50 protein-coding genes, 3 tRNA genes and 2 other RNA genes (2 of these 55 cut by a window edge) are annotated in these 57671 nt (G+C 51.5%); 32 read left to right on the top strand and 23 right to left on the bottom strand.

The features are described 5' to 3' along the window. The 21 genes from DUT67_RS15400 to DUT67_RS15300 form a co-directional block, all read left to right on the top strand. Positions 1 to 543: the 3' portion of a succinate dehydrogenase iron-sulfur subunit gene (locus DUT67_RS15400; protein WP_048259325.1), read on the top strand. 174 nt of this gene lie to the left of the window's left edge; the window shows 543 of its 717 coding nt (coding positions 175–717); its start codon lies beyond the left edge, outside the window; the stop codon is at positions 541 to 543. Positions 544 to 818: 275 nt separating this feature from the next. Then, positions 819 to 3626 (top strand): 2-oxoglutarate dehydrogenase E1 component, encoded by a 2808-nt coding sequence (gene sucA / locus DUT67_RS15395; protein ID WP_048259326.1) that lies wholly within the window; start codon positions 819 to 821, stop codon positions 3624 to 3626. 15 nt (positions 3627 to 3641) lie between these two features. Next, positions 3642 to 4868, top strand: coding sequence for a 2-oxoglutarate dehydrogenase complex dihydrolipoyllysine-residue succinyltransferase (odhB, locus tag DUT67_RS15390; RefSeq protein WP_113632333.1), 1227 nt, complete (start codon positions 3642 to 3644; stop codon positions 4866 to 4868). Positions 4869 to 5069: 201 nt separating this feature from the next. After that, positions 5070 to 6236 carry an ADP-forming succinate--CoA ligase subunit beta gene (sucC, locus tag DUT67_RS15385; protein ID WP_011092948.1) on the top strand — a complete coding sequence of 389 codons (1167 nt, stop codon included), beginning with the start codon at positions 5070 to 5072 and terminating at the stop codon, positions 6234 to 6236. Further along, complete coding sequence (gene sucD / locus DUT67_RS15380; RefSeq protein WP_015730897.1) at positions 6236 to 7108, top strand: succinate--CoA ligase subunit alpha; 873 nt, start codon at positions 6236 to 6238, stop codon at positions 7106 to 7108. Before sucC ends, sucD begins: the two co-directional genes overlap by 1 nt. 728 nt (positions 7109 to 7836) lie before the next feature. Then, complete coding sequence (cydA, locus tag DUT67_RS15375) at positions 7837 to 9405, top strand: cytochrome ubiquinol oxidase subunit I (RefSeq protein WP_113627346.1); 1569 nt, start codon at positions 7837 to 7839, stop codon at positions 9403 to 9405. Between the two features lie 13 nt (positions 9406 to 9418). After that, positions 9419 to 10558 carry a cytochrome d ubiquinol oxidase subunit II gene (gene cydB / locus DUT67_RS15370; protein ID WP_113627347.1) on the top strand — a complete coding sequence of 380 codons (1140 nt, stop codon included), beginning with the start codon at positions 9419 to 9421 and terminating at the stop codon, positions 10556 to 10558. A gap of 16 nt (positions 10559 to 10574) precedes the next feature. Further along, positions 10575 to 10691, top strand: coding sequence for a cytochrome bd-I oxidase subunit CydX (gene cydX, locus DUT67_RS15365; RefSeq protein ID WP_011092952.1), 117 nt, complete (start codon positions 10575 to 10577; stop codon positions 10689 to 10691). Then, complete coding sequence (gene ybgE / locus DUT67_RS15360) at positions 10688 to 10981, top strand: cyd operon protein YbgE (RefSeq protein ID WP_113627348.1); 294 nt, start codon at positions 10688 to 10690, stop codon at positions 10979 to 10981. The genes cydX and ybgE overlap by 4 nt, the downstream gene beginning before the upstream one ends. A gap of 133 nt (positions 10982 to 11114) precedes the next feature. Continuing rightward, complete coding sequence (ybgC, locus tag DUT67_RS15355; RefSeq protein ID WP_048259331.1) at positions 11115 to 11519, top strand: tol-pal system-associated acyl-CoA thioesterase; 405 nt, start codon at positions 11115 to 11117, stop codon at positions 11517 to 11519. Continuing rightward, positions 11516 to 12202, top strand: coding sequence for a Tol-Pal system protein TolQ (tolQ, locus tag DUT67_RS15350; protein WP_011092955.1), 687 nt, complete (start codon positions 11516 to 11518; stop codon positions 12200 to 12202). The genes ybgC and tolQ overlap by 4 nt, the downstream gene beginning before the upstream one ends. 12 nt (positions 12203 to 12214) lie before the next feature. Then, positions 12215 to 12640 (top strand): colicin uptake protein TolR, encoded by a 426-nt coding sequence (gene tolR, locus DUT67_RS15345; RefSeq protein WP_011092956.1) that lies wholly within the window; start codon positions 12215 to 12217, stop codon positions 12638 to 12640. A gap of 64 nt (positions 12641 to 12704) precedes the next feature. Then, entirely contained in the window at positions 12705 to 13892 is a 1188-nt protein-coding gene (gene tolA, locus DUT67_RS15340) for a cell envelope integrity protein TolA (RefSeq protein WP_113627349.1), read from the top strand. 138 nt (positions 13893 to 14030) lie between these two features. After that, entirely contained in the window at positions 14031 to 15323 is a 1293-nt protein-coding gene (gene tolB / locus DUT67_RS15335; RefSeq protein WP_048259333.1) for a Tol-Pal system beta propeller repeat protein TolB, read from the top strand. Positions 15324 to 15363: 40 nt separating this feature from the next. Next, on the top strand, positions 15364 to 15873 hold the full coding sequence (pal, locus tag DUT67_RS15330; protein ID WP_011092959.1) for a peptidoglycan-associated lipoprotein Pal: 510 nt from the start codon (positions 15364 to 15366) through the stop codon (positions 15871 to 15873). Between the two features lie 9 nt (positions 15874 to 15882). Then, positions 15883 to 16659, top strand: a complete 777-nt coding sequence (cpoB, locus tag DUT67_RS15325) for a cell division protein CpoB (RefSeq protein WP_113627350.1) — start codon at positions 15883 to 15885, stop codon at positions 16657 to 16659. A 175-nt stretch (positions 16660 to 16834) separates the two neighbouring features. Then, a tRNA-Lys gene (locus DUT67_RS15320) sits at positions 16835 to 16910 on the top strand. A 44-nt stretch (positions 16911 to 16954) separates the two neighbouring features. Further along, positions 16955 to 17030, top strand: a tRNA-Lys gene (locus DUT67_RS15315). 58 nt (positions 17031 to 17088) lie between these two features. After that, positions 17089 to 17217: non-coding RNA, RtT sRNA (locus tag DUT67_RS15310), on the top strand. Between the two features lie 53 nt (positions 17218 to 17270). Continuing rightward, positions 17271 to 17378: non-coding RNA, RtT sRNA (locus DUT67_RS15305), on the top strand. Between the two features lie 235 nt (positions 17379 to 17613). Then, positions 17614 to 18330, top strand: coding sequence for a DUF554 domain-containing protein (locus DUT67_RS15300; protein ID WP_048259335.1), 717 nt, complete (start codon positions 17614 to 17616; stop codon positions 18328 to 18330). A gap of 13 nt (positions 18331 to 18343) precedes the next feature. Here DUT67_RS15300 and DUT67_RS15295 read toward each other — a convergent pair whose 3' ends face one another. Then, complete coding sequence (locus tag DUT67_RS15295) at positions 18344 to 18742, bottom strand: YjaA family stress response protein (RefSeq protein WP_113627351.1); 399 nt, start codon at positions 18740 to 18742, stop codon at positions 18344 to 18346. Between the two features lie 214 nt (positions 18743 to 18956). Here DUT67_RS15295 and nadA point away from each other — a divergent pair, with 214 nt between their 5' ends. Together nadA and pnuC are read left to right on the top strand one after the other, a co-directional pair. Then, the gene (gene nadA, locus DUT67_RS15290; protein WP_113627352.1) at positions 18957 to 20018 is read left to right on the top strand and encodes a quinolinate synthase NadA; all 1062 of its coding nucleotides are present in this window, start codon (positions 18957 to 18959) and stop codon (positions 20016 to 20018) included. 58 nt (positions 20019 to 20076) lie between these two features. Continuing rightward, positions 20077 to 20802, top strand: a complete 726-nt coding sequence (gene pnuC / locus DUT67_RS15285) for a nicotinamide riboside transporter PnuC (RefSeq protein WP_113632334.1) — start codon at positions 20077 to 20079, stop codon at positions 20800 to 20802. A gap of 7 nt (positions 20803 to 20809) precedes the next feature. Here pnuC and zitB read toward each other — a convergent pair whose 3' ends face one another. Continuing rightward, entirely contained in the window at positions 20810 to 21772 is a 963-nt protein-coding gene (zitB, locus tag DUT67_RS15280) for a CDF family zinc transporter ZitB (RefSeq protein ID WP_113632335.1), read from the bottom strand. Positions 21773 to 22066: 294 nt separating this feature from the next. Here zitB and aroG point away from each other — a divergent pair, with 294 nt between their 5' ends. After that, entirely contained in the window at positions 22067 to 23122 is a 1056-nt protein-coding gene (gene aroG, locus DUT67_RS15275) for a 3-deoxy-7-phosphoheptulonate synthase AroG (protein ID WP_048259456.1), read from the top strand. 73 nt (positions 23123 to 23195) lie between these two features. Here the strand turns inward: aroG and gpmA are convergent, their stop codons facing one another. The 10 genes from gpmA to modE all read right to left on the bottom strand — a co-directional run bounded on the left by gpmA (position 23196) and on the right by modE (position 35967). Next, on the bottom strand, positions 23196 to 23948 hold the full coding sequence (gene gpmA, locus DUT67_RS15270) for a 2,3-diphosphoglycerate-dependent phosphoglycerate mutase (protein WP_048259340.1): 753 nt from the start codon (positions 23946 to 23948) through the stop codon (positions 23196 to 23198). 137 nt (positions 23949 to 24085) lie between these two features. Then, on the bottom strand, positions 24086 to 27223 hold the full coding sequence (locus tag DUT67_RS15265) for an efflux RND transporter permease subunit (protein WP_113632336.1): 3138 nt from the start codon (positions 27221 to 27223) through the stop codon (positions 24086 to 24088). Further along, positions 27220 to 28731 carry an efflux RND transporter periplasmic adaptor subunit gene (locus tag DUT67_RS15260; protein WP_113632337.1) on the bottom strand — a complete coding sequence of 504 codons (1512 nt, stop codon included), beginning with the start codon at positions 28729 to 28731 and terminating at the stop codon, positions 27220 to 27222. Before DUT67_RS15260 ends, DUT67_RS15265 begins: the two co-directional genes overlap by 4 nt. Continuing rightward, entirely contained in the window at positions 28728 to 29987 is a 1260-nt protein-coding gene (locus DUT67_RS15255) for a TolC family protein (RefSeq protein WP_113627356.1), read from the bottom strand. The genes DUT67_RS15260 and DUT67_RS15255 overlap by 4 nt, the downstream gene beginning before the upstream one ends. A gap of 12 nt (positions 29988 to 29999) precedes the next feature. After that, a complete protein-coding gene (locus tag DUT67_RS15250; RefSeq protein WP_048259344.1) occupies positions 30000 to 30353 on the bottom strand; it encodes a copper-binding protein in 354 nt (117 codons plus the stop codon). Positions 30354 to 30428: 75 nt separating this feature from the next. Beyond that, positions 30429 to 30881, bottom strand: a complete 453-nt coding sequence (locus DUT67_RS15245) for a hypothetical protein (protein ID WP_113627357.1) — start codon at positions 30879 to 30881, stop codon at positions 30429 to 30431. A 151-nt stretch (positions 30882 to 31032) separates the two neighbouring features. Beyond that, positions 31033 to 32079 carry a galactose-1-epimerase gene (gene galM / locus DUT67_RS15240; RefSeq protein ID WP_189339510.1) on the bottom strand — a complete coding sequence of 349 codons (1047 nt, stop codon included), beginning with the start codon at positions 32077 to 32079 and terminating at the stop codon, positions 31033 to 31035. Between the two features lie 362 nt (positions 32080 to 32441). Continuing rightward, a complete protein-coding gene (gene galE, locus DUT67_RS15235) occupies positions 32442 to 33461 on the bottom strand; it encodes a UDP-glucose 4-epimerase GalE (protein ID WP_113632338.1) in 1020 nt (339 codons plus the stop codon). A gap of 198 nt (positions 33462 to 33659) precedes the next feature. Continuing rightward, positions 33660 to 35135, bottom strand: a complete 1476-nt coding sequence (modF, locus tag DUT67_RS15230) for a molybdate ABC transporter ATP-binding protein ModF (RefSeq protein ID WP_113632339.1) — start codon at positions 35133 to 35135, stop codon at positions 33660 to 33662. Positions 35136 to 35175: 40 nt separating this feature from the next. Then, positions 35176 to 35967 carry a molybdenum-dependent transcriptional regulator gene (gene modE, locus DUT67_RS15225; protein ID WP_113632340.1) on the bottom strand — a complete coding sequence of 264 codons (792 nt, stop codon included), beginning with the start codon at positions 35965 to 35967 and terminating at the stop codon, positions 35176 to 35178. Positions 35968 to 36284: 317 nt separating this feature from the next. Here modE and DUT67_RS15220 point away from each other — a divergent pair, with 317 nt between their 5' ends. From DUT67_RS15220 to DUT67_RS15200, 5 genes are all read left to right on the top strand, one after another. Continuing rightward, positions 36285 to 36440 (top strand): AcrZ family multidrug efflux pump-associated protein, encoded by a 156-nt coding sequence (locus tag DUT67_RS15220; RefSeq protein ID WP_113632341.1) that lies wholly within the window; start codon positions 36285 to 36287, stop codon positions 36438 to 36440. A gap of 146 nt (positions 36441 to 36586) precedes the next feature. Continuing rightward, complete coding sequence (modA, locus tag DUT67_RS15215; RefSeq protein WP_113632342.1) at positions 36587 to 37357, top strand: molybdate ABC transporter substrate-binding protein; 771 nt, start codon at positions 36587 to 36589, stop codon at positions 37355 to 37357. Next, the gene (gene modB, locus DUT67_RS15210; protein WP_113632343.1) at positions 37357 to 38046 is read left to right on the top strand and encodes a molybdate ABC transporter permease subunit; all 690 of its coding nucleotides are present in this window, start codon (positions 37357 to 37359) and stop codon (positions 38044 to 38046) included. Before modA ends, modB begins: the two co-directional genes overlap by 1 nt. Beyond that, a complete protein-coding gene (gene modC / locus DUT67_RS15205; RefSeq protein WP_011092980.1) occupies positions 38046 to 39104 on the top strand; it encodes a molybdenum ABC transporter ATP-binding protein ModC in 1059 nt (352 codons plus the stop codon). Before modB ends, modC begins: the two co-directional genes overlap by 1 nt. Before the next feature lie 237 nt (positions 39105 to 39341). Beyond that, positions 39342 to 40205 (top strand): sugar phosphate isomerase/epimerase, encoded by an 864-nt coding sequence (locus tag DUT67_RS15200; RefSeq protein ID WP_189339511.1) that lies wholly within the window; start codon positions 39342 to 39344, stop codon positions 40203 to 40205. A 78-nt stretch (positions 40206 to 40283) separates the two neighbouring features. Here DUT67_RS15200 and DUT67_RS15195 read toward each other — a convergent pair whose 3' ends face one another. The 4 genes from DUT67_RS15195 to DUT67_RS15180 form a co-directional block, all read right to left on the bottom strand. Next, positions 40284 to 41264, bottom strand: a complete 981-nt coding sequence (locus tag DUT67_RS15195) for a LacI family DNA-binding transcriptional regulator (RefSeq protein WP_113632345.1) — start codon at positions 41262 to 41264, stop codon at positions 40284 to 40286. A 124-nt stretch (positions 41265 to 41388) separates the two neighbouring features. Then, positions 41389 to 42540 carry a Gfo/Idh/MocA family protein gene (locus DUT67_RS15190; protein WP_113632346.1) on the bottom strand — a complete coding sequence of 384 codons (1152 nt, stop codon included), beginning with the start codon at positions 42538 to 42540 and terminating at the stop codon, positions 41389 to 41391. After that, positions 42537 to 43607 (bottom strand): sugar phosphate isomerase/epimerase, encoded by a 1071-nt coding sequence (locus DUT67_RS15185; protein WP_113632347.1) that lies wholly within the window; start codon positions 43605 to 43607, stop codon positions 42537 to 42539. The genes DUT67_RS15190 and DUT67_RS15185 overlap by 4 nt, the downstream gene beginning before the upstream one ends. 141 nt (positions 43608 to 43748) lie before the next feature. Then, positions 43749 to 44993 (bottom strand): MFS transporter, encoded by a 1245-nt coding sequence (locus DUT67_RS15180; protein ID WP_113627361.1) that lies wholly within the window; start codon positions 44991 to 44993, stop codon positions 43749 to 43751. Between the two features lie 187 nt (positions 44994 to 45180). On the opposite strand from DUT67_RS15180, the gene glk reads away from it, so the two are divergent. Beyond that, positions 45181 to 46146 (top strand): glucokinase, encoded by a 966-nt coding sequence (glk, locus tag DUT67_RS15175; RefSeq protein WP_113632348.1) that lies wholly within the window; start codon positions 45181 to 45183, stop codon positions 46144 to 46146. An 81-nt stretch (positions 46147 to 46227) separates the two neighbouring features. Here glk and DUT67_RS15170 read toward each other — a convergent pair whose 3' ends face one another. After that, the gene (locus tag DUT67_RS15170) at positions 46228 to 47049 is read right to left on the bottom strand and encodes a pyridoxal phosphatase (RefSeq protein ID WP_113632349.1); all 822 of its coding nucleotides are present in this window, start codon (positions 47047 to 47049) and stop codon (positions 46228 to 46230) included. Positions 47050 to 47312: 263 nt separating this feature from the next. Here DUT67_RS15170 and DUT67_RS15165 point away from each other — a divergent pair. Both DUT67_RS15165 and pgl read left to right on the top strand, forming a co-directional pair. Next, positions 47313 to 47400, top strand: a tRNA-Ser gene (locus DUT67_RS15165). Positions 47401 to 47700: 300 nt separating this feature from the next. Further along, positions 47701 to 48699, top strand: a complete 999-nt coding sequence (gene pgl, locus DUT67_RS15160; RefSeq protein WP_113632350.1) for a 6-phosphogluconolactonase — start codon at positions 47701 to 47703, stop codon at positions 48697 to 48699. 131 nt (positions 48700 to 48830) lie between these two features. Here pgl and DUT67_RS15155 read toward each other — a convergent pair whose 3' ends face one another. The 6 genes from DUT67_RS15155 to metG form a co-directional block, all read right to left on the bottom strand. Next, positions 48831 to 50081 carry an LVIVD repeat-containing protein gene (locus tag DUT67_RS15155; protein WP_113632351.1) on the bottom strand — a complete coding sequence of 417 codons (1251 nt, stop codon included), beginning with the start codon at positions 50079 to 50081 and terminating at the stop codon, positions 48831 to 48833. Positions 50082 to 50095: 14 nt separating this feature from the next. After that, positions 50096 to 51172, bottom strand: coding sequence for a sugar ABC transporter substrate-binding protein (locus tag DUT67_RS15150; protein WP_113632352.1), 1077 nt, complete (start codon positions 51170 to 51172; stop codon positions 50096 to 50098). Positions 51173 to 51439: 267 nt separating this feature from the next. Continuing rightward, complete coding sequence (gene fdnI / locus DUT67_RS15145) at positions 51440 to 52075, bottom strand: formate dehydrogenase-N subunit gamma (RefSeq protein ID WP_014700653.1); 636 nt, start codon at positions 52073 to 52075, stop codon at positions 51440 to 51442. Further along, a complete protein-coding gene (gene fdxH / locus DUT67_RS15140; protein WP_014700652.1) occupies positions 52068 to 52976 on the bottom strand; it encodes a formate dehydrogenase subunit beta in 909 nt (302 codons plus the stop codon). Before fdxH ends, fdnI begins: the two co-directional genes overlap by 8 nt. 12 nt (positions 52977 to 52988) lie before the next feature. Further along, positions 52989 to 56036 carry a formate dehydrogenase-N subunit alpha gene (gene fdnG / locus DUT67_RS15135; protein WP_113627366.1) on the bottom strand — a complete coding sequence of 1016 codons (3048 nt, stop codon included), beginning with the start codon at positions 56034 to 56036 and terminating at the stop codon, positions 52989 to 52991. Between the two features lie 281 nt (positions 56037 to 56317). Beyond that, positions 56318 to 57671 carry the 3' portion of a methionine--tRNA ligase gene (metG, locus tag DUT67_RS15130; RefSeq protein ID WP_113627367.1) on the bottom strand. The gene runs 677 nt beyond the window's last position, so only the last 1354 of its 2031 coding nucleotides appear in the window; its start codon lies beyond the right edge, outside the window; its stop codon occupies positions 56318 to 56320.

The raw sequence follows: 57671 nt of genomic DNA, 5'->3' as shown, positions 1-57671 counted from the left end.
GTCTGTGGTTCCGACGGCGTTAACATGAACGGCAAAAATGGGCTGGCCTGTATTACGCCCGTTTCTGCGTTACGGCGTGGTAACAGCAAAATTGTTATCCGTCCTTTACCTGGATTACCGGTTGTACGTGATTTGGTAGTGGACATGGGGCAGTTCTATGCTCAATATGAGAAAATAAAGCCTTACCTGTTGAATAATGGGAAAAATCCGCCGGCGCGTGAACATCTGCAATCGCCTGAACAACGTGCCAAACTGGATGGATTGTATGAGTGCATTATGTGTGCCTGCTGCTCAACATCCTGCCCGTCGTTCTGGTGGAACCCAGACAAATTTGTTGGGCCTGCGGGGTTGTTGGCTGCGTACCGTTTCCTGATTGACAGTCGTGATACGGAAACCAAGCCACGACTGGACGATCTGGATGATGCGTTTAGCGTCTTCCGCTGCCACGGCATCATGAACTGCGTCAGCGTTTGTCCGAAAGGGTTGAACCCGACCAAGGCTATTGGTCATATTAAATCGATGTTGCTGCACCGTAGCGCGTAACTGATGGTTAATACGTAACGCGTTATTGCATAAAGATTAAGTAGTAAAACATGTATCTCCCTCTGAAGTTGCTATTCTTCAGAGGGAGCGCAGGAAACCTTTAAAAACCGGCTTATGCGCCGAACCGGTTTTTAAAGGTTCCTTAGGGGGGATGGATACCCTAAGCGCGTACCGATTGTACGACAAGTGAACCGTTTGTATGGCGAACGATATACGGACACTAATTACATGTTAACCACGGCGAAAACTGAAGCTTATTAGCTTAAGGGATCATAATGCAGAACGGCGCGATGAAGGCCTGGCTGGATTCCTCCTATTTGGCGGGTGCGAATCAGTCCTACATAGAGCAACTCTATGAAGATTTTTTAACCGATCCTGACTCGATCGAACATAGCTGGCGCTCGATCTTCCAGCAATTGCCTACGAGTGGGGTCAAACCGGATCAACTCCATTCCAAAACGCGTGACTATTTCCGCCGTCTGGCGAAAGACTCTTCGCGCTTTACCTCATCAGTCACCGATCCCGATATTGATGTCAAGCAGGTCAAGGTATTGCAGCTGATCAATGCGTTCCGCTTCCGCGGGCATCAGCAGGCCAATCTGGACCCGATTTTCCTGCGCCCTCAGGAACCTGTGGCAGAACTGGATTTGGATTATCATAACCTGACTCAGGATGACCTGCAGGAATCCTTCAACGTGGGTTCTTTTGCCATCGGCAAAGACACCATGAAGCTGGAAGATCTGTATGACGCGCTGAAACGCACCTATTGCGGTTCTATCGGTGCGGAATATATGCATATCACCAGCACGGAAGAGAAACGCTGGATCCAGCAACGTATTGAATCGGTAACTGGTCAGGCGTCGTTTACGGTAGAAGAAAAGCGCCGTTTCCTGAAAGAGTTAACCGCGGCCGAAGGGCTGGAGCGTTATCTGGGGGCCAAATATCCTGGCGCTAAGCGTTTCTCGCTGGAAGGTGGTGACGCACTGGTTCCCATGCTGAAAGAATTGATTCGCCATGCAGGTGCAAACGATACTCGTGAAGTCGTATTGGGGATGGCACACCGTGGTCGCCTCAACGTGCTGATCAACGTATTGGGCAAAAAATCTCAGGATCTGTTCGACGAATTTGCCGGTAAGCATAAAGAACACCTGGGTACTGGTGACGTGAAATATCACCAGGGCTTCTCGTCTGAATTCGATACTGCTGGCGGTCTGGTGCATTTGGCGCTGGCGTTTAACCCTTCGCATCTGGAAATCGTCAGCCCGGTCGTGACGGGGTCGGTACGTGCACGTCTCGATCGTCTGAATAGCCAGAGTGGTCCACGTGTTTTACCTATCACCATTCACGGCGATGCGGCAGTCAGTGGTCAGGGCGTGGTGCAGGAACTGTTGAACATGTCGACAGTGCGTGGTTATGAAGTTGGCGGTACGCTGCGTATTGTAATCAACAACCGTATCGGCTTCACGACCTCTAACCCGCTGGACATTCGTTCCACCGAATACTGTACCGATATCGGCAAAATGGTGCAGGCACCCATTTTCCACGTTAATGCCGATGATCCAGAAGCGGTGGCGTTTGTTACGCGTCTGGCGCTGGATTTCCGCAACGCCTTCAAACGTGATGTGTTCATCGATCTGATTTGTTACCGTCGTCATGGTCATAACGAAGCTGATGAGCCAAGTGCAACACAGCCGATGATGTACCAGAAGATCAAAAAACATCCTACACCGCGTAAGGTCTATGCCGATCGTCTGGAACAAGAGAAAACCATCACGCTGGAAGATGCCACCGAAATGGTCAATCTGTACCGCGATGCGCTGGATGCTGGTGAATGCGTGGTGGAAGAATGGCGTGAGATGGATATGCAGTCCTTTACCTGGACGCCGTATCTCAATCATGAATGGGACGAGCCTTATCCGCACAGTACGGAAATGAAACGTTTGCAAGAGCTTGCAAAACGTATCAGTGAAGTACCGGAAGGGATTGAGATTCATCCTCGTGTTGCCAAAGTTTATTCTGACCGTGCCGAAATGGCCGCTGGCAATAAACCGTTCGACTGGGGTGGTGCGGAAACGCTGGCCTACGCCACGTTGGTCGATGAAGGGATTCCGATTCGCTTGTCTGGTGAGGACAGCGGTCGTGGTACGTTCTTCCATCGGCATGCTGTCGTGCATAACCAGAAAAATGGTTCCAGCTACACGCCGTTGAACCATGTACATAACGGACAGGGCGAGTTCAATGTGTGGGACTCCGTGCTATCCGAAGAAGCGATCCTCGCGTTTGAATACGGTTATGCGACCGCAGAACCGCGCACGCTGACTATCTGGGAAGCGCAGTTTGGTGACTTTGCCAACGGTGCGCAGGTGGTGATCGATCAGTTCATCAGCTCCGGTGAGCAGAAGTGGGGCCGGATGTGTGGTCTGGTCATGCTGCTGCCACATGGTTATGAAGGGCAGGGCCCAGAGCACTCGTCTGCCAGACTGGAGCGTTATCTGCAGCTGTGCGCTGAGCAAAATATGCAGGTCTGTATTCCGTCAACACCGGCACAGGTTTATCACATGCTTCGCCGCCAGGCGCTGCGCGGTATGCGCCGTCCGCTGGTAGTGATGTCGCCGAAATCCCTGTTGCGCCATCCGTTGGCAATCTCTTCACTGGATGAACTGGCAAATGGTTCCTTCCAGCCAGCGATTGGTGAAGTAGAAGAATTAGATCCGGCAGCCGTGAAGCGTGTCGTGCTTTGTTCCGGTAAGGTCTACTATGATTTGCTGGAACAGCGCCGCAAGAATGAGCAAAAAGATGTCGCAATCGTCCGTATTGAACAGCTTTATCCGTTCCCGCATCAAGCTGTTCAAGCGGCACTGGAACCTTTTTCCCAAGTTCATGATTTCGTATGGTGTCAGGAAGAGCCGCTGAATCAGGGAGCCTGGTATTGTAGTCAGCACCATCTCCGTGAAGTAATTCCGTTTGGATCTTCTTTACGTTACGCAGGACGCCCGGCGTCTGCATCACCCGCCGTTGGCTATATGTCCGTACACCAGAAACAACAGAAAGATCTGGTCGATGACGCGCTGAACGTTGATTAAATAAAAGGATAGATAATGAGTAGCGTAGATATTCTTGTACCCGACCTGCCTGAATCTGTAGCTGACGCCACTGTTGCTACCTGGCGTAAAAAGCCCGGCGATAGCGTTCAGCGTGATGAAGTATTGGTTGAAATTGAAACTGACAAAGTTGTGCTGGAAGTTCCAGCCTCTGAAGCCGGTATTCTGGATGCTGTGCTGGAAGACGAAGGCGCGACCGTCATGTCTCGCCAACTGCTGGGTCGTATTCGCCGTGGCGATAGCTCCGGTAAAGAAACTGGCGAGAAATCTCAGAGTAAAGAATCAACACCGGCACAGCGTCATACCGCTGGTCTGGAAGAAGAGAACAGCGATGCACTCAGCCCGGCAATTCGCCGCCTGATTGCCGAGCACGATCTCGATGCATCTGCAATCAAAGGCAGTGGCGTCGGTGGTCGAATTACCCGTGAAGACGTGGATAAGCATTTGGCTACCCAGAAGAAAGATTCTGGTAAAGCCGCTAAGCCTGAGGCTCCGGCGGCGTCTCCTGCACCAGCTCTGGGCGCGCGTAGCGAAAAACGCGTACCGATGACGCGTCTGCGTAAGCGTGTTGCAGAACGTCTGCTGGAAGCGAAAAACAGCACGGCAATGTTGACGACGTTTAACGAAATCAACATGCAGCCGATCATGGACCTGCGCAAGCAATACGGCGAAGCCTTTGAGAAGCGTCACGGTGTACGTTTGGGCTTCATGTCCTTCTACATCAAAGCTGTCGTTGAAGCGCTGAAGCGTTACCCTGAAGTGAATGCCTCTATTGATGGCGAAGATGTGGTTTACCACAACTATTTCGATGTCAGCATTGCGGTTTCTACCCCGCGTGGTCTGGTCACACCGGTACTGCGTGATGTGGATGCGCTGGGCATGGCCGATATCGAGAAGCGCATCAAAGAGCTGGCCGTGAAGGGTCGTGACGGCAAACTGACGGTTGAAGAATTGCTGGGTGGTAACTTTACGATTACCAACGGCGGTGTCTTTGGTTCTCTGATGTCTACCCCGATCATCAACCCGCCACAGAGCGCGATTCTGGGTATGCACGCCATTAAAGATCGCCCAATGGCGGTTGATGGCCAAGTGGTTATTCTGCCGATGATGTATCTGGCGCTGTCTTACGATCACCGCTTGGTCGATGGTCGTGAATCCGTCGGCTTCCTCGTGACGGTGAAAGAGATGTTGGAAGATCCAGCGCGTCTGCTGTTGGACGTGTAGTCCGACAGCTAGCGTTTTCTTTCGGGTGGTTAGCCCTGACGGTTTTCCGCCCGAAACACAAATTATGTGCTATGCAGGCCGTTTTTTCTCAACGGCGTTATCCAAATATATCAGAGAGTTTATGGCGCTTTTTTCTACCGCAAGAGTCGGTGAGGGAAGCTGTCTGCCGACTTATCTCCAAACCTAAATGGATAGAACATCATGAATTTACACGAGTATCAGGCAAAACAACTCTTTGCTCGATATGGTTTACCGGCACCGACCGGCTATGCCTGTACTACACCGCGTGAAGCAGAAGAAGCCGCATCTAAGATTGGCTCGGGCCCGTGGGTTGTAAAATGTCAGGTTCACGCAGGCGGTCGCGGTAAAGCGGGCGGCGTTAAAGTGGTCAGCAACAAGGAAGACATTCGCGCTTTTGCTGAAAACTGGCTGGGTAAAAAACTCGTTACTTATCAAACTGACGCGCAGGGCCAACCGGTTCATCAGATTCTGGTTGAAGCGGCAACGGATATCGACAAAGAGCTTTATCTGGGCGCGGTTGTTGACCGTGGCACGCGTCGTGTCGTGTTCATGGCATCCACCGAAGGTGGCGTAGAAATTGAAAAAGTTGCGGAAGAGACGCCGGAACTGATCCACAAAGCTGCCATCGATCCACTGGTCGGCCCACAGCCTTATCAGGGTCGTGAACTGGCCTTCAAACTGGGTCTGAGTGGCAAGCAAGTTGCCCAGTTCACCAAAATTTTCATGGGCCTGGCGACGCTGTTCCTTGAGCGTGACCTGGCGCTGGTAGAAATCAACCCGCTGGTTATCACCAAGCAGGGCGATCTGATCTGTCTGGATGGCAAACTGGGCGCGGATGGTAATGCACTGTTCCGTCAGCCTGAGCTGCGTGAAATGCGTGACCCAAGCCAGGAAGATTCCCGTGAAGCGCATGCGGCACAGTGGGAACTGAACTATGTTGCGCTGGACGGTAACATCGGCTGTATGGTGAACGGTGCTGGTCTGGCGATGGGAACCATGGACATCGTGAAACTGCACGGCGGTTCGCCTGCTAACTTCCTCGATGTTGGCGGTGGCGCGACGAAAGAACGTGTGACTGAAGCATTCAAAATTATCCTGTCTGACGACAAGGTAAAAGCCGTCTTTGTTAACATCTTCGGTGGCATCGTACGTTGCGATTTAATCGCTGACGGTATCATCGGCGCGGTAGCCGAAGTGGGCGTTAGCGTGCCGGTTGTGGTACGTCTTGAAGGAAACAATGCGGAACTGGGCGCCAAGAAACTGGCGGATAGCGGCCTGAATATTATTGCCGCGACCAGCCTGACGGGTGCAGCTCAGCAGGTTGTTGCAGCAGCGGGAGATAAATAATGTCCATTCTGATTAATAAAAATACCAAAGTTATCTGTCAGGGTTTTACTGGTAGTCAGGGGACATTCCACTCTGAGCAAGCACTTGCTTACGGTACGCAAATGGTCGGTGGTGTGACGCCAGGTAAAGGCGGCACGGAACATCTGGGTCTGCCCGTATTTAATACGGTGCGTGAGGCAGTAGAAGCGACGGGCGCAACGGCATCCGTTATCTACGTTCCGGCACCGTTCTGTAAAGACTCCATTCTGGAAGCGATTGACGCAGGTATCGAGCTGATTATCTGTATCACCGAAGGCATTCCGACGCTGGATATGCTGACGGTGAAAGTGAAACTCGACCAGAGCGGTGTGCGCATGATCGGCCCGAACTGCCCAGGGGTGATCACGCCGGGTGAATGTAAAATCGGCATCATGCCGGGCCATATTCACCTGCCGGGTAAAGTCGGTATCGTTTCTCGTTCAGGCACGCTGACGTATGAAGCCGTGAAGCAAACGACGGATGCCGGGCTGGGTCAGTCCAGCTGTGTCGGTATCGGTGGCGACCCGATCCCAGGCTCTAACTTCATTGATATTCTGAAGCTGTTTGAACAGGATCCACAGACAGAAGCCATCGTGATGATTGGTGAAATCGGTGGTACAGCGGAAGAAGAAGCGGCGGCGTACATTAAAGAGCACGTGACTAAACCTGTTGTTGGTTACATCGCGGGTGTGACGGCACCGAAAGGCAAACGTATGGGCCATGCTGGCGCCATCATTGCCGGCGGTAAAGGCACTGCCGATGATAAATTCGCAGCGTTAGAAGCGGCAGGTGTTAAAACCGTTCGCAGCCTGGCGGATATCGGCGATGCTGTAAAAGCGATACTAACACGTTGATCGACTAGTCGATTAAACACGCTAGCCACCCTCGGGTGGCTTTTTTATGCATAAGAGGATGACATCCAGAAGGAGCAAATATGAGAAATGTTGTTAATTTCAGCAACAATTATAAAACAATAAATGAACGGAATAATAAGTAATAAAATAATAAAAATCATACAGAAAAAAGAATAAAGGAAATGCGTTTTATTGCATGTGAATAATCGAACTCCAAAGTAAATAATATATTGCGTAATTAATCATTCTTAAACCGTGGGGTCACATTGCATTAACAATTGGTGCAATAAAGAAATTAATGCAACGCGCCAATCACGAGAAAAGCGTTAAATTGTTTTAGATCAAAAAACGCCTCTGGATATAATTTATGAAATAGGCTTAAATTGCGCGAGGTCAATTATCGTCTTTTGTGTTGTTTAGTGGAAAAGTTGATTTGAAGCCAAAAACCTAGTCTAGGTCACGTAAAAACCTATTTATTGTAGGGGATTACAGGCGTAATATACGGCTACCTCCTTACGGGGTACGCTATTTGTAATACTTGTGATTTATCTTGAGCTTGCTGTCGGGGCGTCGCGGTGTGACTGCCTTGGTGAACGTATTTTTAGCGTTTGTTACAGCCTGTGTTAAAGCAATTCTTGTTGTGTTCTTTTTGGGTGTAATGGCCGGATGTTTGGCAGCTTGTTAGCGTTTGCAAGCTAATCCCTTCCTGCGAGGAGCAAGGAGTCAAAATGTTTGATGTAGTCGAACTGTCACGTTTACAGTTTGCCTTAACCGCAATGTACCATTTTCTATTCGTACCATTAACGCTGGGGATGGCGTTTTTGCTGGCGATTATGGAAACGGTATATGTGCTGTCCGGCAAACAAATCTATAAAGATATGACCAAATTCTGGGGCAAGTTATTTGCAATTAACTTCGCTCTGGGGGTTGCTACCGGATTGACCATGGAGTTTCAATTCGGGACCAACTGGTCATATTTCTCTCACTACGTCGGGGATATTTTCGGCGCACCGCTAGCGATTGAAGGCCTGATGGCATTCTTCCTGGAATCGACCTTTGTTGGCTTGTTCTTCTTCGGTTGGGAGCGTTTAGGAAAAGTGCAGCATATGGCCGTTACCTGGCTGGTTGCACTGGGCTCTAACTTCTCTGCACTGTGGATTCTGGTCGCCAATGGCTGGATGCAAAATCCTATCGCATCGGATTTCAATTTCGAAACCATGCGTATGGAAATGGTGAGTTTCGCCGATCTGGTGCTGAACCCGGTTGCTCAGGTGAAATTCGTTCACACGGTTGCCGCAGGTTACTGTACCGGCGCGATGTTCATTCTAGGCATCAGCTCCTACTATCTGCTGAAAGGCCGCGACATTGCGTTTGCCAAGCGTTCATTCGCCATCGCAGCAAGCTTCGGTCTGGCTTCTGTTCTGTCCGTTATCGTACTGGGTGATGAATCCGGTTATGAAATGGGTGACGTGCAGAAAACCAAACTGGCAGCGATTGAAGCAGAATGGGAAACACAGCCCGCTCCTGCATCCTTTACGCTGATTGGCATCCCGAACCAGGATACGATGGAAAATAACTATGCCATCAAGATTCCTTACGCTCTGGGGATCATTGCCACCCGTTCGACTGACAAAGAAGTCACAGGTCTGAAAGAACTGATGGCGATGCATGAAGTGCGTATTCGTAATGGTATGCAGGCTTACCACCTGCTGGAAGAATTACGTGCGGGCAATACCGACCCTGAGGTTAAAAAAGCGTTCGATCAGTCTAAGCAAGATCTGGGCTATGGTCTGTTGCTGAAACGCTATACGCCGAAAGTCTCGGATGCGACAGAAACGCAGATTAAGCAGGCGGTTAAAGATTCTATCCCACGCGTTGCGCCGCTGTACTTCTCTTTCCGTATTATGGTGGGCTGCGGCATTCTGATGCTGTTGATCATCGGCCTGTCTTTCTGGACCGTTCTGCGTGGCAAAATTGGTCAGAAACGCTGGCTGCACCGCATCGCACTGTATGGTATTCCTCTGCCGTGGATTGCTATCGAAGCAGGCTGGTTTGTCGCTGAATATGGTCGTCAACCTTGGGCCATCGGTGAAATTCTGCCAACGGCTGTCGCGACGTCATCACTGACAGCAGGGGATATCCTGTTCTCAATGGCGTTGATCTGTGGTCTGTATACGCTCTTCTTGGTCGCAGAAATGTATCTGATGTTCAAATATGCACGTTTGGGGCCAAGCAGCCTGAGAACGGGGCGTTACCATTTTGAACAACCTATAGCGGCTGCGCAGGAAGCACGGTAAACAGGAGTCCACTATGTTTGAATATGAAGTCTTACGTTTTATCTGGTGGCTGTTGATCGGTATTTTGCTGATTGGCTTCGCTATCACTGATGGTTTTGACATGGGTGTGGGCATTCTGGTCCGTCTGATGGGGCGTGGAGATACCGAGCGTCGTGTCATGATTAATAGTATTGCTCCGCACTGGGACGGTAACCAGGTATGGTTGATCACCGCAGGTGGCGCGCTGTTTGCTGCCTGGCCGATGGTTTACGCTGCCGCGTTCTCCGGTTTCTACATTGCCATGATTCTGGTGCTGGCCTCACTGTTCTTCCGTCCTGTTGGCTTCGATTACCGTTCAAAAATCGAAGATCCACGCTGGAGAGGGATGTGGGACTGGGGCATCTTCATCGGTAGCTTTGTCCCGCCAGTTGTCATTGGTGTCGCGTTTGGCAACCTGTTGCAGGGGGTACCGTTCCACGTCGATGAATATCTGCGTCTTTACTACACCGGAAACTTCTTCCAACTGCTGAATCCGTTTGGCTTGTTGGCTGGTGTTGTGAGTCTGACAATGATTCTTACTCAGGGGGCAACCTACCTGATGATGCGGACCACGGGCGACCTGCACGTGCGTTCCAAATCTGCCGCGCAGATTTCTGCGCTGGTGATGATGGTGACGTTTGCTCTGGCTGGCGTGTGGGTGGTTTACGGTATTGATGGTTATGTGGTGACGTCTGCGATTAATACCGCGGCTGAGTCTAACCCACTGCGTAAAGAAGTTGTTCAGCAGGCGGGCGCTTGGCTGGTTAACTTCAATAACCATCCGGTACTGTGGGCTATCCCTGTGTTGGGCGTGGTGCTGCCAGTGCTGACTACCCTCATGGCGCGCGCAGAGAAAGGGGCATGGGCATTCTTGTTCTCTTCTCTGACTATTGCTTGTGTGATTCTGACTGCTGGGATCGCTATGTTCCCGTTCATCATGCCGTCAGTCACCGTGCCTAACGTCAGCTTGACGGTATGGGATGCGACATCGAGCCTGCTGACGCTGAAAGTGATGACAGTGGTGGCGATTATTTTCGTTCCTATCGTGCTTTCTTATACCGCATGGTGCTACTACAAGATGTTCGGTCGTATTACCAAAGAGCAGGTTGAGCAAAACACTCACTCTATGTACTAAGTAAGGAGCTTAATTTATGTGGTATTTTGCCTGGATACTCGGAACGCTTCTTGCTTGCTCACTGGGGATTATCACGGCCCTGGCTATTGAGCAGAGTGAGGCAAGCAAAGCGGCTGAAGAAGATAAGCAATGAGTGATCTGGTCGATAAACTCTATCGCCTGATGGATAAGAGCCCGATAAGGGCTCTTTCCCTCATCACGGCGTTGCTGTTGGCTGGCTGTGTGTTCTGGGATCCAACGCGCTTTGCGGCGCGCACCAGTGAACTTGCTGTTTGGCAGGGGCTGCTGTTGATTTGGGCCGTTTGCGCTGGCGTTGTTCATGGCGTTGGTTTCCGTCCACACCGTCTGCTTTGGCGCGCGTTTTTCGCACCACTTCCCGCCTTTGTGATCCTGTGCGCAGGATTGTACTATTTCTTCGGCTAAAATAGCCTCCTATTCCATTTAGTTATGGGTTGCTTGCAGCCCATAATTATTTTCTCTCCGCTGTCACAATCCATTCCAAACCTCATTTCTCTTGCGTATAGTAGCGAGGTTTAATGCATTACCGGGATGTAGAGTGAGTAATTCGTTGTTTCGCTGGCCAGTTCGAGTCTACTTTGAAGACACTGATGCAGGTGGTGTTGTCTACCATGCACGCTATGTTGCCTTTTATGAAAGGGCAAGGACTGAGGCGTTGCGTGAGCGCAACTTTCACCAACAAGCCTTGCTAAGTGAACATGTCGCGTTTGCTGTTCGTCGGATGACGGTGGAGTATCTTGCTCCTGCGCGCCTCGACGACATGCTGGAAGTACAGAGCGAGGTTATCTCGCTGCGTGGTGCTTCTCTGACTTTCGCACAGCGTATTCTCAATGCTCATGGCACCCTGCTAAGCCATGCTGAAGTTTTGATCGCATGCATCGATCCACATCAAATGAAGCCAATTGCGCTTCCTAAGTCTATTGTCGCGGAGTTCAAGCAGTGACTGACATGAACGTTTTTGATTTGTTCCTGAAGGCAAGCCTTCTGGTTAAACTAATCATGCTGATTTTAATCTGTTTTTCTATCGCTTCCTGGGCGATCATCATTCAGCGTACCCGAATTTTAAATGCGGCAACGCGTGACGCCGAGGCGTTCGAGGACAAATTTTGGTCGGGCATCGAACTGTCGCGTCTCTATCAGGAAAGCCAGACTCGTCGCGATAGCCTGACGGGCACTGAACAAATCTTCCATTCAGGTTTCAAAGAATTTGCGCGGTTGCATCGTGTTAATAGCCATGTGCCGGAAGCGGTGGTAGAAGGTGCATCCCGTGCGATGCGTATTTCAATGAATCGTGAATTGGAAACGCTGGAGACACACATTCCTTTCTTGGGTACCGTAGGTTCTATCAGTCCGTATATCGGCCTGTTCGGTACCGTTTGGGGGATTATGCACGCCTTCATCGCGCTGGGCGCTGTGAAGCAGGCAACCTTACAAATGGTTGCGCCAGGTATTGCCGAGGCCTTGATTGCTACAGCAATCGGCCTGTTTGCGGCGATCCCTGCGGTCATGGCGTATAACCGTCTTAGCCAGCGGGTTGGCAAACTGGAGCAGAACTACGACAACTTTACGGAAGAGTTCATCGCTATACTGCACCGTCAGGCATTCTCCATCGACAACAGCAAGTAATCAGGGGGGATCATGGCACGAGTACGCAGAGGCCGTCGTGAGCTGAAATCCGAGATCAACATTGTTCCGCTGCTGGACGTGCTGTTGGTACTGTTGCTGATTTTTATGGCGACAGCGCCGATTATTACGCAGAGCGTTGAGGTGGATCTGCCGGATGCGACCGACTCAAAAACGGTCTCAAGCAACGACAATCCACCTGTGATCGTAGAGGTTTCAGGCGTAGGACAATATAGTCTGGTTGTTGAGCAAAACCGTATGGAACAGCTTCCTGCAGAGCAGGTGGTTGCTGAAGCACAATCACGGCTGGCAACCAACCCCAAGACGGTCTTTTTGATTGGTGGCGCGAAGGACGTTCCTTATGATGAGATCATTAAAGCGTTGAATTTGTTGCATCAGGCTGGCGTAAAATCCGTTGGTTTGATGACACAACCGATTTAAATGAGCACATCACGGTAATGATCGTTAAGCCTATTTCTGGCAACACTGTTTTTGGGAATCGCTTGTGTTAAAGGCAAACGAACAAAACGATAAGCTGAAACGCGCCGTTATTATCTCGGCTGTTTTGCACATCATACTGATTGCTTTGCTGCTCTGGAGTTCGTCGACGCAAACGATGGATGCCAGCGGGGGCGGCGGAGGCTCGTCAATTGATGCAGTGATGGTCGATCCGAGCGCAGTGGTGGAACAGTATAACCGCCAACAACAGCAACAGACGGATGCCAAACGTTCTGAACAGCAGCGTCAAAAGCAGGCTGAACGGCAGGCCGAAGAGCTTCAGCAGAAGCAGGCCGCTGAACAGCAGCGGCTAAAAGATCTGGAAAAAGAGCGTCTGCAAGCGCAGGAAGAGGCGAAAAAGCAGGCTCAGGAACAGGCTGAACAGCGTAAGCAATCTGAAGCTGCGGCTCAGCAGGCAAAAGAACAGCAGAAGCAAGCCGAAGCGGCTGCGGCAAAAGCGAAGGCTGAAGCTGAACAGCAGGCAAAAGCAGCAGCAGACGCTAGAAAGAAAGTAGAAGACGAAGCGAAGAAGCAAGCTGCTTCGGCCGCTGCGGCTAAGAAGCAGGCGGAAGAAGAGGCTAAAGAAAAAGCCGCTGAAGCCGCCAAGCAGAAGGCAGCAGAAACCGCCAAAGCAGAAGCTGCAAAGGCTGCCGCAGAGGCAGCAAAAGAGGCCGAGCAGGCTAAGCAAAAAGCAGCAGCTGAGGCAGCTAAACAGAAATCTGACGCTGAAGCCACGAAGAAAGCTGAAGCAGCCGCAGCGGCTAAGAAAGCCGCTGATGATAAAAAGAAAGCGGCAGCAGAGGCCGCTAAGCAGGAAAACGCCGTCGATGATTTGCTGGGTGGTTTGGCGTCATCGAAAAATGCGCCGAAATCCGGCGGTGGTGCACCTGCGGGTACAGGTAACAATAAGAAGAGCGGTGCATCAGGTGCAGCGCTTGATAGTTATGGTGGTCAGGTTCGCTCAGCCATTCAGAGCAAGTTTTATGACTGGCAGCTCTACAAAGGGCGTACCTGTACATTACGGATTAAGCTGGCGCCAGATGGTCTGCTGATTGATGTCACGGCTGAAGGTGGCGATCCGGCGTTATGCCAGGCAGCTATTGCGGCTGCCAAACAGGCCAAAATACCGAAGCCGCCAAGTACGGATGTTTATGAGGCTTTCAAAAATGCGCCAATAGACTTTAAACCGCAGTAACCGGGCTGTTTACCCAATAGATTTAAGATTATTACGATGGTAAATGAACCAGGTTATGTTGTTTTGTTGACATTGGTTTGTTTTTGTTAAAATTCTGCTAATTTATCGTAGACTTCGCGTCTGGATAAGGGAGATGAGATGAAGCAAGTACTGAAAGTTGCGGTAGGCTTTTTAATGCTGTGGGCAGCGGTGCTGCACGCGGAAGTACGTATAGAGATTACCCAAGGGGTAGACTCTGCACGCCCTATTGGTGTGGTTCCGTTTAAATGGGCCGGGCCGGGCGCTGCGCCTGAAGACGTAGGCGGCATCGTGGGTGCTGATTTGCGTAACAGCGGTAAATTCAACCCGATCGACGCAAACCGTATGCCTCAACAACCTGCAACAGCATCTGAAGTGACGCCTGCTGCATGGACTGCGTTGGGTATTGATGCGGTTGTGGTTGGTCAGGTTCAACCGAGTGCCGATGGTAGTTATCTGGTTTCTTACCAACTCGTTGATACGTCAGGTAACCCTGGTAGCGTACTGGCTCAGAACCAGTTCAAAGTGACCAAACAGTGGTTGCGCTATGCTGCGCACACGGCCAGTGATGAAGTGTTTGAAAAGCTGAGCGGTATTAAAGGTGCGTTCCGTACTCGTATCGCTTACGTCGTGCAAACCAACGGTGGTCAGTTCCCTTATGAACTGCGCGTTGCGGACTATGACGGTTACAACCAGTTTGTTGTTCACCGTTCACCACAGCCGCTGATGTCCCCGGCTTGGTCCGCAGACGGTAGTAAACTCGCCTATGTAACATTTGAAAGTGGCCGTTCAGCGCTGGTTATCCAAACGCTGGCAAATGGTGCGATCCGCCAAGTTGCGTCTTTCCCACGTCACAACGGCGCACCTGCTTTCTCTCCTGATGGCAGCAAACTGGCATTTGCTCTGTCTAAGAGCGGTAGCCTGAATCTGTATGTGATGAATCTGGGATCGGGTCAGATCAGTCAAGTGACTGATGGCCGCAGCAATAACACGGAACCAACCTGGTTCCCAGACAGCCAGACCTTGGCCTATACTTCAGACCAAGCTGGCCGTCCTCAAGTTTACAAAATTAATGCTAACGGCGGTGCTGCACAACGTGTGACCTGGGAAGGTTCTCAGAACCAAGACTCAGATGTGAGCGCCGACGGGAAATTTTTGGTAACGGTGAGTTCTAATGGTGGGGCTCAGCATATTTCCAAACTGGATCTGGTAACGGGTGCCGTACAAGTATTAACGGACACGTTCCTGGACGAAACGCCAAGTATCGCACCGAATGGCACGATGGTGATCTACAGCTCCAAACAAGGGCTGGGTTCAGTGCTACAGTTGGTTTCGACAGATGGACGTTTCAAAGCGCGTCTTCCGGCTACTGATGGACAGGTTAAATTCCCTGCCTGGTCGCCGTATCTATAAGTACAGATATGTACAATAAACTCGTCAAAGGACATAAGAAATGCAATTCAATAAAGTGCTGAAAGGCCTGATGTTGGCTCTGCCGGTACTGGCAGTGGCCGCTTGTAGCTCCAACAAGAACGCAGACAATGACCAATCTTCCATGGGTGCTGGCAACAACGGCATGATGGACGGCGGCAACGCGTCTTCTTCTGAGCAAGCTCGTTTGCAGATGCAAGAATTACAGCGCAACAACATCGTTTACTTCGGTCTGGACAAGTATGATGTGAGCTCTGAGTTCGCTCAGATGCTGGACGCACACGCTGCATTCCTGCGTAGCAACCCGTCTTACAAAGTGACTATCGAAGGTCACGCGGACGAACGCGGCACGCCAGAATACAACATCGCTCTGGGTGAACGTCGTGCCAACGCGGTACAAATGTACCTGCAGGGCAAAGGCGTTTCTTCCGATCAGATCTCTATCGTTTCTTACGGTAAAGAGAAACCAGCTGTTCTCGGTCATGACGAAGCGGCATATGCCAAAAACCGTCGTGCCGTTCTGGTATATTAAGAGAATCGCATGAGCAGTAACTTCAGACATCACCTGTTGGGTCTGTCGTTACTGGTTGGCGTAGCGGTCCCTTGGGCCGCTACTGCCCAAGCGCCAATCAGTAATGTCGGCTCAGGCTCGGTCGAAGACCGCGTCACTCAATTGGAGCGTATTTCTAACGCTCACAGTCAGCTTTTAACCCAACTTCAACAGCAGCTCTCTGATAATCAGCGTGACATTGACAGCCTCCGTGGGCAGATTCAGGAAAGTCAGTATCAGTTGAATCAGGTTGTTGAACGGCAAAAACAGATCTATCAGCAGATTGATGGATTAAGTTCGCAATCATCTTCTACACCGACGACAGGCAGCACACCTGCCGCTGCGGTGAGTACTGATACCGGTGCAGCCAATACGGCCGCACCGGCCAGTACGGGTGATGCAAATAGCGATTACAATGCCGCAGCCGCGCTCGTGCTGGAGAAGAAACAGTACGATCAGGCTATTAGTGCGTTTCAGGCATTCGTCAAGAAGTACCCTGATTCAACTTATCAACCTAATGCTAACTATTGGCTTGGTCAGTTGAATTACAACAAGGGGAAAAAGGACGATGCGGCGTACTATTTCGCCAACGTTGTTAAAAATTATCCCAAGTCACCAAAAAGTTCTGAAGCCTTGCTGAAGGTTGGGGTGATCATGCAGGAAAAAGGTCAGGTTGATAAAGCCAAAGCCGTTTACCAGCAAGTTGTAAAAATGTACCCCAATACAGAAAGCGCAAAGCAGGCGCAAAAGCGTTTAGCGGGATCGTAATACCGTATTAATTGGCACAAAAATTGCGCATCATGAGCGGTTTTTGTGCCTAAACGTCTTAAGAGTAAGCAATCAAACAGTTTTTTAAGAAAATAGGTTGCGCTGAAAATTTAAATCAGTAATATGTGCCGCCGTTGCCAAGGCAAACAGCAAAGCGCTGAAGCAGCATGAAATTGGGTCGTTAGCTCAGTCGGTAGAGCAGTTGACTTTTAATCAATTGGTCGCAGGTTCGAATCCTGCACGACCCACCAATTTCAAACGTAGTGTCATTTAGTATCAAGTAGTTCCGCATTGCGGGTCGTTAGCTCAGTCGGTAGAGCAGTTGACTTTTAATCAATTGGTCGCAGGTTCGAATCCTGCACGACCCACCATCTTCTAGTAATTAGCGGTACAATTCCAAATTAAATAATCCAGCCTCTCTGGTTACCAACATAACGAATACCGTGACTTTTAATCAATTGGTCGCAGGTTCGAGCCGAGCGAAGCGAGACAGCAACGCGCTAGCGTTGACCCCGAAGGGGCGAAGCCGAAGGCTGAGTCATCCTGCACGACCCACCACCACTTCAGCAGTAAAGCTCCTTCGTTGAATAAATTCATTTTAAATTACATATTGCACGTGTCGTGTCTGTAGTTGAAAACCTGTGCTCAGGTTTGAGCCGAGCGAAGCGAGACAGCAACGTGCTAGCGTTGACCCCGAATGCATCCTGCACTATCCATCATTTCAGCCGTAGAATTCCTTCCTCGAATAAATTCACTTTAAGATGACTATCGCACGTATCGTGCCGATGAGATAAAACCCATTATCATTCCTGCTCGTTAAGCCTTTGGAGTATATTAGGTCTTTACCCCTCTCTATGGACTATATAACCCGTCAGGAACTGTTTTCTAATCCTATCGAGCAGGGATGGAGTCATTGCCACAGGGAAGTGCGTATAGCCCTGTTTAGGAAGATATATGATTGGTCCGTTGATTAATGGTGCCGCTATCTTGATTGGTAGTGGTTTGGGCATTGCTTTACGTCGCTTTATCCCTCAGCGGTTGCAGGATGGCCTGCCTCCCGCGTTTGCGATGGTGTCGATTGCAATGGGTATCACGCTGGTTGTTAAAGTCCAGCAACTACCCGCAGTGGCACTGGCTATCGTGATTGGTGTTGCGTTAGGCGAACTGCTACGCATGGAATCCGGCGTCCAGCGTGCGGGTACGATGATTCAGAAAGGATTAAACCGCGTTCTGCCTGCACAAGAGCATCGCTTACCGCAGGATGTTTATACCCAGAATTTTACTGCGCTAATCGTTCTGTTTTGTGCCAGCGGTACAGGTGTGGTGGGGGCGTTGACGGAAGGATTAACCGGTGACTATCAACTGCTGATTATTAAATCTGCTTTGGATATTTTTACCGCGCTGATTTTCTCCATCACGCTTGGCCTTGCTGTGATGTCGATTGCGATACCGCAGATGATTGTCCAGACGCTGTTGTTCTTCTCCGCCAAATTGATTATGCCCTTTATGACAGAGGTCACCATGGGCGATTTTTCTGCCTGTGGCGGGATTATCATGATTGCGGTAGGGTTGAGGATTGCGCAGATCAAATCATTTGCGGTAGTTAACTTCCTGCCTGCTTTAGTTCTGGTTATTCCTATCTCTCTGTACTGGCATCGCTTCTTCGCCTAAAGCGCCCGTCTGATTAGCGGCTGACGATCGATGGCATGTCGCCGCTAAAAATTTGTATAACCTCCTGGTCGGTAAGCGGCATATTTTTGCTACACACATAAATATGCTTTCCTTGCGGGCTGATACTTTTGGCTAGTTCTATATAGCTGGCAAACTCTACTTGGCTATGGCCGCCTTCATTCATCTCCATGGGATGGATGATGACGTTGTGTGAGCAGAGCAGATCAATTAGTCGTTTGGCTGCCACCTTACGTGTGAGTCGATCCAATAGCTTCATCGCAGGAATCATCTGCCCGAGCAGTAAGCGTGTGGTTGTAAAAGGCACTTCTGATTGCTCAGTCACCTCTTTCTTCGTGTCCACGTTTCTGACCGTCAGGGTATCGCGATATAGTCTGATATAGAGGCTGGCCATGCCATTTCTCTCCTTGTCTCTCTTCTGCTGATAACACCATCCACGCACTTCATATTATTATTTTAAGCATAGTAAACAAAATGGTGGGTTTTATGGAAAAAACACCGCGACTTTAGGCGGGATTTTCGGTATTTTGTTTAGGATAAAAAACTCCGGACTGATAATAAATCAGTATCAGGTGTTATAACCCGACTTGTTATCGTGGAAATCCATAATGAGTATTCTTTTTGATAGCAATGAGACCATTTATCCCTTTCCGCCGAAGCCCAAACCTTTATCGGCTGATGCAAAACAGCATTATCGTAGCAGGATAAAGACGCTGCTGCGGGAAAGAAATGCGGTTATGGTCGCGCATTATTACACCGATCCTGAAATTCAGGCGCTGGCTGAAGAAACCGGCGGTTGCGTAGCGGACTCGCTGGAAATGGCACGCTTCGGTAGCACCCATTCAGCATCGACGCTGTTGGTGGCGGGTGTTCGCTTTATGGGGGAAACCGCCAAGATACTCAACCCGGAAAAGACGATTCTGATGCCCACGCTGGAAGCAGAATGCTCGCTCGATCTCGGTTGTCCCGTCGATGAGTTCAGCCGTTTTTGCGATGCGCATCCAGACCGAACGGTGGTGGTGTATGCCAATACTTCCGCGGCGGTAAAGGCGCGTGCAGATTGGGTGGTTACATCCAGTATCGCGGTGGAGTTGATCGAACATCTGGATAGCCTGGGAGAAAAAATTATCTGGGCGCCAGACCGTCATCTGGGAAGCTATGTACAAAAACAGACGCAGGCAGATGTACTGTGCTGGCAAGGTGCATGCATTGTGCATGACGAGTTTAAAACGCAGGCGCTGCAGCGCATGAAGATTTTGTACCCCGATGCGGCAATTTTGGTGCATCCGGAGTCGCCACTGAGCGTGGTAGAGATGGCTGATGCGGTTGGGTCAACCAGCCAGCTGATTCAGGCGGCAAAAACGCTGCCACAGCGTGAACTGATTGTGGCGACCGATCGCGGTATTTTCTACAAGATGCAGCAGGCCTGCCCAGAGAAAACATTGCTGGAAGCGCCGACAGCGGGTGAAGGGGCAACCTGTCGTAGCTGTGCTCACTGTCCGTGGATGGCGATGAATGGGCTGGAGGCGATTGCTAACGGCTTGGAGCAAGGTGGCGATGCACATGAGATACATGTTGATGCCGCTTTGCGAGAAGGCGCGCTAATCCCGTTGAATCGCATGCTTGATTTTGCGGCTTCGCTAAAATTGCGCGTGAAAGGGAATGCCTGACGGCGCTCCGGGGTAGCTTGATAGACGTTTCTTACAATAATTGAGACAGGGTGGTGAGATGGATTTTTTTAGTACCAGTAATATTTTAATTCATATCCCTTTGGGGGACGGGGGATACGACCTTTCCTGGATTGAGGCGATTGGCACGCTATTTGGGTTGCTGTGTATCTGGTTTGCGAGCCAGGAAAAAACCATCAACTATCTGTTTGGGCTAATTAACGTCACGCTGTTTGCTGTGATCTTTTTCCAGATTCAACTTTACGCCAGCCTATTGCTGCAAATCTTCTTCTTTGCCGCCAATATTTATGGCTGGTACGCCTGGACGCGCAAGACGGATGCGCAAGAAGTGGAATTACGCATTCGCTGGCTACCGATGCAGAAGCTCATTGGCTGGTCGGTCGCCTGCGTAGTCGCGATTGGTTTAATGACGTTTTACATCGATGCGGTGTTTGCTGTGCTAACGCGTATTGCCGTTTCTGGCATGCAGGGGCTTGGATTGTCGGTACAAATGCCTAACCTTCAGCCGGATGCGTTCCCATTCTGGGATTCCACCATGATGGTGTTGTCGATTGTGGCGATGATCCTCATGACGCGCAAATACGTTGAGAACTGGCTGCTGTGGGTAGTGATTGATGTGATAAGTGTGGTAATTTTTGCTTATCAGGGCGTGTATGCGATGGCGGTAGAATACGCAATCCTGACGCTGATTGCCCTGAACGGCTCTTGGCTGTGGATTCAGAGCGCGAAGGAAAATCGCGTCAGCGCGGTTTCAAACGGCGTGTAATCCAAACTTAATGCTTGTGGTGATGGCCTTCTGCATCATGCTTTTCACTATCATGAATAGCCGAATGATGGTTTTCCTGATGAAAAGAGCAGTGGTCATCATCACAGCGTTGATATTCCATCTGAATTGTCGCGTGTTCAATCTGGTAATGCTTCAGTAAGTATTCCTGAATACGTCTTAGCAGCGCATCATGATCGTGAGGCGGCACCACCTGTGCATGCAGCGTCATCATCGGTTTTTCGCCAACCTGCCATAAATGAACATGGTGGATGTTCCTGACCTCGGGAATATTCAGCGTCAGATCTTTCTGTAGCGCCTCAACGCTGAGCTGGCTCGGCGTGCCTTCTAACAGTTCGTGAATACTCTCTTTCAATAGCGCCCAGGCGCTACGCAGCACCAGACACGACACCAAAATAGAGAGAATAGGGTCGATAGGCGTCCAGTTGATATAAAGGATGATGACGGCTGCGGCAATCGCGCCCACGGATCCTAACAGATCACCCAGCACATGTAGGGCCGCTGCGCGGACGTTAATATTTTTCTCTTCGCTACCGTGATGTAACAGCCAAAACGCCACGATATTTGCCAGTAACCCGGCAATGGCGACAAGCAGCATGGGGATGCCAGCAACGGGCTGAGGGTCATAGAAGCGTTCAATCGCTTCCCAGAAGATAAAGGCAGTAATCAGTATCAGCGTTAGCGCGTTCACAAAGGCGGCAAGGGTAGTGAGCCGCAGATAACCAAAGGTATGGCGCGCATTCGGTTTACGCTGTGCGAAACGCACGGCGACAAGCGCGACGAACAGCGCAGCGGCATCGGTCAGCATATGGCCTGCATCCGCGAGCAGCGCCAGAGAGCCGGACAGCAGGCCACCAATAACTTCTGCCACCATAAACGTGGCGGTAATGATAAACGCGGCCAGCAGACGTTTACTGTTGCCTGATTCTGTGTGGCTGTGGTTATGTGCCATAAATCACCCTGAGTTACGTTTTCATTCCACTTTACTGAAACCCACAGAGAAAACCTACCCTGTGTTCACCGACCTGTCGGTTGGGCTATTTTTTGGTGAAAATAGGACGGATGCGGTATCTGAGAGCATTTGATCGCGCAAATCCTACTGATTTCAGCGTCCTGATAACAGCAGCTTGACATATAATAATCAATCTTCAATATGAAACATCCCGTTTCTCAGGCTACCTGCACAGGCGGGATGGCGCGTATTGGATGGGGCTAACATACCGTTTCGGAACCGATGGATTTATTTATGAATTACCAAAATGATGATTTAAGAATTAAAGAGATTAATGAACTTTTGCCGCCGGTTGCTTTGCTAGAAAAGTTTCCAGCCACGGAGAAGGCCGCGGAAACGGTATCGTTCGCGCGTACTGCTATCCATAAAATTCTTAACGGCAATGATGACCGCCTGCTGGTAGTGATTGGTCCTTGCTCGATCCACGACACGAAAGCGGCGAAAGAATATGCCGCGCGTCTGCTGACGCTGCGTAACGAGTTGAGTGACGATCTGGAAGTGGTCATGCGGGTTTATTTTGAAAAACCACGCACCACGATTGGCTGGAAAGGGCTAATCAACGATCCGCATATGGATAATAGTTTCCAGATCAATGATGGCCTGCGCATTGCGCGCCAGTTGCTGCTGGAAATTAACGATATCGGTTTACCCGCTGCGGGTGAATTCCTCGATATGATTACCCCGCAATACCTGGCGGATCTGATGAGCTGGGGCGCTATTGGCGCACGTACTACAGAATCTCAGGTACACCGTGAGTTGGCATCTGGCCTGTCATGTCCTGTTGGCTTTAAAAATGGCACTGATGGCACGATCAAAGTAGCAATTGATGCAATCAACGCCGCCAGTGCGCCGCACTGCTTCCTGTCTGTCACCAAATGGGGGCATTCGGCTATCGTGAATACCAGCGGTAACAACGATTGCCACATCATTCTGCGCGGTGGTAAAACGCCGAACTATAGCGCTGAGCACGTTAAAGACGTGAAAATTGGTCTGGAAAAAGCGGGCCTGACACCGCAGGTCATGATCGATTTCAGCCATGCGAACAGCAGCAAGCAGTTCAAAAAGCAGATGGAAGTCTGTACTGATGTCTGCGGACAGATCGTACAGGGCGAAAAAGCGATCATGGGCGTGATGGTGGAAAGCCATCTGGTTGAAGGCAACCAGAATCTGGAAAGTGGTGAGCCGCTGGTTTATGGCCGTAGCGTTACCGATGCTTGCATTGGCTGGGAAGATACAGAATCCCTGCTGCGCCAGTTAGCATCTGCCGTACGCGAGCGCCGCAATAAGTAATATCGAATAGCGTGACAGATAGCGGACAATAAAAAACCCGGCGCAGGCCGGGTTTTTTCATTTCAACGGTAAATTACTTCGCTTTACCCTGATTCGCTACTGCGGCAGCTTTTGCGGCGATTTCGTCCGCGTTGCCCAGGTAGTAACGTTTGATTGGCTTGAAGTTCTCGTCGAACTCATATACCAACGGCACGCCAGTCGGGATATTCAGTTCCAGAATCTCGTCTTCGCCCATGTTGTCCAGATATTTCACCAGTGCACGCAGTGAGTTACCGTGAGCTGCGACGATAACGCGCTCACCGCTCTTGATACGTGGCAGGATGGTTTCGGTCCAGTAAGGCACAACACGTTCGATGGTCAGCGCCAGGCTTTCAGTCAGTGGCAGCTCTTTGTCGCTCAGAGCAGCGTAACGTGGATCGTGGCCAGGGAAACGTTCGTCATCACGTGTCAACTCTGGAGGCGTAATTGCGAAACCACGACGCCATTGTTTAACTTGCTCGTCACCGTATTTCTCAGCGGTTTCGGCTTTGTTCAGACCCTGCAGTGCACCGTAGTGGCGCTCATTCAGTTTCCAGGATTTCTCAACTGGCAACCAGGCTTGATCCAGCTCGTCCAGTACGTTCCACAGTGTGTGAATGGCACGTTTCAGCACGGAGGTATACGCGAAATCAAAGGCAAAACCTTCGTCTTTCAGCAACTGACCTGCGGCTTTGGCTTCTGAACGGCCCTTTTCGGACAGATCAACATCGTACCAGCCTGTGAAGCGGTTTTCGTTGTTCCACTGGCTCTCACCGTGTCTTACCAGTACTAGCTTAGTTACAGCCATAGCTAAACTCCTTCCTATCCTAAGATTTCTGTGATAACTGATTTCATTATAGGGGTGGAGAACGGTTATCGGCAATCGATAGTCGATGGCAAGCGTGATTTATCCGCAGGTTATTTGCGTAAAATCACGCTCTGGCTTTACCGTTTCAGCAAACCGGAATCTCCCTTGTGCAATAACAGATAAACCGCTGGAATCACCAGCATCGACAGCAGTGGGGCACTAACCATCCCGCCTATCATCGGCGCGGCGATTCGCTGCATGATTTCGGAACCGCTACCGCCTCCCCACATGATGGGAAGCAGCCCCGCCATAATCGTTGCCACGGTCATCATTTTCGGCCGCACGCGCAGAACCGCCCCTTCGTGGATCGCATCCATTAGCTGTTGGCGCGAAAGCGCCTGACCATCCACACGGTGCTTTTCTACCGCATGGTTGAGGTACAGCAACATAATGACGCCAAATTCCGCCGATACCCCCGCCAGTGCAATAAAGCCTACCGCACCGGCTACAGAAAGATTATAGCCAAGGATATAAAGCAGCCAGACGCCGCCAATGAGCGCGAAGGGTAAGGTTGCCATAATCAGCAGTGCATCTTTGATGCGGTTGAAGGTGATATACAGCAGCACAAAAATGATCAGCAGCGTAAAGGGCACGACGATTTTCATTTTCTCCGTAGCGCGCTCCAGATACTCAAACTGACCGGACCAGCTTAACGACACGCCTTCTGGCAGCGTGACCTGCTGGGCAACGGCCTGCTGCATGTCTTCAACGGCGGATTTCAGGTCGCGGCCGCGCAGGTCGACATAAATCCAGTCTGACAGTCGACTGTTTTCGCTTTTCAGCATAGGCGGCCCTTCGCTGACGCGAATATCGGCCAGTTCTGCCAACGTGACTCTGCTGCCATTGGCTGTCACGATAGGCAGGTCGCGTAATTTTTGCAGCGAATCGCGTAATTCACGTGGGTAGCGGATGTTGATGGGATAACGCTGACGACCTTCAATGGTTTCTCCGATGTTTTGCCCACCGATAAGCGTAGCGACCACCGACTGAAGTTCCTCGACAGACACGCCGTAGCGTGCGGCACGCTGACGATCGATATCAATATCGATATAGCGCCCGCCCGCCAACCGTTCCGCCAACGCAGACGTCACGCCCGGAACCTGTTTTACTACCTGTTCGATTTGCGCGGCGGTACGTTCGATATCCTCCAGATTGTTGCCGTTAACCTTAATGCCCACCGGACTTTTGATACCAGTTGCCAGCATATCCAGACGGTTGCGAATCGGCGGCACCCACACGTTGGCGATGCCCGGCAGGTTGACGGTACGATCTAATTCGGCAACCAGCTTGTCCATGGTCATGCCTTCACGCCATTGGTCGCGCGGCTTCAGCCTAATCGTGCTTTCCAGCATGGTCAGCGGCGCAGGGTCGGTTGCCGTGTCGGCTCGGCCCGCTTTGCCGAAGACCGACTCGACTTCGGGCACCGTTTTAATCAATCGGTCTGTTTGTTGCAGCAATCGGCCTGCTTCCCGTGCGGAGATACCGGGCAGAGTCGAGGGCATATACAGCAGGTCGCCCTCATCCAGCGGCGGCATAAATTCGCTTCCCAAACGGCTGAGCGGAAATAGCGTCAGTAGCAATAGCAGGCCGGAAACTAGCAGTGTGGTCTTCGGGTAACTCAGCACTTTTTGCAGCACGGGATGATAGAGCGCGATCAGCCAACGGTTAATTGGATTCGCCTGCTCGTCCGGTATCTTTCCGCGTACGAAATACCCCATTAACACCGGCACCAGCGTAATTCCTAATCCGGCGGCGACGGCCATGGCGTAGGTTTTGGTAAAGGCCAGCGGTGAAAACATACGGCCTTCCTGTGCCTCCAGTGAGAACACGGGGACAAACGACAGTGTAATGATCAGCAGACTGCAAAACAGCGCGGGGCCAACTTCCACCGCGGCCCGTTCAGCCAACTGCCACCACTCGTTATTTTGCGGCTGTTTCCCAGGGTTTTCATGTCGCCACTGTTCAATGACTTTATGCATGTTTTCTATCATCACGATGGCGGCATCCACCATCGCGCCGATGGCAATCGCGATACCGCCCAGCGACATGATGTTAGCGTTCACGCCCTGATAACGCATGATGATAAACGCCCCCAGAATCCCCAGCGGCAGACTGATGATCGCCACCAGCGCCGAGCGGAAGTGAAACAGGAACAGGGCGCAGATGGCGGCGACGACGACAAACTCCTCCAGCAGTTTGAAGCTAAGCGTGTCGATGGCGTGTTCAATCAGCTGCGAGCGATCGTAAGTTGGCACGATCTCCACGCCTGCGGGCAGGCTTTTTTGTATTTCCTGTAACCGTGCTTTGACGGCATGCAGCGTATTCAGCGCGTTTTTGCCATAGCGCATAACGATGATGCCGCCAGCCACTTCGCCTTCGCCATTCAGTTCCGCGATGCCGCGCCGCATCTCCGGGCCTTCTCTGAGCGTAGCCACATCCTGCAATAGCACAGGAATGCCGCTGCGGGTGGTAATCACCACGTTATTAAAGTCTTGCGCCGTTTTCAGGTAGCCGGTGGTGCGTACCATGTACTCGGCTTCCCCTAACTCCAGCACAGAGCCGCCATTTTCCTGATTAGCCGCCTGAACGGCACTGACGATCTGCTGGTGGGTGATGCCCTGCGTCCGCATACGTTCTGGATCGACGACGATCTGATACTGTTTGACCATACCGCCCACGCTGGCGACTTCCGCTACATCGGGAACGGTTTTTAGCTCATATTTCAACAGCCAATCCTGAAAGCCGCGCAGATCGGCCAGACTATATTTTCCGCTGCGATCAACCAGAGCGTATTCGTAAATCCAACCGACGCCAGTGGCATCCGGGCCGAGTGAGGTTTTCGCATCAGCAGGCAGACTAGACTGCACCTGACTGAGATACTCCAGCACGCGGGATCGCGCCCAGTAGGGATCGGTACCATCTTCAAACAGCACATAGACGTAAGCGTCGCCGAACATGGAGAAGCCCCGTACCGTTTTGGCGCCCGGCACGGAAAGCATAGTGGTCGTCAGTGGGTAGGTCACCTGATTTTCCACCACCTGAGGTGCTTTCCCCGGATAGCTGACGCGAATGATGACCTGTACGTCAGACAAGTCGGGCAGGGCATCCAGCGGTGTTTTTTGCAGAGAAAGCAGGCCCCACGCTGCCATGAACAGCGCTGCCAGTAAAACCAGCAGGCGGTTTTTGAGCGACCAGCGAATCACGTAGGCAATCATGAGTGACCTCCATGTCCGGCATGCGGATCGTCAGCGGGTAAAAAATGCAGAACGTGAATCCCGCTATCATCCATGTTGAACTGGAAATTGACGGTGCTGCCGATCCCCACACCTTGTGGTAGCCCTGACGATGGCAGCGTGAAGTCCATCGTCATCGGCGACCAGTTGAGTGCCGGAACGGCTTCATGCTCAATGGTGACCTGATTGCCGTTTATCGCTTTGATCACTCCCTGAGTTTGATAGCCAGCGGGAGCGGCGAGCGTTGTCGATGTTGTTGGGGGGATCGATGTTTCAGCATCAAGTTGTGGCAGTGCGCTGCGCAGACTGGCTTCGGAGTCAATCAGGAACTGACCAGAGGTGACTACGCTGTCGCCTTCTTTCAGCCCATCAATGATTTCCACCCAGTCGCCCAACGATGCGCCCGCGGTGACGTTACGCGGAGTGAAATGGCCGCTGCCGTCGCTCAGTAAAATCCTATTCTGGCTACCGCTGACCAACAAGGCTTCCTGTGGGATCGCCAGACGCGGCTGTGCCTGAGTGTGAGAGCGTTGGACAGTCAGATACATACCGGGTTTTAGCTGCTGTTGCGGGTTGTCCAGAACAACGCGCGCTTTTAACGTGCGCGTCGTGCTATCCAACACGGGTAGTAGTTCGCTGATTTTGCCGTGGAAGGTTTTACCCGGCCAAGCGTTACTGGTAGCGCTGATATCGCTGCCGATCGTTAGCTGTGCTGCCTGTGCCTCTGGGTAATCGACATCTACCCAAATCGGGTTCAAGCTGGCAAGCTCGAATAACGGCTGGGCAGGACTTAACTGCATACCTTGCCGCACTTCCAGCTTATTAACGTAACCATCTCCTGGTGCGGTAATCGCAATCCTGTCTTGCGGTTTGCCGCTACGTTCTACCTGCTGAATAATGGCTTCCGGCATGAATAGCAGTGACAGCCGCTGGCGAGCTGATTGTGTCAGTACTTCGTCGCCCAGGTGCCGTACCGCTAGATATTCGCGCTGCGCTGCCGCCCAGGTTGGGTTCCACAATGTGGCTAGCGTCTCGCCTTTCTTCACTTGCTGTTGCAATGCATTGACCGTGAGTTTCTCGACAATGCCGCCGCTAGGCGCGACCAGCGTGTGTAATCCGCGTTCGTTGAGTGTGACGGTGCCATAGCCTGTGGTGCGGTCGGCAAGTTCGCGCATTTCTGCTCGGGCTGTGCGAACGCCAAGGTTTTGCTGCTGACGGGCGCTGACGGTGACTCCGCCGTCTTCCTGCACGTCATCGGCATAGCGGGGAACCAATTCCATATCCATAAATGGCGATTTTCCCGGTTTGTCGAAACGCTTATCCGGCACCATCGGATCGTACCAATAGAGAACGGACCGTTCTGGCTCGGCGGTAGAAGGCGAGTGCGGTGTTTGCTGTTTGCCAATCAGATAGCCCACACCACCTGCACTGAGAATAGCCAGCGTCATAAGGCTAAGCATCAGTGATTTTTTCGTTACGGTTTTGGTCATCGCGTGGGGCCTCCCTGTGGCGTTAGATAGCGGATAGCGGCCCAGTATTGAGCCATCTCCCGAGCGGTATCCTGAACGGCAATTCGGCTTTCGAGCAGCGCCCGACGGGCATCCAGTACGGCGGAAAGATTGCTGCTGCCGGATTGATACTGAGCCTGAATCAGTCTGATGCGCTGCTGTTGCAGCGGGAGAATCTCGTTGCTCTGACGCTGCCAACGTGACTGTGCTGCTTGATATTGAGCAATCAGTGTATCGAGTTGCGCCTGGTGTTCTCGCTCGGTGAGCAAGACTCTGTCGCGGGCCTCCATGCTGCGCGATACGTCTGCGGCGTAGTCCTTATCTTGACGTTTGGATTTGAACAGCGGTAGATCGACTGTCACCATCATGCCGGCCATGTCATCGTAATCATCCCCACGTTTCGCGTAATAGACTTCAACATCGACATTAGGGGTGGCGGCAACGGCTGACTGTGCGGAACGCGCCTGAGCCAACTCGGCTTCACGCTGTGCCTGTTGCATTTCTGGATGCTGATGAATGGTGCCGCTCAACACATCCGGTGAAGCTGGTAGCCGTTCAAAGCGAGGAAGATCGCCGTTTACATTGATATCTGCAATACCGGTAAGCTGCACCAGTCGGGCATGTGCAATGTGGGTGTCCCGTTCGGCATCAGCCTGTTTGTCCTGCATGGTTGCCAATGTCAGGCGAGCATCCAGCACGCTACTCGCTTCACTACCGGCCGCCACGCTCGCTTTTTGCGAAGCGATCTGCCGCTGGCTTTCGTTGACCAGCGCTGTGACCTCGCTCAGTGCTTTGCGTGAGAGCGCCAGATCCAGCCATGCCTGAGCGGTTTCCCGTTGCAGGCGAGCACGGATACTTTCGCTATTACTTTGCAGCACATTGGCTTCTACCCGAATGGCCTGTGCCTTGCTATCACGTTTACTGCTGCTGACGTAGGTTTGCATGACGCCGATACGTTGCATCGTCATGCCTTCCCGTGTGAGTCGGCTACCATTGTTGCCGCCCAATGGCAGGTTTTCGACGCCAAATTTCAGTTTAGGGTCGGGAAGCTGTGTGGCGGAGTCGGCCATGTTCTGTAGCGCGTTAATCTGGTGTTGATTAGCTGACAGATCGGCGGAGTAACGTTCCGCTGCCTGTAAGGCCTGTTCAAGACTCAGATCTGCCGCAAAAACGGCGGCAGGTAGCCACAGCAACATCGCCAGACACGCGCGCGCGGCGTCGTGTTTGGATAAGTTCATGATGTGCTCCGATTAAGGCTGCTGTGGCGTAATCGCGGTCAGGATGTAGCCGCTGTCATTCTGGACAAAGCTGAATGTGACTGGCGTGTTGACAGGGAGTGGTGTTATTTCGCCACTTGATGGCAGCGTGAATGCCATTGTCATAGCGGGCCATTTTAGGTCGGCAATCGGAGCATGGGAGAGCGTGACGCTGTTGGTATCCCATTTCTTTATGGTGCCACTGCTTTGATAAACGGCGGCAGTGGCCGCAGGGGGATTGGTATGCATCATCGCGTGATGCTGGTGGTCGTTTGCCCACACGGGGAAGATGAAGGAAGAGACGAAAAAAATCAGGCTGCTGATAATGGCTGAGTAAGTGATACGCATAAAAATAATCCCAATGAAAATAATTGATAAACAAGGTGTTGCGCTCGATGGCGCAGGCGTTATCAATCGCTTGGGTTATTCTCTGAATCGGCAGAAGCGGATCTCAGCGGGAGGGCCAACCGCAGGAGGAGATAACCAGAGATCACATGCCTGATTAAGCGTGATTGGGTTATCCGCTAAAACGAGTTCATTACTGACTGGCAGCGCCAACAATGCCAGCGATCCATTATCCTGCTTCACGCTGTCCGGCACGCAGTGCTTTTCACACAGCGGCGTTTGCTGGTCTGCTGCGTAAGACGCTTTCGCTGCATGGTTAGCATGAGAGGATAGCGGCTGAACGTCAGCCTGTTGCAGATGTGCTTGATGCTGGATAGCAGGGGACGCCTGACTGAGCGTCATATCGCATTGATGACCTGCGATAGCCAGTTGTGCATTCAGGAAAAGCCAACACAGTGCCAATAGCCATCCCCACCTGCCTTTATGGCGCAGATGATGAATGAGTAATGGAGACCGTGATGATGCGGACATGGCATTTCCTTTGTGGATGTCATGGAAGTGTAAGCGCCTGAGCTGGAAGGGGGCAAGCGGGGAATGGCATAGTTTTGTAAAGTAGTTTTGTAAATTGGCAGATACTCATCTGCCAATGTTATCAATGAGTTAATTATATTTAATCGTGCGGTTACTGGATGAGAAACTGGTACGTGGTATCCGAGCGATAGACTTTACCCGGTTTAAGCCAGCAGTCGGGCTGTGGCCAGTCTGGATGATTCGGGCTGTCCGGCAGGAATTCGCTTTCCAGCGCGACACCAGCATAGTTTTCATACTGACCACCGTCTCGCGAAGGTGTACTGGCCAGAAAGTTGCCGCTATAGAGCTGTAAGGCAGGAGCACTGGTGAAAACGCTCATCAGCACGCGACCATCGGATGACCACAAATTGGCAGCCGGGCTTTCGCTGGATCCGCAGGTGCGATGTAATAAATAGGCGTGATCGTAGCCGCCGACGGCCATTTGATCGCTATCGCGTAAGAAATCTTCCTCCAGCGTTTTTGGCTGGCGAAAATCCATTCCGGTAGCGTTTACTGGTGTCAGATCGGCGTTAGGAATGCCCGCGCTATTGACCGGCAAATAATAGTCGGCAAATAGCTGCAACTGGTGCTCACGCACATCAGTCAAATCGCCATCAAGGTTGAAATACGCGTGGTTGGTCAGGCAAACGGGGCAGGCTTTCTCCACGGTAGCCTGATACGAGATTTCTAACGAATTATGTTCGGTCAGCGCGTAAGTGACCTGCACGTTAAGGTGTCCTGGATAGCCTTGATCGCCATCCGGCGAGTGCAGTTGATAAGTCACCTGTGTTGCATCCTGACTCGCAATTCGCCAGCGCCGGGCATGAAATCCTTCAGGGCCGCCGTGCAACTGGTGCTCGTTTTGGTTTGGTACCAGATTAAAGGTTTCTGTTTCTCGGCTGAATGTGGCTTTGGCTATGCGATTGGCATAGCGACCAATTGATGCGCCGAGGTAAGCGCTTTGCTGCGGATACTGTTCAGGCGATGCACAGCCCAATAGGACTTCTCGCACTTCACCCTCTGGCAGCGGGAGCTCACAGGAAAGCCAGGTTGCACCCCAGTCCATCAGACGCACGCGCATGCCTGCCTGATTCTGCAAGGTCGTTAATTGAAACGGCTGACCATCTGGTGCCAGCGTGCTAAGACTTTCATTCAACATGACTTGCTCCTGTAGAGGCCCGACAAGATAGAGGGGCGATGCGTGTAATGCTGGGGGAGGCAGCAGAAATGAGTTTGCTGACAAAGTACGACGAGCGGTGATAATGGGTAGATCGTAAAGACGCTGCAAGTACATCCCTGTAAGCTCGAGCCGCGCAGATATGAATCTCATCCCTGAGATTCACCCTTTCAGGGTCGTCGCAAGCGACGTTCAAAAACGTTCCTGACGTTTTTGTCCCTGGCGCGGACGCTTTACTCTTCTATCCCATTATCATCGTTCTCGTTCCGCAAATGGGTTTGTCGACGGTCTGAATCCGCTCTGCTTCTCTTCCCTTAATCCGTCACTCGACGTGAAAAACGTCGTTATGCGTCTTCGTACCCATTAGGGTGGTTGGATTGCCAGCGCCAGGTATCCTGCGCCATTTCTTGTAATGAGCGCGTGACTCGCCAATTAAGATCTTTCGCTGCACGTTCTGCATCCGCCCAATAAGCTGGCAGATCGCCTTGACGGCGCGGGGAAAAATGGTGAGCCAGCGGCTTACCACAAGCCTGACTAAAGGCTTCGACGACCTGCAATACACTGTAGCCTACGCCTGCACCCAGGTTATAAATATGTACGCCAGCACGATTTTGTAGGGTGTTCATGGCGGCAATATGACCGTCAGCCAGATCGACAACGTGGATGTAATCGCGTACGCCAGTGCCGTCAACGGTAGGGTAGTCATTACCGAAGATCGCTAGCGACTCTCGCCGGCCAACAGCAACCTGAGCGATATAAGGCATCAAGTTATTGGGAACACCTTGCGGATCTTCGCCCATCTCGCCTGATGGATGCGCACCGACTGGGTTGAAATAACGCAACAGCGTAATACTCCATTCCGGTTCCGCATGTTGCAAATCTTGTAGGATCTGCTCAACCATCAGCTTGCTGCGGCCATAAGGGCTGGCTGGGTGTCCGGTTGGGAAACTTTCCTGATAAGGCGTGTGTGGTTGATCGCCATAAACGGTGGCGGAGGAGCTGAAAATCAGGTTTTTCACACCGGCTTTCTTCATCGCTTCAACCAGCACGAGCGTACCGTTGACGTTATTGTCATAGTAACTCAGCGGTTCACGCACGGATTCACCCACGGCTTTTAAGCCTGCAAAGTGGATGGCGGCGTCAATGGTGTGCTTAGCGAAAATGTCGTCCAGCAGTGCGCTGTCGCGGATATCTCCCTGATAAAAAATAGGCGTCTTATCCGTTAAACGCGTAATGGTTTTAACGACGCTAGCCTTGCTGTTACACAAGTTATCGAGAATGACGGGAGTGTGCCCAGCAGCCAGCAATTGTACGCAAGTATGACTTCCTATGTAACCGCTACCACCTGTGACGAGAACGTTCATAATGACCTCTATTATCGCAATGCTGCAAAATAACATGGCTAGGTGCTGAAAAAGGTGATCTACAGCGAGAATTCGCCTCTGTTATCGATGGTTTTTTTACGAATAAATGTAGTGAAGCGTAAGCTACAGTGTAATTGACCTTGGCTTTCGACCCTATGTTTTATTTTGTGGTAGCGTTATCATCCCTGTTTTTAGGCGTTATCTCCATAGCTCATCAATTTGATAGTCATAGATATCATTTTGCGGGACGAAAGTGAGCCGATGCGTGATGCACTCAGGCGCGTCTTCCGCGTGATGGGAAACAAAGAGTAGCTGCGTTTCGCCCTCGCCAATCAGAATATCCAGCCAGCGGCGTACCAGTTGGCGATTGAGCGGATCAAGCCCCTGTAGAGGTTCATCAAGTATGAGCAAGGCAGGGTGTTTGACTAGCGCCCGGGCAATCAGCGTCAGACGCTGCTGACCCCAGGAGAGCGACTGAAACGGGGTATCAGCGATAGCGCCATTGAGACCAAGCAAGGTGAGCCACTGTTCGGTCAGGTGACGTTGACGATCGGAAACTGCTTGATAAATACCGATAGAGTCAAAGAAACCAGACAGGATGACGTTACGCACGCTGGTGCTGACACGGTAATCCAAATGGAAGCTGCTACTGACATAACCGATGTGGCGCTTGATATCCCAGATGGTTTCACCGCTGCTGCGCTTACGGCCAAATAGGGTTAGATCATTGCTATAGCCTTGCGGGTGATCGCCGGTAATCAGGCTGAGCAGCGTCGATTTCCCTGCGCCATTTGGTCCGACGATCTGCCAATGCTGGCCGGGCAATACTTCCCATGTCAGCTTGTGCAGAATAGGGAGGTCGTTGTACTGCACTACACCGTTGCGTAGCAAAATACGCGCTTCATCGGCGGGTAGCGTCATATACCGTTGTGGATCTTCGGGTTCTGGCAGTGAACTTCCCGACAGTTTTTCGCTAAATGCGAGCTGAGCCACCAGCGCTTCAGAGAGGATCGTCTCACGCTCACCGACGCGGGTCAGCGTACAGTCTGCCAGCACACCAATATGGTTGATAAAATCAGGAATATCATCAAACCGGTTCAGAATGAGTACCAGTGTGTAGCCAGCGTTTGCCAGTTTCCGCAGTTCGTCAGCAAGCTGTTGGCGAGAGGCAATATCCAGCCCATCAAAAGGTTCATCAAGGATCAGCAGATCGGGCTGAGGCATCAGTGCCTGACAAAGCATTGCCTTGCGAGTTTCCCCCGTCGAGAGGTACTTGAAGCGACGATCCAGCAAATGCGCAATACCAAATTGGCGTGCCAGCTGTTCACAACGTGCGGGATCGTTGAGGCTATCCTGAATCACTTCTGCCGTAGTGCGGCCAGTGTCATCCTCACCTTCACTTAATAGATCGGTGTTATTGCGCTGCCACTCGTCGGAAACCAGCTTTTGTAATTGTTCAAACGACAGACGAACAGGATGTTGAAATCCGGTTATTCGTTCACCGCTCAATAACGGTAGCTCGCCAGAGATCGACCGTGCCAGTGCCGATTTACCACTTCCGTTGGCCCCGACAAAGGCCCAGCACTGGTCTTGTTCAAGCGTCAGTTCGTCCAAACGCAACATGCGGGTATCGCTGAGACGAAACAACCCTTGCGTAATTTTCAACAATGACATCTTCTATCCTTCGTCAGTGGCCTGTAGCGCTAAAGTGGTATTAACAAAGCGTGGCGATGATGACCCGGTCGGCATGGAAACAGGCCTTCACATCCATTCCCTGTTGCAGCTTTTGCTGCTCAAGCAAGGTATTCGGCACCATGGCACACAGCGTTTCTCCCCCAGTTAGCGTAATCAGAATTTCGCTGTTTTCCGCACCGTGCTGAATGGCCTGAATTTGTCCTGGCAAGACGTTATCTACTGCAAGCGCGGTGGAGGTGGCGGCATACACATCGATCCACGGTGCTTTAATCAGCGCCAGCACCTCTTTCCCTTTCTGTAATTGCAGACGCTCGGCGCTTTGTTGCGTAATCAGCGCGCTGATCGTTGTTTTACCATCGGCGAGTAAAATATCCAGATGTTGTTGCACCTGTTCTTCACCGCGTGCGAGCACAGTTCCAAAGAATTGATTACGTGCGCTGGTTTGCAGCGAGAAACGCGCGATGGCTGCCAGCAGGCTATCCAATGGCAGTCCATCTTCCTGCAAGACATCAAAGGCTTTTTGCTGAATTTGTGCGAGTAAATCGTACAACTGAAGAAGGCGTTCGCCATAGCGGGTGAGTTGTGCACCGCCGCCGCCTTTGCCGCCCGTCATGCGCTCGACGATAGTTTGCTCGGCCAGTTGGTTCATCTCATTGATGGCATCCCATGCGCTTTTATAGCTAATCCCCGCCAGTTTGGCTCCCTGACTGATTGAACCGGTATGGCGAATTTGCTTGAGCAATTCAATACGCCGTGGGTCGGCGAATAAACGCTGTTGGAGTTTCAGGGTGAGAAGAATTTCAGCCTGCATAGTGAGAGCACCGTCGATGAGTTTAATTCTCTGTATTGTCGCTATTTTTTTCATCAGGGGCAAATCGCACAAATAGACGTACTATTTTCTATCACTGCGGTAGACTACATCACAATTACGACGATTTCGGTTTACAGTGAAATAGCGCATTGTACCCTAGATAATTCGGGTTGCGTGAAGGCGGCAACCGCGTGAATCTCCAGGAGCTTACACAAGTAAGTGACTGGGGTGAGCAAGGGCGCCAACGCACAAGCAGCTTGAAGTATGACGGGTGGCTAAAGTAGCGTTACCGTTGCAATAATGAAAGTGAGGTAAGCATGTTGGAGTTGTTGAAGAGCCTGCTGTTTGCAGTTGCCATGGTTCCTGTGATGATGGTGATTATCATGGGTGCGATTTATGGCTTGGGCGAAGTATTTAACGTGTTGTCCCGCATCGGCCATTCCGACGGTCAGCGCACAAAGAATCAGCACTGATTCACGATCCTTTTCTATTTTGATGTCCGGCTTCTTGCCGGACATTTCTTTTCTACCTCTCAGCATCTACCTCTTTAAAGCACATGACACTGCTTCATAATTCGTTATATTATTATTTACACAACGATAATTGTCAGGAGACAAGAATGAAGCAGCAATGGTTAAAATGGTTTGCCGCATTGACACTCAGTGCAGGAATGGCGTTGCCCGCGGTGGCAGAAGATAAAGTCACGGTGTTCGCCGCGGCATCACTGACGAATGCGTTGCAGGAGATCGCTACGCAATATCAGAAAGAGAAAAATGTCGCCGTTGTGGCGTCTTATGCCTCATCCTCAACGCTGGCACGCCAGATTGAACAAGGTGCGCCTGCCGATCTGTTCATTTCCGCTGACCAACAGTGGATGGACTACGCGCAGGATAAAAACCTGATGGATACCGCTACGCGTCACACGCTGCTGGGCAATGAGCTGGTCGTGATTGCGCCGAAGGCGAGTGCGCAGAAAGATATCAGCATTGACGATAAAACGGACTGGAAAAGCCTGCTGAAAGGCGGACGCCTAGCTGTTGGTGACCCAGATCATGTGCCTGCTGGGATCTATGCCAAGGAAGCATTACAGAATCTGAAAGCCTGGGATGAACTTTCCCCGCTGATGGCGCGAGCCAACAACGTGCGTGCAGCCATGGCGTTGGTGGAACGTGAAGAAGCCCCTCTGGGTATTGTTTATGATTCTGATGCGGTTGCTAGCGATAAAGTTAAGGTTATCGGTACGTTCCCTGCGGCGAGCCACAAGCCTGTCGAATATCCAATCGCGATAGTGAAAGAGCATAAAAAAGCTGCGGTTACCGGTTTTTATGACTATCTGAAAACGCCTGAAGCGGCGGCAGTATTTAAACGCTATGGCTTCGCGCCGCGTTAATGATGCTGAGCGATTACGAATGGCAGGCGGTTGAGCTGAGCCTCAAAGTTTCCGTTGTGGCTGTGGCGTGCAGCTTGCCGTTTGGGATACTGATGGCGTGGGTTTTGGTGCGCTGTCGGTTTCCCGGCAAATCACTGCTGGATAGCATTATCCATTTACCATTGGTGTTGCCACCCGTGGTCATTGGTTACCTGCTGCTGGTGGCGATGGGAAGACGCGGCGTAATCGGTTCCTGGCTCTATGACTGGTTCGGCTTCAGCTTTAGTTTTAGCTGGCGCGGTGCCGCGTTAGCGTCGGCGATTGTCGCGTTTCCGCTGATGGTTCGGGCGATCAGGCTGTCGCTTGATGCTGTCGATATGCATCTGGAACAAGCTGCTCGGACACTGGGTGCCTCACCTTGGCGCGTCTTTTTCACCATCACATTACCTCTCTCTTTTCCTGGGATCGTGGTTGGAACCGTATTGGCGTTTGCCCGTTCGCTTGGCGAGTTTGGCGCGACTATTACGTTTGTCTCCAATATTCCTGGTGAAACCCGAACCATTCCACTGGCAATGTATACCCTGATTGAAACGCCCGGCGCGGAGGCTGATGCAGCAAGGCTGTGTATCATTGCTATCGTCTTGTCGCTGGCTGCGCTGATGGCATCGGAATGGCTAACAAACTGGAGCCGCAAGCGGTTGGGGGGATAATGCTGCAACTCGATTTTCATCAACAGCTGGGTAGCCTTGAACTCCACGTTCAGTCTGAACTGCCCGCCAATGGTATTACCGCTATTTTCGGTGTGTCTGGGGCAGGAAAAACCTCACTGATCAACGCTGTTGTTGGCCTGACCCGACCTGATGGCGGCCGGATTGTGCTCAATGACCATGTGCTGGTGGATACGCAGCAGCGTGTTTTCCTGCCGCCAGAAAAACGACACATCGGTTATGTGTTTCAGGATGCTCGCCTGTTTCCGCATTATCGTGTACGCGGTAATTTGCGCTACGGCATGGCTGAAAAAATGGCATCGCAGTTCGATGACATCGTCAATTTACTGGGTATTGAGCATTTACTTAATCGCTACCCGCTGACGCTATCTGGCGGAGAAAAACAGCGCGTTGCGATTGGTCGGGCGTTGCTGACTGCGCCAGAATTGCTGCTCATGGATGAGCCGCTGGCATCGCTGGATCTGCCCAGAAAGCGTGAGCTGTTGCCCTATTTGGAACGGTTGGCGAAAGAGGTCAATATTCCCATTCTGTATGTCAGCCATAGTCTGGAAGAAATTGTCCGGTTAGCCGATCATGTTGTGGTGCTTGATAAAGGCAAGGTGAAAGCGCAGGGGCTGCTGGAAGAGGTGTGGGCCAGTAGCGCGTTACGCCCTTGGTTACCGAAAGATGAGCAGAGCAGCATTCTGAGTGTGCGCGTGTTGGCACAGCATGAGCATTACGCAATGACGGCATTGGCATTAGATGACCAGCAGGTATGGGTCGGAAAAGTCGAGCTGGCGCAGGATGCCGTATTGCGCATTCGCGTGAATGCCGCCGATGTCTCTCTGGTGCTACAGCCGCCGGAAAAAAGCAGTATCCGTAATGTGCTGCGTGCCAGCGTAGAGGAATGCATTGATGTTGACGGACAGGTTGAAGTGAAGCTGGCCGTCGGTCAGCAGACGCTGTGGTCCCGTATTACACCGTGGGCACGGGACGATCTCGCGCTTCATCCGGGGCAAATGCTCTATGCGCAGATTAAGAGTGTGTCGATTACGGCGTAAACACAGGCTGAGCGCTAAGGCAGTGTCCTGCATCGCTCGGTCTATTGTGTGGAACAGCCGATATTCTGTGACTAAGATAACAAATTGAGGATTGAGAGTGATTTTCAATTCGTTTTTTCTACCGTGTGAACAAGGTAGTCAGATAAGTTATCCCGGCTTCATTATTTTTTCATCATAAAAAGTAATCGATTACTTTTTGTTTTCACCTGTGCTACGGGATAAAAATAGGAGAAGGATATGCCTTGTATGACATTGTTACGCCGTGCGTTCGCGATACCGCTGTTGTTGATGGTTTCATCTGGTCTGGCGCTTGCTGAGCGTCCAGCAGAAAATCAGAAAATAGCGTTGCAGATGTATACGCTGCGTAGCGTGAGTACGCTTGATGAGCAATTCTCTATGGCGCACAACGCTGGATTTAAGGCCGTTGAGCTTGTGGGGACGCACGGTATCAGTGCGCCAGAAATGAAGGGGTTGCTGGGGAAATATCAGTTGAAAGCCATTGCTGCGCATGTCCAGTTTGGCGAACTGAAAGGTAATATGGCTGAGGTTGTGGCCTTTAACAAAGCCATCGGCAACCGCATGATTATCGTGCCGTGGCTCAATGTTGAAGACCGACCCAATAGCGCAGAGGGATGGCAGCGCTTTGGTGCGGAAATGAACGACCTTGGACGTGAACTGAAGAAGCAGGGCATGCAACTGGCTTATCACAACCACAATTTTGAGATGAAGAAGTATCGCGGTAAAACGGCGCTGGAAATCCTGTTAGATGCCGCAGAGCCAGAGAATCTGATGCTGGAAATGGATGTTGCCTGGGTATCCCGAGGTGGGCAGGATCCAGCGCGCCTTCTGCGCCAGTACAAAGGCCGTATTTACTCGATTCATGCGAAAGACAATACCTCCATCGGTATCCGCGATGATGAAATGAACTTTGCGCCACCGGGCGAGGGCATTTTGGCGTGGGAAGAGATTCTCCCTGCGGCGGCCAAAGCGGGCACCCAATGGTTTGTTGCTGAGCATGATTTGCCTAAAGATCCGCAGGCTATTATTTCCGCTGCTTACCAGTCGTTATATGAAAAACTGAGTAAGATAAAAAGTAAGTAAGAAATAGCGATACCAACCTGCGGTCAACGGGCCGCAGGTTGTCAGATGTGGGATTATGAACGGTGTATTCTTCGTGGGTTAGCTGGATGCCCGTTCGACAAACGTCCATTCCAGTAAGCGCTTTTCTGTTTCGCTGGCAGGCTGGTCAATCTGTTGTAACAGTAACTTCACGGCTTCTCTGCCGATATGCGCAGACGGCTGCTGAATAGTGCTGAGCTGCGGTGAGGTGATGTAGCCCAGCTCTGAACCGTCAAAACCGATCACGGCAATATCCTGCGGCGCACTCAGCCCCGCTTCACAGATTGCAGATAGTGCACCGGCTGCCAATGTGTCGGACACCACGAAGACGGCGTCCGGGCGCTCTGGGGCGTTAAGTAGCTCGTTCATTGCCGCTTTTCCACCCTGATAGCTCAAGGCGCTGGCGTATTCTACCTTGCCATAATCAAACGCATTTTCCGCGATAACGTCACGATAGCCTTTCTCTCGCTGCTGGGCGTAGAGATAATTCATATCGTGGTTAATCATCGCGATACGGCGGCGGCCTTTGCCAATAAAGTGATTAATGACAAAACGGGACGCCTCTGCATCATCAATACCGACGGATGAAACGGCGGAGGTATCATCATGCTCGGCGCACTGTACCCAAGGCGCGGTGCCAATCATGTCCTGAAGCGCTGACAGCGTCGAAATGGCGTCCATGGTAATCACGCCGTCGACCATTTTACCGGACAGCAGTTGCAGGCTGGAGTGGGCGCGAACGATATCAGAGCCGGAATTGCACAGAAGTATGCGGTAGCCATTTTCTTCTGCTTCCGCCTCAATGCCTTTTACCACATCGGCGCAGAAAGGGTTGGCAATGTTGGAAACCATGACCAAGAGCATGTGGCTGCGTGCGGTACGTAGCTGTCGGGCTAGTAAATTCGGCTGATAGTTACTGTTTTTTATCGCATTGAGAACACGTTCCCGGTTTTGCGGCTTCACGGTATCAATGTTGTTCAACACCCGTGAAACTGTTGCGACCGAGACACCCGCTATCCGTGCTATTTTTTGAATCGACATAATTCAGAAGGCACTCACGCTACTTATGCTTGGCTGAGCAGATTACCATAAATATCTCTGGCTGCATCCCGCAGGCGTCGCACCTGCGGGATGCATAACAGAAGAGAATGAATCGCCTGATACCTCAGTTAGCGACCTTCACCCACGTTTGCTGCTGATGGCTTTGTACGATGGCGTCAATGATGAACATGATGTTCGCACCGTCGTAGAAGGTGGCAAAATTGAACGGATCGACGCCGGGATGTTTGCCGTCGCGCAGGTAGGTGTAAAAATTCGCCATCATATTTTTGAACGCATCCGGCCAGCCTTCGATATGCCCACCAGGGAAGTGGACTGCGGCGGCGGCTTCCGGGTTCAGCAACGATGGATCATCCGACAACAGCTGATTGGGTTTATCGCGATGGCCGATCCATAGCTGCTGCGGTGTTTCCTGATCCCAGGCCAGCGATCGCTCGCTACCATTCACTTCGAACGTTAGGCGGTTTTTCCGGCCCGCGCTGACCTGAGAAACGGTAAACGATCCGCGGCTACCATCATCAAAGCGTAGTAAAACGGTCGCGTAATCTTCGGTTTTAACGGGTTTGTCGTCGTACTCGGGCAGCGTATCGGATGAGGAGAACGTGGCTGCACCATTCCGATTGGATTTGCGTATCGGATGGACGATAGCGAAATCAGCGAACACTTCGACAATTTTCCGGCCGGAAATAAATTGCACTGTATCGCACCAGTGCGAGCCGATATCAGCCACTGCACGAGAAATACCGCCGTATTCTGGTTCAACGCGCCAGTTATAGTCGGTGTCGCGCAGCATCCAATCTTGCAGATAGCCGCCGTGTAGCGCAAAGAGTCGGCCGATCTCCTGACGCTTAATCATGCTGGCAGCTTGCTGTACCATGCCAAACTGGCGATAGACAAAGCTGACGCCGTGGACAATGCCTTTTTCTTCCGCCAGCGCCACCAGTTCACGTGCTTCTTCGCTGGTCATACACAGCGGCTTTTCCGAAAAGACGTGTTTACCGGCCTGAATAATCTGCTTATTGATCGCCGCATGGAGATGGTTTGGCGTGCAGTTGTGGATCGCGTCGATGCCTGGATGATTTAACAAATCAGCGACGCTGCCGTAGGCATGAGGAATGTTGAGCTGACGGGCTTTCTGTTGAGCGACATCCAGCGAGTTTTCCGCCAGTGCGACCACATCAACAAAGCCGAGCCGACGAATCGCCTCTATATGTGCCGGGCCAATAAAACCGGAACCAATAATACCAACGCGGATCATTCTGCGTCCTCCCCTTTTAATCCCAACATTTTTCTTACTAACGGACGATCGTCGCTGGTGGCGGCAAAATCGTCAAAGGCGCGCTGAGCGACAGGGATAATGTGGCGATTGATGAATGCCGCACCTTCTTTCGCCCCGCAATTGCTGTCTTTCAGGCAGCATTCCCACTCAAGCACCGCCCAGCCGTCGTAATCGTATTGTGCAAGTTTGCTGAAGATAGCGCCAAAATCGATCTGCCCATCCCCCGGTGAACGGAAACGCCCGGCGCGTTCAGCCCATGACTGATAGCCGCCGTAGACGCCGCTTTTGCTTGATGGGGTAAATTCTGCATCTTTCACATGGAACGCTTTGATTCGCGCATGGTAGCGATCGATAAAGCCAAGGTAGTCCATCTGCTGCAAATGCATATGGCTCGGATCGTAAAGAATGTTGGCGCGTGGGTGATGATTGACGACATCAAGGAAGCGTTCAAAGGTCACGCCGTCGTGTAAATCTTCGCCAGGATGCAGCTCGTAACACACATCCACGCCGTGTTCGTCAAAACAGTCGAGGATTGGTGTCCACAGTCGGCCGAGTTCTTTAAAGGCCTCCTGAATCAGTGCTTCTTTATGCGGTGGCCACGGGTAAAAATAGGGCCAGGCCAGCGCGCCAGAAAATGTGGCGTGGGCGTTGAGCCCTAAGCGTGAAGAGGCTTTTGCTGCCTGCTTTATCGCTGAGATCGCCCACTGCTGGCGAGCCTGCGGATTGCGGCGGTAGGCCAGCGGGGCGAAATCGTCAAAGGCAGCGTCATACGCAGGGTGGACGGCGACAAGCTGTCCTTCCAGATGGGTCGACAGTTCGCTGATAGTCAGCCCGTGCTGTGCCAATAGACCTTTCACCTCATCACAGTACGTTTGGCTGTCGGCGGCGGTGGCGAGATTGAATATATGTGGATGATTGCAGGGAATTTGCAGCGCTTTAAAGCCTAATCCGGCTGCCCATTGCGCCAGATTTTCCAGCGAGTTAAAGGGAGCCTGATCGCCAATATACTGGGCGAGAAAAATACCCGGTCCTTTTAACGTTTTCATTATTACCTCCTTTGGCAACGGGTTGTGGTCATGAATACCGTTGCACGATTGCGATAGCAGTAGTGGAGAATGCGTAAGGATGAGGTGCGTGCCATAGGCGGCCTCATCCCGTTTTCTCCTTAAGTAATCCGTATCAGACGGTTAGGCGCGTTCTTCTTTATATTTGAAGGAGAAGAGGAAAATGATGGAGATAATGGCCGCAGCAATCGCAGGAACCCACCAGAACGTTGCCCAGATTTCGGGAGCGTTTAGCGTACCGTTGTCGAAGAGGCGGTTGTAAATCGCACCGGAAACCTGCGATCCCAGCAGCATGCCGATCCCGTAGGTGAACAGAACCACCAGACTTTGTGCCTGACCTTTGATTTTTTCTCCGGCGATACGATCGGTGTAGATGAAGCCAATGACGAAGAAGAAGTCATAGCAAACGCCGTGCAGCAGGATGCCGATGTAGAGCAGCCAGCGCGTTTCTTCATTCACGCCCATGGCGAAGAGGGCATAGCGCACGAACCACGCCACCATGCCGATGAACAGCATGTATTTCACACCCAGCTTTCTAAACAGCAGCGGGATGATCAGCATAAAGACGATTTCGGACATCTGACCAAATGACATGGCGGTGCTGACGTCGCTGATGCCCGCATTGCTCAGGAAGGACGCGGTGTAAGCATAATAGGTGCCTAGCGGGATGGAGATCAGCATGGCGCAGATGGCAAATACCAGAAAATGACCTTTTTTCAGCAGCGCGAATGCATCGGCACAGAACAGATCGCGCAACGCCAGCGGTAAGCCTTTTGCCGGGGCTGGGGTATGCGGTAGCGTCAGGCTGTAGGCTGCCAGAATGGCAGAACACGCGGCAGCGACGTAGAAAATATTGACGCTTGCTGAGATGCCTGCTGTCCCGATGCAGACTCCGGCGACAATCCAACCGATGGTGCCGAAGACCCGCACAACAGGGAAGCTTTTCTCACTATTAGTCAGGTTATGGAATGCGATGTTGTTGGTTAATGCCAGCGTTGGCATAAAGCACAGCGTGTAGGCGAACAGCAGGATCAATAGCTGTGAGCCGTCTTCATTGATCAACGCGGCAGGAACAAACCACAGGATGACCGCGCCGATGAGGTGCAGCAGCGCCATGACTTTCTGTGAGGGGAAGAAGCGGTCAACCACCATGCCCAGCACAAATGGAGAAAGGATCGAGGCGATCGGCCCAGCAGAGAAGGCGTCGCCAATCATGGCGGCCAAATTATACTGTGTCATAACCAAGCCAAGGGTGACTGACCATGAACCCCAGATGAAGAACTCTAAGAACATCATGAGCGATAGTCTGGGAACCACGAAGGCTGGCTGTAACGATTGGGTAGTGGTGTTTTCAGATGAAGAAACCATACGGTATCCCTCTTAAAAGTAATCGATTACAATTTGTGTTTTCAGAATGTAATCGATTACTTTTAACTTAACCGCAGCTTTTAGCCATAAATGAGATCCTTATCACTAGAAAGTTATATAGCCATAGCGTAGCGGGCTGTTTTCGCGCAATGATCGGATATCTGCTTTGCTTGAGGGGAAAAGAAGAATGACGCACTTTGTTTTAGTGGGCGATGTCGGCGGCACCAATACGCGTTTGGCGCTGTGTGACGCCATGACGGGTGAATTGTCGCAAATCGAGACGTATTCCGGGTTGGATTTCCCTTCTCTGGAAGGGGCGATTCGTGATTATCTCGATTCGCGGCAGGTCACGGTGCAGGACGCCTGTATCGCGATTGCCTGCCCGATTACTGGTGACTGGGTGGCGATGACGAACCACACCTGGGCATTTTCCATCGCTGAAATGAAAGCGAGTCTGGGTTTACGCCACTTTGAGGTTATCAACGATTTTACTGCTGTTTCCATGGCGGTTCCGGTGATGGGGAGTGAAAGTTTGCTTCAGTTCGGTGGCGGGGAACCCGTGCCGGGTAAGCCCGTTGCTGTGTATGGCGCAGGCACTGGGTTGGGTGTCGCTCATTTGGTTCATGTTGCCAACCAATGGATCAGCCTACCAGGTGAAGGGGGACATGTGGATTTTGCGCCCAATAGCGATGAAGAAGACAACATTCTGGCTATTCTGCGTCAATCATTAGGGCATGTTTCTGCTGAGCGTTTGCTGTCTGGGCAGGGGCTAGTGAACATTTATCGTGCCATCGTGCTGTCTGACGATCGCACACCGGAAGCGTTGGAACCGAAAGATATTACCGAACGTGCCGTCAACAATACGGACGTGGATTGTCGTCGCGCGCTGTCGCTATTCTGCGTCATCATGGGGCGCTTCGGTGGTAATTTGGCGCTGAATTTAGGCACGTTTGGCGGCGTTTATATTGCTGGCGGCATCGTACCGCGCTTTCTGGAGTTTTTTAAAGCCTCTGGCTTTCGCGCGGCTTTTGAAGATAAAGGGCGGTTTAAAGGCTATATGCAGGATATCCCCGTGTACCTGATTACCCATGAACAGCCAGGATTAATGGGGGCGGGGGCTTACCTGCGACAGGTGCTGGGCAGCGCGCTGTAAGTCTGTTCAATAGTCGAACGCAATCAGGAAAAGCGACGTGACCGCCTACTATCACACGTTGCCTGATTGCGTAATCGCGGGTTATGCCAGAATGCGGGTGCGGATAAGATCTGCGATGCTAGGTTCTTCATTGCTGCCAATCACCAGATCGGCACGCGCTTTGATCTCGTCGGCGCTGTTGCCCATTGCAACACCCAATCCTACGCCTTCTAGCATGCTGATATCATTAAAGTTATCGCCAAATGCTACGACGTCCTTCATGCTGATACCTTGCTCGCCGAGCCATTGCTGAAGCAGTTTTCCTTTGCTATTGCCGGTTTGGGCGATATCAACCTGATCCTGCCATGACCACTCGCAGGCCAATCCGAGCTGCTTTTCCACTTCTGCGGCGAAATTGTTCAGCGTGGGGACATCGGCGTGTGTGGTCGCGAATTTCCAGATGTCGTGAGATGCCTCTGTCTGACGCACCAGATTTTCCACCTGTGCGAAACGTGGGCGCTGCTGCTCCGGCAGGCTAGAAGCCCATGCCAGCGTGCGAACCACGTGTCCGGTAGGATACTGGTAATACATGTCGTCATCGGCATACATCAACCCATGAATATCAAATTCTTCCAGCAGTGTGATGACATTTTTTGCCTGATCGACAGAGAGCGGATTGGTGTGTGATGCTTGACCTTTTTGGTAATCATAGACATAGGTGCCGTTGCAGCAGATTGCGGGCGTATCCAACTGCAATCCCTGATAAAAAGGGTGGATTGCTGAGTGGTGGCGTCCAGTGACGATCATCACTTTTATGCCTTGCTGACGAGCCAGCGCGAGGGCGCTAAGAGATTCAGGGAGGATTTTTTTCTGTTGATTCAGTAGCGTACCATCAAGATCAAGTGCAATTACTCGGTAGGTCATAGTTGTCTCGCAAATAAAAATGTGGGTATCAAATTACCCTTACGATAAAGGACACGGCGAAAAATAGACAGACAACAGCGAGATAAAAGTGTTTAAGGTTGGCTTGGTGACGAAGTATTCGGTGTTGTGGGATGAAATGGGCTTCTAGAGGATGTTATTGTCTATTTTCTATGCTTTCAACGGTTTATCATCTATTTTTTAATCAATCAATCACAACGTAGCTTTACAATACGCGGCGTACTGTTTATAGTGCGCGTCATTGCGGAGGAGTGGCCGAGTGGTTGAAGGCACCGGTCTTGAAAACCGGCGACGCGAAAGTGTTCTAGAGTTCGAATCTCTACTCCTCCGCCACTTTCAATGTATCTTCTGTATTTCTTCTTGTTGTCCTTTTATCTTCCCTTAATGTTCTGTGCCATTACTTTTCATCATCCATTCATTATTGCTCCATCATCTGCGCCCGTTAGCCAAATCGATCGTTACTTAAATCAGCTATTGCTTAAATCAATAGTAGCCTTGCGATGTCTCTGTAGAATAGAGTGATTGGTCATTTATGGTCTACGTGCGTCAGGGCAAGCCAGTTCGTTATCCTTTCAATGAACCTCTTCTGAGCTTTCCTGTGCCGCCACATTCGCGTGAAATAAGGAGAATACGATGCAGCAAGTGGTTTATGTCGCCAGCCCGGAAAGCCAGCAGATTCATGTTTGGCAGCTCGGTGCTCAGGGAAATCTGACATTATTGCAAACCGTTGAAGTCCCAGGGCAGGTTCAGCCGATGACGATCGCGCCAAATAAGCGCCACCTGTATGTCGGTGTTCGTCCTGACTTCAGGGTTCTAAGCTATCGTATTGATGAACTGGGTAAATTGACGGAAGCGGGCGTTGCCTCTTTGCCGGGTAGCCCGACACACCTGTCTACCGATAATGATGGACGTTTCCTGTTCAGCGCGTCTTACAGTGGCGCTTGCGTTAGCGTTAGCCCGATTGATGCTGATGGCATTGTTGGCGAACCAATTCAGCAGCTAGATGGATTGGAAGGGTGCCACTCTACTAATATCGATCCAACCAATACCGTTGTGTGGGCGCCTTGCCTGAAAGAAGACCGTATCCGCCTGTACGATCTGGGTACGGCGGGCGAATTGAGTGCACATCAGCAGGCTGAAATGACGACGGTATCGGGTGCCGGTCCGCGCCATATGGCTTTCCACCCGAATCAGCGCTTTGCCTATTGCGTGAATGAACTGGACAGTTCAGTCGATGTGTATCAATTAGATGCAGCCAGCAGCGACGTGCAGAAAGTGCAGACATTGGATGCTATGCCTGTTGGCTTCAGTGATACGCGCTGGGCGGCAGATATTCACATCACGCCGAATGGCAGTTTCCTGTACATCAGCGATCGTACAGCCAGCTTGTTGAGCGTTTTCCAGGTATCTGAAGACGGTAGCACGTTAACGCTGACTGGACATCAGCCGACCGAAACGCAGCCGCGCGGCTTCAATATCGATCACACTGGTGAGTTCCTGATTTCAGCAGGGCAGAAGTCGCAGCATATTGAGGTCTATCACATCGATCAGCACACGGGCGATCTGCAACCGCTGGCGCGTTACGCCGTCGGCCAAGGGCCAATGTGGGTGTCGGTGCTGGCGCTGGACTAACTACGAGAAGCACAACATTAAGATTAAGCCCTGCGTTGATCCGCAAGGCTTTTTTTGTCGCTAATTTTGTGAAATGCTAATGTTGTGACGTGTTGATGCTGTGAAGTGTTGATTATGCAGAGGGGCGACAATTAGCCCCGGTATTCGATAATCGACAAACCTGCGTTGTAATCCGTGCTGTAGATAATGCCATCGGCATCAACAAACACATCACAAGACTGAATAATCTGCGGCCTGCCGGGGCGTTTATCGACCATTGTGGCTGGCGCAGCAGGTACCAGTGCACCAGTTTCTTTCGGCTGATACGGATTACTGATGTCATAAGCCCGTACTCCCGCATTTTGATACGTGGCGAAAATCAGTGATGAACTGATGAAGCTGCCGGGTCGATTTTCATGCAGGTTATGTGGGCCAAAGTGCGCGCCTTTCTTCACATAATCCGTCTCTTTCGGCTGTGGAAAGGTAGCGATGCTGACTGGATTACTCGGTTCACGAATGTCGAACACCCAAATCAATTTCTCGCCATCTTCCTGATTATCCAATACCGCTTCATCCAATACGATCAACAGATCGCGATCCGGTAGCGGTAGCGCCGTGTGTGTGCCACCGCCAAATGGTGGGCTCCAGTTACGGTGGCTGATGAGCTGTGGATTGGTGCGATCGCTCACGTCCAGCAGCGTCAAGCCGCCATCACGCCAGCTTCCGTAGGCGGTGTCGCCGCTGATGATGGCATGGTGAAGCGCGTAACGCTTACCTTCCGGCCAGCTTGCGGTTTCTCCGCCAGCGGTATGCATGCCGGGTAACCAATAACGTCCTGCAACTTCAGGGTGCTGCGGATCGGCCAGATCGATAGTCAGAAAGATGTAGTCGCTATAGCCGTCGAGCAAAGCAGAGACATAGGCCCAACGCCCGCCCACGTACCAGATGCGGTGAATGCCGATGCCGTCTAACGGCAGGAAGCTGATTTCGCGCGGTTTATCCGGCGTTGAAATATCGAAAACCCGTAATCCGGCGCTCCAGCTTTTGCCTTGCTGTTTGGTACTGACGGTATCGGCGACGGAGCGGGTGTAGTAGACCTTTTCCTCGGCGAAGCTGGCATCGGCAAACAAATCGCGCGCATTGACGACGAGCAGGAGGTCATCATGCGTTTGCAGATGGATGTTCCAGGTGCCGGGCGGGGCAGCAATAAACCCCGCTGGCTTGGGATTCTTGGCATCGCGCACATCCACAATCGACACGCCTTGTGAAACCATGTGCCCGATGTAAGCGTAGCCGCGATGAACCATCACCTGCACGCCATCGGGTCTGCCGCCCTGATCGCTGTGTCCAATCAGCCGCATATTGCGGCTGTAATCGGGTGTTGGCAGAGGAGTCGATGCCATGAGTTATCTCCGTATTATTTCGCTTGTTTGGCTTCCAGTGTAGCAAACCACGGTGCGATAAAATCATCCGTATGGCCCCAGCCTGGGATGATTTTCGCCAATCCGGCGACGTTGACCGCGCCCGGCTGGCTGGCTAACAGTGCTTGTGGAATTGCAGCGGCACGGAACTCGTAGGTTGCTGGCGTCGGTTCACCAGCAATCTTGTTGGCAACCAGACGCAGGTTCACTTTACCGATCAGCTTAGGATCGACGGCCACGCTGACTTTCCACGGGCTGCTCGCTTCGCGCATCAGTTGTAAATCCTGATTAGAGATGTCGATGCTATATAGCTTGATTTCAGTCCGGCCATTTTCTTTCAATGCTTTATAAGCACCCTGGCTAAAGGCATCCCACGATCCCCAGATCGCATCGATTTTGCCTTTCGGGTACTTCGCCAGTACCGCGCCGACTTTGTTGGCGGTATCACCTTGTACGTCAGAGGACACGGCACCAATCGATTCCAGTTCCTTGATGCCAGGGTTGGCTTTCAGGATTTGTTGATAAGCGAGCTGGCGGCGTTCCATCGGCGGGAAGCCTGCAACCCACAGTTTGATGATATTGGCTTTGCCGTTGAAGTCCTTCACCAGTTGGCCGAAGGATTCGTTAGTGAGTGAGGCGTCATCCTGTTGGGTGACGGTCACGCCCGGAATCTGGCCGTTCACGGCGGTATCAAACACGGAAACGGCAATACCGCTGTCGACGATGCGCTTAATCAAATCGGTAGAGTAGGGATCGCGGCCCTGTGACAGGATAATGCCATCATATTTCTGGCTAATGGCCTGATTCACGAAATCCTGAAAACGGGCGTCATCGCCGTTGCTCAGGAATGTGCTGACCTTGAAGCCTAGTTTTTTGCCTTCTTCGAGCACGCCGGAAACAAACTGCGTGGTGTTGTCGTCAGATCCCAGATTGCGGATAACGGCGATCCGAACCGGACCATTATGATTGGCGATAGCGGCTGGAATAGGGGCAATGGTGGCGTTCTGATTAGCCAGTGCCGGTAATGCTGTCAGTAAGCTCAGTGCAAGCAGGGCAGGCGTAAATTTCTTCATTATCAGCTCCGTGGCGTTTTATAAATTGATGTTGTGTCGATGACAGTATTGTTATGTAGTTTGCGTCACTACTTTATAGCTGTCTTTATGTCTGGATGTCTATTTAAAAATAATACTGCATCATAGCCGTTGAGCGATAGCCGAGAAAGAGGGGAGGATTATGACTTTTGGATTTAAGTTATAACGATTAGTGCTGACTGCGGATGCAAAGAAAAATGCCCGCGAGGCGGGCATTTAAGGAGAGCTGTTAGATGAGGAAAGAGTGAATTATTTCTTCGTCTCTTTCTCTTCCATTTCACGTGCCCAGCGCGGGTGGTGCTTACTCGCCCAGCGTTTGGAGACCTTGCCTTCAATCATGCCCTTGATCGAGCCTTTAACCCAGAATGCCATGTACATGTGGATCAGGATGGCATGGATTAGCACGATAGCCGCCGCCGCGTGAATCAGAATTGCATAGCGCACGACATCAATCGGGAACAGGTGAGCAAAATAAGGACGCCACATGATAACCCCGGTAATCAGCAGGACCAGCGTCAGCCCCATGATGCTCCAGAACATCATCTTCTGGCCTGGGTTGTATTTACCCACCTGAGCCACTTCATGTTCATTACCTTTCAACACTTCAATAATGTTGAGGAACCACGGCAGATCGCGCTTCTTCGGAATGTTATGACTAACAAAGCGGAAGAACATCGGGATCAGACAGATAACGATCAGCACGCCAAAGAACGGGTGCAGAATACGCCCCATTTGCGGCGTACCAAACGTCTGCGTCAACCATTGCAGGGTTGGGAAAAACAGAGCAATCCCTGAGAGCGCGACCAGGAAAAAGCTAATCACCACAATCCAGTGACAGATGCGATCGATAAACTTGGTGCGCAAAATCATTTTTGGTTTACTCATGTTTGTCTCCCCCTTCTTTATCTTCTCCCTCATGCTCATGCTCCATTTCCTCTGTGTTCGGACCCACACCGATGTAGTGGAACATTAACCCAGCAAAGGTGGCGACAAACCCTAGCGCAGAAAGCGGCTTCAGAATGCCTTTCCACAAATTGACTGGTGTCGAAATCTGCGGATCATCCGGCAGGTTGTGATAGAGCGATGGTCTGTCCGCGTGATGCAAAACATACATTACGTGCGTACCGCCCACGCCCTGTGGATCGTAGAGACCGGCGTGTTCATAACCACGGCTTTTCAGATCGGCGATGCGCTCTTCTGCCAGATGTTTCATCTCTTCTTTCGTACCGAAGCGAATGGCACCAGTCGGACAGGTTTTCACACAGGCAGGCTCTTGCCCAACGCTAACCCTGTCGACGCACAGCGTACATTTGTAGACGCGGTTATCTTCTTTATTCAGACGTGGAATATTGAACGGGCAACCAGCGATGCAATAGCCGCAGCCGATACAGTTTTCGGACTGAAAATCGACGATACCGTTGGCGTACTGGATGACAGCACCAGCGGAAGGACAGGCTTTCAGACAGCCTGGGTCGCTACAGTGCATACAGCCATCTTTACGGATCAGCCATTCCAGACGATCGTTCTCTTCCACTTCGGAAAAGCGCATCAGCGTCCAGGATTTAGCGCTCAGATCCGCAGGGTTATCATAAACCCCGAGGTTATGGCCGACTTCGTCACGAATGTCATTCCACTCTGAACAGGCCACCTGACAGCCTTTACAGCCGATACAGGTGGTGACGTCGATCAGTTTTGCCACTTCGCTTTTGTCATTACGCACATGCGGAGGCGGTGTAAAACCGTTGGTGGCCGAACGTTTAATAATATCTTGTGATTGCATTGACATAGTTGGCTACCCTTACACCTTCTCTACATTAACCAAAAACGCTTTGTATTCAGGCGTTTGTGAATTAGCGTCGCCGACGCTCGGGGTGAGTGTATTAGCCAGGAACCCTTTACGTGTGGTTCCTTCAAAGCCCCAGTGGCAGGGAATACCAATGGTTTCCACGCTGTGTCCGGCAATTTCCAGCGTTTTTATACGCTTGGTAACGACCGCTTTGGCTTTGATGTAGCCACGTTTGCTGGAGACTTTGACTTCATCGCCCGCTTTGATGCCTTTGCTCTTCGCCAGATTTTCACCGATCTCAACAAATTGCTCTGGCTGCACAATCGCGTTCAAACGCGCATGTTTTGTCCAGTGGCGGAACAATTCGGTAATCGAATACGTGGTCGCCACGTAAGGGAAGTCCTTCGCTGTACCCATTGTTTTCGCATCACGTGCAAATAAACGCGCTACCGGGCTGGAAATCACCGATGGATGCAACGGGTTAGTGCCGATAGGTGATTCGATCGGTTCGTAGTGCTCAGGGAACGGCCCGTCTACCAGTTTGTCCACAGAGAACAGACGTGCCAGACCTTCAGGCAACATGATGAACGGCCCGGTGTCTTTGCCCGGCGGCACGGTGGCGGCGAAATCTGGCACATCAATGCCTTGCCATCTCTGGCCGTTCCATTCCAGCAATTTGCGCTTGCTGTCCCACGGTTTACCTTGCAGGTCGGCGGAGGCGCGGTTGTAGAGGATGCGGCGGTTTTGCGGCCAGCACCATGACCAGTTCGGCGTGCAGCCCAGACCGGCATCAGCATTGTCGCGTTTATCCATCTGGTTACCGGCTTCCGTCCAACTACCGGCGTAAATCCAGCAGAAACTTGACGTCGTACCGTCATCACGCAGCTGTGAGAAATCAGCAACCTGCTGGCCTTTTTTCAGGATCAGTTTGCCGCTGTCGTCGTAGATGTCGGCCAGCGCCATACCATTGGCTTCACGGGCGATCTCTTCCGGCGTTGGATCTTCCGGGTCTTTATAGTTCCAGTTGATATTCATCAACGGATCGGAATAAGCCCCGCCTTCTTCGGTATACAGTTCACGCAGGCGCATCAGCAGCTTGCCGAGGATTTTACCGTCGTGATGAGCTTCTCCTGGTGGCTCGGCCGCCGCCCAGTGCCATTGCAACCAGCGACCAGAGTTGGCGATAGAGCCATTCTCTTCGGCAAAGCAAGAAGAAGGCAGACGGAAGACTTCAGTCTCAATGGACTTCGTATCCACATCATTGAATTCGCCGTAATTCTGCCAGAACGTGGACGTTTCAGTGATCAACGGATCGATGATGACCATATACTTGAGTTTGGAGAGTGCTTCGGTCGCTTTGTTCTTGTTGGAGAATGCGGCAACGGGGTTAAAGCCTTGAACGATGTAGCCGTTCATTTTGCCTTCTACCATCAGCTCGGTTTGCACCATGACGTCATAGCTACGATCCCACTTCGGTAACCAGTCATAACCCCAGTTATTCGCAGCCTGTGCGTGATCGCCGTAGAAGCTTTTCATCATACTGATAAAGAACTTCGGCGTGTTTTTCCAATAGTTAACCTGATCGGGCAACAGTGCTGTTGGCGTAATTTGCGTGAGATAGGTTTTCAGATCCGGCTGTTTTTCTGACGGCAGCGGCATATAGCCAGGCAAGTTTGTCGTTAGCAGTCCGAGGTCGGTATAGCCCTGAATATTGGAGTGACCGCGTAGGGCGTTGATGCCGCCACCGGCCATGCCGATATTGCCTAGCAAAAGCTGGATCATGGCTGCTGAGCGGATAATCTGCGCACCGTTAGTGTGGTGCGTCCAGCCCAGTGCATACATGAACGTCGCGGTTTTATTTGGCACACAGGTTTCTGCCAGCGTGCGGCAAATGGTTTCATAATCTTTGGCTGACGTACCACACAGAGAGGTCACCATTTCCGGCGTATAGCGGGAAACGTGTTTTTTCAGCAGGTTCCAGACGCAGCGTGGGTGAGACAATGTGGTGTCGCGTTTGGCAAAGCCAGACTCATCCAACTCATACTGCCAGCTGGATTTATCATATTGGCGAGTTTGCTCATCGTAGCCGCTGAACAAGCCTTCGTCGAAGTTGAAATCTTCACGCACGATCAGGCTGGCGCTGGTGTAGGACACCACATATTCGCGATGAATTTTCTCATGTGTGATGAGGTAGTTAACAATGCCTAGCAGGAAAGCGGCATCGGAACCCGCGCGAATTGGCGCATACAGATCGGCAACGGCAGCGGAACGGTTAAAACGCGGATCGACAACAATCAATTTTGCATTATTGTGCGTTTTCGCTTCAACAGCCCATTTGAAACCAACCGGGTGCGCTTCTGCCGGGTTACCGCCCATCACGATAATGACGTTGGCGTTTTTGATATCAACCCAGTTGTTGGTCATCGCGCCACGGCCGAATGTCGGTGCCAGTGCGGCGACGGTAGGTCCGTGACACAAGCGAGCCTGACAGTCGATTGCAACCATGCCAAGTGCGCGGGCAAATTTCTGGTCGAGAACACCGGTTTCATTGCTGGCGGCAGAAGAGCACAGCATGCCAGTCGTCAGCCAGCGGTTAACGGTTTCGCCTTTCGCGTTGGTGCGTTGGAAGTTGGCGTCGCGGTCAGCTTTCATCAGGCGCGCGATGCGTTCAATCGCGTCGTCCCAGCTGATTCGTTGCCATTTGTCTGAGCCCGGCGCGCGGTATTCAGGGTAGAGCAGGCGGTTTTCGCTGTGGATGTAGTCGACCAGGCCCGCACCTTTCGGGCAAAGGGAGCCGCGGCTGACTGGATGATCCGCATCACCTTCGATATGAAAAATGGAGGGTTTTGCATTCTTGGCGCCATCGCCCAAGCTATACATGAGCACACCACAACCGACCGAACAGTATGTGCAGTTGTTACGCGTCTCTTTCGCTCGTAACAGTTTGTATTGACGTACTGATGCCATTGCTTCCGTGGGTGTAAAGCCTAATACCGCGAGAGTGGTTCCAGCCATCCCCCCCGCGCAAACTTTAAAGAAACCTCTTCTATTCAGTTGCATTAGTTTCCCTGTGTAATTATGTGTCATTTTTGTTGCGAGCAATTTAACAACACACAATTTGTGGGCTTTGCGCAAAATCAAAATTTAAGTATTTAAATCCCCATTACACCTACAAAGAGGTATTTTTTTTATGCGCTGTATATTGTAATACATAACGTTTTTGTTATTTCATGGTTACAAATTATGCGGAGCGACGAATCGGTCGGAGGGGAATAAGCGGATATTTGTGGCGGAATTGTTGCAAAAAAAAAGCCGGATAAGAATCCGGCTTGATGTGGTTTTTATTTGACCTGCATACCAGGTTGAGCACCGCTGTCCGGACTCAGCAGGAAGATATCTTTCCCGCCCGGACCCGCTGCCATCACCATACCTTCTGATATGCCGAAGCGCATTTTACGTGGAGCCAGATTGGCGACCATCACAGTTAAACGGCCTTCCAGTTTCGCTGGATCGGGATAAGCCTCACGAATGCCTGAGAAGACCTGGCGAGTTTCGCCGCCCAGATCCAACGTCAGACGCAATAGCTTGTCAGAGCCGTCAACAAGCTCGGCTTGCTTAATGAGTGCAATACGCATATCGACTTTGGCAAAATCGTCAAAGTTAATGGTGTCTTGCACTGGGTTGTCAGCCAACGGGCCAGATACGACGTTTTGCGCTGTGACCATGTCTTCTTTAGAGGCGTCAACCATTGCGCTGACTTTATCCAGATCGATGCGGTTGAACAGCGCTTTGAATGGATTAACCTGATGGCTCAGCAGCGGGGTAGTGATAGCATCCCAGCTCAGTTCCGTGTTCAAAAAGGCTTCTGTACGTTGCGTCAGCGCAGGCAGAACTGGCTTCAGGTACGTCATCAATACGCGGAACAGGTTAATGCCCATTGAGCAAATAGCTTGCAGATCGGCATCCCGACCTTCTGCTTTCGCCACCACCCAAGGAGCTTGTTCGTCAACATAGCGGTTGGCGATATCCGCCAGTGCCATGATCTCACGAATGGCACGCCCGGATTCACGGCTGTTGTAGGCTTCCGCAATGCTGGCGCCAGCGTCGGTGAAGGTCTTGTACAGCTCAGGATCGGCCAGCTTGTCCGCCAGTTTGCCGTCAAAGCGTTTGCTGATGAAACCCGCATTACGCGATGCCAGATTCACAACCTTGTTCACGATGTCCGCATTCACGCGCTGGACGAAATCTTCCAGATTGAGGTCGATGTCATCAATGCGAGAAGACAGTTTTGCGGCGTAGTAATAGCGTAGGCAATCGGCATCCAGATGTTGCAGGTAGGTGCCTGCTTTAATGAAGGTGCCGCGTGATTTAGACATCTTGGCGCCGTTGACCGTAACATAGCCATGCACGAACAGATTGGTTGGTTTACGGAAACCGCTGCCTTCCAACATGGCTGGCCAGAACAGGCTGTGGAAATAAACGATGTCTTTACCGATGAAGTGATACAAATCCGCGTCTGAGTCTTTCTTCCAGAAATCATCGAAATTCAGATCGCCACGTTTGTCACACAGGTTCTTGAACGAGCCCATGTAGCCGATTGGTGCATCTAGCCAGACGTAAAAATACTTGCCCGGCGCATCAGGGATTTCAAAGCCAAAATATGGCGCATCGCGGGTAATGTCCCACTGTTGCAGA

It is taken from the genome of Pectobacterium peruviense (assembly GCF_003312355.2).
Classification (GTDB): domain Bacteria; phylum Pseudomonadota; class Gammaproteobacteria; order Enterobacterales; family Enterobacteriaceae; genus Pectobacterium; species Pectobacterium peruviense.
The sequence above is the reverse complement of the archived record's forward strand: the minus strand, read 5'-3'. Positions and strand labels throughout refer to the sequence as shown.

What these genes read in the sequence shown, in the direction of transcription:
- DUT67_RS15265 (WP_113632336.1), bottom strand. Translation starts at nt 27,223, where the DNA reads ATGATTGCCTACGTGATTCGCTGGTCGCTCAAAAACCGCCTGCTGGTT.
- sucA (WP_048259326.1), top strand. Translation starts at nt 819, where the DNA reads ATGCAGAACGGCGCGATGAAGGCCTGGCTGGATTCCTCCTATTTGGCG.
- DUT67_RS15245 (WP_113627357.1), bottom strand. Translation starts at nt 30,881, where the DNA reads ATGTCCGCATCATCACGGTCTCCATTACTCATTCATCATCTGCGCCAT.
- sucC (WP_011092948.1), top strand. Translation starts at nt 5,070, where the DNA reads ATGAATTTACACGAGTATCAGGCAAAACAACTCTTTGCTCGATATGGT.
- modC (WP_011092980.1), top strand. Translation starts at nt 38,046, where the DNA reads ATGCTGCAACTCGATTTTCATCAACAGCTGGGTAGCCTTGAACTCCAC.
- cydB (WP_113627347.1), top strand. Translation starts at nt 9,419, where the DNA reads ATGTTTGAATATGAAGTCTTACGTTTTATCTGGTGGCTGTTGATCGGT.
- DUT67_RS15200 (WP_189339511.1), top strand. Translation starts at nt 39,342, where the DNA reads ATGCCTTGTATGACATTGTTACGCCGTGCGTTCGCGATACCGCTGTTG.
- modB (WP_113632343.1), top strand. Translation starts at nt 37,357, where the DNA reads ATGATGCTGAGCGATTACGAATGGCAGGCGGTTGAGCTGAGCCTCAAA.
- DUT67_RS15220 (WP_113632341.1), top strand. Translation starts at nt 36,285, where the DNA reads ATGTTGGAGTTGTTGAAGAGCCTGCTGTTTGCAGTTGCCATGGTTCCT.
- cydX (WP_011092952.1), top strand. Translation starts at nt 10,575, where the DNA reads ATGTGGTATTTTGCCTGGATACTCGGAACGCTTCTTGCTTGCTCACTG.
- DUT67_RS15295 (WP_113627351.1), bottom strand. Translation starts at nt 18,742, where the DNA reads ATGGCCAGCCTCTATATCAGACTATATCGCGATACCCTGACGGTCAGA.
- DUT67_RS15150 (WP_113632352.1), bottom strand. Translation starts at nt 51,172, where the DNA reads ATGAAGAAATTTACGCCTGCCCTGCTTGCACTGAGCTTACTGACAGCA.
- cpoB (WP_113627350.1), top strand. Translation starts at nt 15,883, where the DNA reads ATGAGCAGTAACTTCAGACATCACCTGTTGGGTCTGTCGTTACTGGTT.
- DUT67_RS15195 (WP_113632345.1), bottom strand. Translation starts at nt 41,264, where the DNA reads ATGTCGATTCAAAAAATAGCACGGATAGCGGGTGTCTCGGTCGCAACA.
- zitB (WP_113632335.1), bottom strand. Translation starts at nt 21,772, where the DNA reads ATGGCACATAACCACAGCCACACAGAATCAGGCAACAGTAAACGTCTG.
- cydA (WP_113627346.1), top strand. Translation starts at nt 7,837, where the DNA reads ATGTTTGATGTAGTCGAACTGTCACGTTTACAGTTTGCCTTAACCGCA.
- DUT67_RS15250 (WP_048259344.1), bottom strand. Translation starts at nt 30,353, where the DNA reads ATGCGTATCACTTACTCAGCCATTATCAGCAGCCTGATTTTTTTCGTC.
- DUT67_RS15255 (WP_113627356.1), bottom strand. Translation starts at nt 29,987, where the DNA reads ATGAACTTATCCAAACACGACGCCGCGCGCGCGTGTCTGGCGATGTTG.
- modF (WP_113632339.1), bottom strand. Translation starts at nt 35,135, where the DNA reads ATGTCATTGTTGAAAATTACGCAAGGGTTGTTTCGTCTCAGCGATACC.
- tolB (WP_048259333.1), top strand. Translation starts at nt 14,031, where the DNA reads ATGAAGCAAGTACTGAAAGTTGCGGTAGGCTTTTTAATGCTGTGGGCA.
- fdxH (WP_014700652.1), bottom strand. Translation starts at nt 52,976, where the DNA reads ATGTCAATGCAATCACAAGATATTATTAAACGTTCGGCCACCAACGGT.
- DUT67_RS15170 (WP_113632349.1), bottom strand. Translation starts at nt 47,049, where the DNA reads ATGACCTACCGAGTAATTGCACTTGATCTTGATGGTACGCTACTGAAT.
- ybgE (WP_113627348.1), top strand. Translation starts at nt 10,688, where the DNA reads ATGAGTGATCTGGTCGATAAACTCTATCGCCTGATGGATAAGAGCCCG.
- pnuC (WP_113632334.1), top strand. Translation starts at nt 20,077, where the DNA reads ATGGATTTTTTTAGTACCAGTAATATTTTAATTCATATCCCTTTGGGG.
- DUT67_RS15260 (WP_113632337.1), bottom strand. Translation starts at nt 28,731, where the DNA reads ATGACCAAAACCGTAACGAAAAAATCACTGATGCTTAGCCTTATGACG.
- odhB (WP_113632333.1), top strand. Translation starts at nt 3,642, where the DNA reads ATGAGTAGCGTAGATATTCTTGTACCCGACCTGCCTGAATCTGTAGCT.
- DUT67_RS15185 (WP_113632347.1), bottom strand. Translation starts at nt 43,607, where the DNA reads ATGAAAACGTTAAAAGGACCGGGTATTTTTCTCGCCCAGTATATTGGC.
- glk (WP_113632348.1), top strand. Translation starts at nt 45,181, where the DNA reads ATGACGCACTTTGTTTTAGTGGGCGATGTCGGCGGCACCAATACGCGT.
- fdnG (WP_113627366.1), bottom strand. Translation starts at nt 56,036, where the DNA reads ATGCAACTGAATAGAAGAGGTTTCTTTAAAGTTTGCGCGGGGGGGATG.
- sucD (WP_015730897.1), top strand. Translation starts at nt 6,236, where the DNA reads ATGTCCATTCTGATTAATAAAAATACCAAAGTTATCTGTCAGGGTTTT.
- DUT67_RS15180 (WP_113627361.1), bottom strand. Translation starts at nt 44,993, where the DNA reads ATGGTTTCTTCATCTGAAAACACCACTACCCAATCGTTACAGCCAGCC.
- DUT67_RS15155 (WP_113632351.1), bottom strand. Translation starts at nt 50,081, where the DNA reads ATGGCATCGACTCCTCTGCCAACACCCGATTACAGCCGCAATATGCGG.
- tolR (WP_011092956.1), top strand. Translation starts at nt 12,215, where the DNA reads ATGGCACGAGTACGCAGAGGCCGTCGTGAGCTGAAATCCGAGATCAAC.
- fdnI (WP_014700653.1), bottom strand. Translation starts at nt 52,075, where the DNA reads ATGAGTAAACCAAAAATGATTTTGCGCACCAAGTTTATCGATCGCATC.
- DUT67_RS15300 (WP_048259335.1), top strand. Translation starts at nt 17,614, where the DNA reads ATGATTGGTCCGTTGATTAATGGTGCCGCTATCTTGATTGGTAGTGGT.
- modE (WP_113632340.1), bottom strand. Translation starts at nt 35,967, where the DNA reads ATGCAGGCTGAAATTCTTCTCACCCTGAAACTCCAACAGCGTTTATTC.
- galE (WP_113632338.1), bottom strand. Translation starts at nt 33,461, where the DNA reads ATGAACGTTCTCGTCACAGGTGGTAGCGGTTACATAGGAAGTCATACT.
- gpmA (WP_048259340.1), bottom strand. Translation starts at nt 23,948, where the DNA reads ATGGCTGTAACTAAGCTAGTACTGGTAAGACACGGTGAGAGCCAGTGG.
- galM (WP_189339510.1), bottom strand. Translation starts at nt 32,079, where the DNA reads ATGTTGAATGAAAGTCTTAGCACGCTGGCACCAGATGGTCAGCCGTTT.
- pal (WP_011092959.1), top strand. Translation starts at nt 15,364, where the DNA reads ATGCAATTCAATAAAGTGCTGAAAGGCCTGATGTTGGCTCTGCCGGTA.
- pgl (WP_113632350.1), top strand. Translation starts at nt 47,701, where the DNA reads ATGCAGCAAGTGGTTTATGTCGCCAGCCCGGAAAGCCAGCAGATTCAT.
- nadA (WP_113627352.1), top strand. Translation starts at nt 18,957, where the DNA reads ATGAGTATTCTTTTTGATAGCAATGAGACCATTTATCCCTTTCCGCCG.
- modA (WP_113632342.1), top strand. Translation starts at nt 36,587, where the DNA reads ATGAAGCAGCAATGGTTAAAATGGTTTGCCGCATTGACACTCAGTGCA.
- aroG (WP_048259456.1), top strand. Translation starts at nt 22,067, where the DNA reads ATGAATTACCAAAATGATGATTTAAGAATTAAAGAGATTAATGAACTT.
- DUT67_RS15190 (WP_113632346.1), bottom strand. Translation starts at nt 42,540, where the DNA reads ATGATCCGCGTTGGTATTATTGGTTCCGGTTTTATTGGCCCGGCACAT.